Origin of the sequence: Pseudanabaena sp. UWO310 (genome assembly GCF_006861605.1) — a bacterium.
Taxonomy (GTDB): domain Bacteria; phylum Cyanobacteriota; class Cyanobacteriia; order Pseudanabaenales; family Pseudanabaenaceae; genus Pseudanabaena.
Window position 1 is genome coordinate 1 of record NZ_SELU01000040.1, and the last position, 51,771, is coordinate 51,771.

52 protein-coding genes and 1 pseudogene are annotated in these 51,771 nt (G+C 43.6%); 25 read left to right on the forward strand and 28 right to left on the reverse strand.

Annotation, left to right across the window (positions count from 1 at the left end):
- Positions 1-168 precede the first annotated feature (168 nt).
- Both tsf and PseudUWO310_RS14005 read right to left on the reverse strand, forming a co-directional pair.
- Positions 169-810 (reverse strand): translation elongation factor Ts, encoded by a 642-nt coding sequence (gene tsf / locus PseudUWO310_RS14000; RefSeq protein ID WP_009629720.1) that lies wholly within the window; start codon positions 808-810, stop codon positions 169-171.
- A 162-nt stretch (positions 811-972) separates the two neighbouring features.
- Positions 973-2,079, reverse strand: coding sequence for a glycosyltransferase family 4 protein (locus PseudUWO310_RS14005; protein ID WP_142602278.1), 1,107 nt, complete (start codon positions 2,077-2,079; stop codon positions 973-975).
- A 441-nt stretch (positions 2,080-2,520) separates the two neighbouring features.
- Between PseudUWO310_RS14005 and ykgO the strand changes: the two genes are divergently transcribed.
- The 4 genes from ykgO (at position 2,521) to PseudUWO310_RS14025 (ending at position 6,217) form a co-directional block, all read left to right on the forward strand.
- On the forward strand, positions 2,521-2,646 hold the full coding sequence (gene ykgO / locus PseudUWO310_RS14010; RefSeq protein WP_071590172.1) for a type B 50S ribosomal protein L36: 126 nt from the start codon (positions 2,521-2,523) through the stop codon (positions 2,644-2,646).
- Between the two features lie 70 nt (positions 2,647-2,716).
- Positions 2,717-3,310, forward strand: a complete 594-nt coding sequence (locus tag PseudUWO310_RS14015) for a PAP/fibrillin family protein (RefSeq protein WP_142602281.1) — start codon at positions 2,717-2,719, stop codon at positions 3,308-3,310.
- 62 nt (positions 3,311-3,372) lie between these two features.
- On the forward strand, positions 3,373-5,115 hold the full coding sequence (locus PseudUWO310_RS14020) for a mechanosensitive ion channel family protein (RefSeq protein WP_142602283.1): 1,743 nt from the start codon (positions 3,373-3,375) through the stop codon (positions 5,113-5,115).
- Positions 5,116-5,473: 358 nt separating this feature from the next.
- Positions 5,474-6,217 (forward strand): sucrose-phosphate phosphatase, encoded by a 744-nt coding sequence (locus PseudUWO310_RS14025; protein WP_142602286.1) that lies wholly within the window; start codon positions 5,474-5,476, stop codon positions 6,215-6,217.
- A gap of 214 nt (positions 6,218-6,431) precedes the next feature.
- On the opposite strand, the gene PseudUWO310_RS14030 is transcribed toward PseudUWO310_RS14025, so the two are convergent.
- Positions 6,432-6,971: an ankyrin repeat domain-containing protein gene (locus PseudUWO310_RS14030; protein WP_142602288.1), complete on the reverse strand. Its 540-nt coding sequence runs from the start codon at positions 6,969-6,971 to the stop codon at positions 6,432-6,434.
- Positions 6,972-7,205: 234 nt separating this feature from the next.
- Here PseudUWO310_RS14030 and PseudUWO310_RS14035 point away from each other — a divergent pair, with 234 nt between their 5' ends.
- Complete coding sequence (locus PseudUWO310_RS14035; protein WP_142602290.1) at positions 7,206-8,675, forward strand: BCD family MFS transporter; 1,470 nt, start codon at positions 7,206-7,208, stop codon at positions 8,673-8,675.
- A 39-nt stretch (positions 8,676-8,714) separates the two neighbouring features.
- Here PseudUWO310_RS14035 and PseudUWO310_RS14040 read toward each other — a convergent pair whose 3' ends face one another.
- The 9 genes from PseudUWO310_RS14040 to PseudUWO310_RS14080 form a co-directional block, all read right to left on the reverse strand.
- Complete coding sequence (locus tag PseudUWO310_RS14040) at positions 8,715-9,488, reverse strand: hypothetical protein (protein WP_142602292.1); 774 nt, start codon at positions 9,486-9,488, stop codon at positions 8,715-8,717.
- 131 nt (positions 9,489-9,619) lie between these two features.
- The gene (locus PseudUWO310_RS14045) at positions 9,620-10,666 is read right to left on the reverse strand and encodes a hypothetical protein (protein ID WP_055077714.1); all 1,047 of its coding nucleotides are present in this window, start codon (positions 10,664-10,666) and stop codon (positions 9,620-9,622) included.
- A gap of 26 nt (positions 10,667-10,692) precedes the next feature.
- Positions 10,693-11,109 carry a type II toxin-antitoxin system VapC family toxin gene (locus tag PseudUWO310_RS14050; RefSeq protein ID WP_142602294.1) on the reverse strand — a complete coding sequence of 139 codons (417 nt, stop codon included), beginning with the start codon at positions 11,107-11,109 and terminating at the stop codon, positions 10,693-10,695.
- Entirely contained in the window at positions 11,106-11,393 is a 288-nt protein-coding gene (locus tag PseudUWO310_RS14055; RefSeq protein WP_142602296.1) for a hypothetical protein, read from the reverse strand. The genes PseudUWO310_RS14050 and PseudUWO310_RS14055 overlap by 4 nt, the downstream gene beginning before the upstream one ends.
- A gap of 38 nt (positions 11,394-11,431) precedes the next feature.
- Complete coding sequence (locus PseudUWO310_RS14060; protein WP_142602298.1) at positions 11,432-12,028, reverse strand: hypothetical protein; 597 nt, start codon at positions 12,026-12,028, stop codon at positions 11,432-11,434.
- A 44-nt stretch (positions 12,029-12,072) separates the two neighbouring features.
- On the reverse strand, positions 12,073-13,929 hold the full coding sequence (locus PseudUWO310_RS14065) for a hypothetical protein (protein WP_142602300.1): 1,857 nt from the start codon (positions 13,927-13,929) through the stop codon (positions 12,073-12,075).
- Between the two features lie 17 nt (positions 13,930-13,946).
- Positions 13,947-14,720: an ADP-ribosylglycohydrolase family protein gene (locus tag PseudUWO310_RS14070; RefSeq protein ID WP_142602362.1), complete on the reverse strand. Its 774-nt coding sequence runs from the start codon at positions 14,718-14,720 to the stop codon at positions 13,947-13,949.
- On the reverse strand, positions 14,714-15,487 hold the full coding sequence (locus PseudUWO310_RS14075; protein ID WP_142602302.1) for an ADP-ribosylglycohydrolase family protein: 774 nt from the start codon (positions 15,485-15,487) through the stop codon (positions 14,714-14,716). The genes PseudUWO310_RS14070 and PseudUWO310_RS14075 overlap by 7 nt, the downstream gene beginning before the upstream one ends.
- A gap of 163 nt (positions 15,488-15,650) precedes the next feature.
- Entirely contained in the window at positions 15,651-16,505 is an 855-nt protein-coding gene (locus PseudUWO310_RS14080) for a protein phosphatase 2C domain-containing protein (RefSeq protein ID WP_142602304.1), read from the reverse strand.
- Between the two features lie 110 nt (positions 16,506-16,615).
- On the opposite strand from PseudUWO310_RS14080, the gene PseudUWO310_RS14085 reads away from it, so the two are divergent.
- The 5 genes from PseudUWO310_RS14085 (at position 16,616) to PseudUWO310_RS14105 (ending at position 20,022) form a co-directional block, all read left to right on the forward strand.
- A complete protein-coding gene (locus tag PseudUWO310_RS14085) occupies positions 16,616-17,308 on the forward strand; it encodes an NUDIX hydrolase (protein ID WP_055077706.1) in 693 nt (230 codons plus the stop codon).
- A 221-nt stretch (positions 17,309-17,529) separates the two neighbouring features.
- The gene (locus PseudUWO310_RS14090) at positions 17,530-18,243 is read left to right on the forward strand and encodes a ribonuclease H-like domain-containing protein (protein WP_009626315.1); all 714 of its coding nucleotides are present in this window, start codon (positions 17,530-17,532) and stop codon (positions 18,241-18,243) included.
- 43 nt (positions 18,244-18,286) lie between these two features.
- Positions 18,287-18,577, forward strand: a complete 291-nt coding sequence (locus PseudUWO310_RS14095) for a BolA family protein (RefSeq protein WP_055077705.1) — start codon at positions 18,287-18,289, stop codon at positions 18,575-18,577.
- A 67-nt stretch (positions 18,578-18,644) separates the two neighbouring features.
- Positions 18,645-19,289 (forward strand): nuclease-related domain-containing protein, encoded by a 645-nt coding sequence (locus PseudUWO310_RS14100; RefSeq protein ID WP_142602306.1) that lies wholly within the window; start codon positions 18,645-18,647, stop codon positions 19,287-19,289.
- A 136-nt stretch (positions 19,290-19,425) separates the two neighbouring features.
- Positions 19,426-20,022, forward strand: a complete 597-nt coding sequence (locus tag PseudUWO310_RS14105) for a lysophospholipid acyltransferase family protein (RefSeq protein WP_142602364.1) — start codon at positions 19,426-19,428, stop codon at positions 20,020-20,022.
- Between the two features lie 54 nt (positions 20,023-20,076).
- Here the strand turns inward: PseudUWO310_RS14105 and PseudUWO310_RS14110 are convergent, their stop codons facing one another.
- Positions 20,077-21,081 carry a photosynthesis system II assembly factor Ycf48 gene (locus PseudUWO310_RS14110; RefSeq protein ID WP_142602308.1) on the reverse strand — a complete coding sequence of 335 codons (1,005 nt, stop codon included), beginning with the start codon at positions 21,079-21,081 and terminating at the stop codon, positions 20,077-20,079.
- A gap of 70 nt (positions 21,082-21,151) precedes the next feature.
- Complete coding sequence (locus tag PseudUWO310_RS14115) at positions 21,152-21,562, reverse strand: rubredoxin (protein ID WP_142602311.1); 411 nt, start codon at positions 21,560-21,562, stop codon at positions 21,152-21,154.
- 351 nt (positions 21,563-21,913) lie between these two features.
- Here PseudUWO310_RS14115 and uvrA point away from each other — a divergent pair, with 351 nt between their 5' ends.
- Positions 21,914-24,775, forward strand: a complete 2,862-nt coding sequence (gene uvrA / locus PseudUWO310_RS14120; protein WP_142602313.1) for an excinuclease ABC subunit UvrA — start codon at positions 21,914-21,916, stop codon at positions 24,773-24,775.
- Between the two features lie 132 nt (positions 24,776-24,907).
- On the opposite strand, the gene csaB is transcribed toward uvrA, so the two are convergent.
- The 4 genes from csaB to PseudUWO310_RS14140 form a co-directional block, all read right to left on the reverse strand.
- Positions 24,908-25,951: a polysaccharide pyruvyl transferase CsaB gene (gene csaB, locus PseudUWO310_RS14125; RefSeq protein WP_142602315.1), complete on the reverse strand. Its 1,044-nt coding sequence runs from the start codon at positions 25,949-25,951 to the stop codon at positions 24,908-24,910.
- A 291-nt stretch (positions 25,952-26,242) separates the two neighbouring features.
- Positions 26,243-26,731 carry a hypothetical protein gene (locus PseudUWO310_RS14130; protein WP_142602317.1) on the reverse strand — a complete coding sequence of 163 codons (489 nt, stop codon included), beginning with the start codon at positions 26,729-26,731 and terminating at the stop codon, positions 26,243-26,245.
- Between the two features lie 500 nt (positions 26,732-27,231).
- The gene (locus PseudUWO310_RS14135) at positions 27,232-27,579 is read right to left on the reverse strand and encodes an FHA domain-containing protein (RefSeq protein WP_009626272.1); all 348 of its coding nucleotides are present in this window, start codon (positions 27,577-27,579) and stop codon (positions 27,232-27,234) included.
- A gap of 189 nt (positions 27,580-27,768) precedes the next feature.
- The gene (locus PseudUWO310_RS14140) at positions 27,769-28,146 is read right to left on the reverse strand and encodes an FHA domain-containing protein (RefSeq protein WP_190316030.1); all 378 of its coding nucleotides are present in this window, start codon (positions 28,144-28,146) and stop codon (positions 27,769-27,771) included.
- A gap of 356 nt (positions 28,147-28,502) precedes the next feature.
- Here PseudUWO310_RS14140 and prfB point away from each other — a divergent pair.
- The 6 genes from prfB to PseudUWO310_RS14170 all read left to right on the forward strand — a co-directional run bounded on the left by prfB (position 28,503) and on the right by PseudUWO310_RS14170 (position 36,030).
- A protein-coding gene (gene prfB, locus PseudUWO310_RS14145; RefSeq protein ID WP_142602322.1) for a peptide chain release factor 2 occupies positions 28,503-29,610 on the forward strand; the annotation gives its coding sequence in 2 pieces (ribosomal slippage) (positions 28,503-28,574 and positions 28,576-29,610; 1,107 coding nt in all).
- Between the two features lie 234 nt (positions 29,611-29,844).
- Complete coding sequence (locus PseudUWO310_RS14150; RefSeq protein WP_142602324.1) at positions 29,845-30,414, forward strand: DUF4168 domain-containing protein; 570 nt, start codon at positions 29,845-29,847, stop codon at positions 30,412-30,414.
- Between the two features lie 376 nt (positions 30,415-30,790).
- On the forward strand, positions 30,791-31,900 hold the full coding sequence (gene pilM / locus PseudUWO310_RS14155) for a type IV pilus biogenesis protein PilM (protein ID WP_009626276.1): 1,110 nt from the start codon (positions 30,791-30,793) through the stop codon (positions 31,898-31,900).
- A 10-nt stretch (positions 31,901-31,910) separates the two neighbouring features.
- Positions 31,911-32,615 carry a PilN domain-containing protein gene (locus PseudUWO310_RS14160; protein ID WP_142602326.1) on the forward strand — a complete coding sequence of 235 codons (705 nt, stop codon included), beginning with the start codon at positions 31,911-31,913 and terminating at the stop codon, positions 32,613-32,615.
- 1 nt (position 32,616) lies between these two features.
- Entirely contained in the window at positions 32,617-33,375 is a 759-nt protein-coding gene (locus tag PseudUWO310_RS14165; protein WP_142602328.1) for a hypothetical protein, read from the forward strand.
- 270 nt (positions 33,376-33,645) lie between these two features.
- Positions 33,646-36,030: a secretin N-terminal domain-containing protein gene (locus tag PseudUWO310_RS14170; protein ID WP_190316031.1), complete on the forward strand. Its 2,385-nt coding sequence runs from the start codon at positions 33,646-33,648 to the stop codon at positions 36,028-36,030.
- Positions 36,031-36,146: 116 nt separating this feature from the next.
- Here the strand turns inward: PseudUWO310_RS14170 and PseudUWO310_RS23955 are convergent.
- The 8 genes and pseudogenes from PseudUWO310_RS23955 to PseudUWO310_RS14205 all read right to left on the reverse strand — a co-directional run.
- Positions 36,147-36,311 (reverse strand): annotated as a pseudogene (locus tag PseudUWO310_RS23955) (IS1 family transposase); the annotation flags it as partial.
- Between the two features lie 46 nt (positions 36,312-36,357).
- Complete coding sequence (miaA, locus tag PseudUWO310_RS14175; protein ID WP_142602331.1) at positions 36,358-37,281, reverse strand: tRNA (adenosine(37)-N6)-dimethylallyltransferase MiaA; 924 nt, start codon at positions 37,279-37,281, stop codon at positions 36,358-36,360.
- A 172-nt stretch (positions 37,282-37,453) separates the two neighbouring features.
- Complete coding sequence (locus PseudUWO310_RS14180) at positions 37,454-38,863, reverse strand: ATP-binding protein (protein ID WP_223805669.1); 1,410 nt, start codon at positions 38,861-38,863, stop codon at positions 37,454-37,456.
- A gap of 11 nt (positions 38,864-38,874) precedes the next feature.
- Entirely contained in the window at positions 38,875-39,483 is a 609-nt protein-coding gene (locus PseudUWO310_RS14185; RefSeq protein WP_142602335.1) for a cysteine hydrolase, read from the reverse strand.
- Between the two features lie 769 nt (positions 39,484-40,252).
- Positions 40,253-40,834 carry a thermonuclease family protein gene (locus PseudUWO310_RS14190; protein WP_142602337.1) on the reverse strand — a complete coding sequence of 194 codons (582 nt, stop codon included), beginning with the start codon at positions 40,832-40,834 and terminating at the stop codon, positions 40,253-40,255.
- Between the two features lie 56 nt (positions 40,835-40,890).
- Entirely contained in the window at positions 40,891-41,262 is a 372-nt protein-coding gene (locus PseudUWO310_RS14195) for a 2Fe-2S iron-sulfur cluster-binding protein (protein WP_190316032.1), read from the reverse strand.
- A 28-nt stretch (positions 41,263-41,290) separates the two neighbouring features.
- Positions 41,291-41,839, reverse strand: coding sequence for a 3-isopropylmalate dehydratase (locus PseudUWO310_RS14200; RefSeq protein WP_142602341.1), 549 nt, complete (start codon positions 41,837-41,839; stop codon positions 41,291-41,293).
- 283 nt (positions 41,840-42,122) lie between these two features.
- Positions 42,123-42,626: a hypothetical protein gene (locus tag PseudUWO310_RS14205; protein WP_009627999.1), complete on the reverse strand. Its 504-nt coding sequence runs from the start codon at positions 42,624-42,626 to the stop codon at positions 42,123-42,125.
- A gap of 296 nt (positions 42,627-42,922) precedes the next feature.
- Here PseudUWO310_RS14205 and rpsD point away from each other — a divergent pair, with 296 nt between their 5' ends.
- The 6 genes from rpsD (at position 42,923) to PseudUWO310_RS14235 (ending at position 47,488) form a co-directional block, all read left to right on the forward strand.
- On the forward strand, positions 42,923-43,531 hold the full coding sequence (gene rpsD / locus PseudUWO310_RS14210; protein WP_009628000.1) for a 30S ribosomal protein S4: 609 nt from the start codon (positions 42,923-42,925) through the stop codon (positions 43,529-43,531).
- 121 nt (positions 43,532-43,652) lie between these two features.
- Positions 43,653-44,240, forward strand: coding sequence for a DUF3038 domain-containing protein (locus PseudUWO310_RS14215; protein WP_142602343.1), 588 nt, complete (start codon positions 43,653-43,655; stop codon positions 44,238-44,240).
- The gene (locus tag PseudUWO310_RS14220) at positions 44,240-44,983 is read left to right on the forward strand and encodes a DUF4335 domain-containing protein (protein ID WP_142602345.1); all 744 of its coding nucleotides are present in this window, start codon (positions 44,240-44,242) and stop codon (positions 44,981-44,983) included. Before PseudUWO310_RS14215 ends, PseudUWO310_RS14220 begins: the two co-directional genes overlap by 1 nt.
- A 14-nt stretch (positions 44,984-44,997) precedes the next feature.
- Positions 44,998-45,561 (forward strand): peroxiredoxin, encoded by a 564-nt coding sequence (locus tag PseudUWO310_RS14225; protein ID WP_142602347.1) that lies wholly within the window; start codon positions 44,998-45,000, stop codon positions 45,559-45,561.
- A gap of 283 nt (positions 45,562-45,844) precedes the next feature.
- The gene (locus PseudUWO310_RS14230) at positions 45,845-46,459 is read left to right on the forward strand and encodes a hypothetical protein (protein WP_142602349.1); all 615 of its coding nucleotides are present in this window, start codon (positions 45,845-45,847) and stop codon (positions 46,457-46,459) included.
- 111 nt (positions 46,460-46,570) lie between these two features.
- Complete coding sequence (locus PseudUWO310_RS14235) at positions 46,571-47,488, forward strand: alpha/beta hydrolase (protein ID WP_142602351.1); 918 nt, start codon at positions 46,571-46,573, stop codon at positions 47,486-47,488.
- Between the two features lie 97 nt (positions 47,489-47,585).
- Here PseudUWO310_RS14235 and PseudUWO310_RS14240 read toward each other — a convergent pair whose 3' ends face one another.
- Together PseudUWO310_RS14240 and PseudUWO310_RS14245 are read right to left on the reverse strand one after the other, a co-directional pair.
- Complete coding sequence (locus tag PseudUWO310_RS14240; protein ID WP_142602353.1) at positions 47,586-48,452, reverse strand: SirB1 family protein; 867 nt, start codon at positions 48,450-48,452, stop codon at positions 47,586-47,588.
- Positions 48,453-48,509: 57 nt separating this feature from the next.
- Entirely contained in the window at positions 48,510-49,355 is an 846-nt protein-coding gene (locus PseudUWO310_RS14245; protein ID WP_142602356.1) for a helix-turn-helix domain-containing protein, read from the reverse strand.
- A gap of 134 nt (positions 49,356-49,489) precedes the next feature.
- Between PseudUWO310_RS14245 and pseB the strand changes: the two genes are divergently transcribed.
- Together pseB and pseC are read left to right on the forward strand one after the other, a co-directional pair.
- Complete coding sequence (gene pseB / locus PseudUWO310_RS14250) at positions 49,490-50,500, forward strand: UDP-N-acetylglucosamine 4,6-dehydratase (inverting) (protein WP_142602358.1); 1,011 nt, start codon at positions 49,490-49,492, stop codon at positions 50,498-50,500.
- Positions 50,497-51,663, forward strand: coding sequence for a UDP-4-amino-4,6-dideoxy-N-acetyl-beta-L-altrosamine transaminase (gene pseC, locus PseudUWO310_RS14255; RefSeq protein ID WP_142602360.1), 1,167 nt, complete (start codon positions 50,497-50,499; stop codon positions 51,661-51,663). The genes pseB and pseC overlap by 4 nt, the downstream gene beginning before the upstream one ends.
- Positions 51,664-51,771: the final 108 nt, after the last annotated feature.

Consider the following 51,771-nt stretch of genomic DNA (forward strand, 5'->3'; position numbering starts at 1 on the left):
GTAGGGATGGGCGGCGCTTCGCCCCGCCCATCCCTACTTAGTATTACGTAACTAAAATCCAGATCTAAAACCTGCGGTGCACGCTGCGCGTGCGCCGCAGGTTTTATTATCTAGGTCTATTTGTAGAGAGGGAATAACATCAGTTAGGATACAGCGATCGAGGAAATCCTATGCTGAAGCTTCATCGTTTTCCTTTTTCTCGGAAGCTAGCTCTTCACCAACTACAAAACGAACAAAGCGGCGCACCTTGACATTTTCACTAAGTTTTGTACCAGTTAATTTAACTAGTTCGTCAACAGTGATACTTTGGTCTTTGATAAAGGGCTGATCTAACAAGCAAAGCTCTTTCAGACGCTTTTCGATGCGACCAAGTACGATCTTGTCGCGGATCGCCTCAGGCTTGCTAGCGAGATCTTCCTTACCAGCTTCAATTTGCTTTTCGCTTTCGACAAATGCAGCAGGGATATCAGCAACACTGACATATTCCACATTAGGACAGGCAGCAATTTGCTTAGCTACATTGTCAGCTAATTCTTTTAGTTCATCACGACGGGCTACAAAGTCAGTTTCGCAGTTAACTTCAACTAGCACACCAATACGGCTGCCAAAGTGAATATAGCTATGGACGATACCTTCGGTAGCAGCACGGCTTGCTTTTTTAACAGCAGAGGCTAGCCCCTTTTGTCTTAGGTATTCGGTTGCCTTGGTAAAATCACCACTGGAGTCAACGAGGGCGGCTTTACAGTCTTTGATACCCGCGCCAGTTCTCGCACGTAGCTCTTGAATTTGTTGGGTTGTAATGTCTGCCATATTAATAAGCTTGTTTGGGATGTCTAGGGCAACATTTCGAGGAGCTTGGAGTTTTGCTCGTTGCCGAAAATATCTCTAAAATGTTGTTTGCAGTACTCTAAGTTATCACAATTTCATGTACACAGGGTTTTGAAAATTGCGGTCGATCGCCAATATCGCCAATTAAGTATCGCTAGCCTGTGAAGCCTGTTCTTTTTGCGATCGCAGCTCTTTCGCTTTAATTCTTTGCCATACCTTAATACAGGCATAAAGCATTAAGCCCGTACTAATTGCCGCATAGGTTCCCCCCGCAGGCATCCCCGATACAGCCATCGCAATACTCCCCACCCACAGCGTAAGCGCATAGATAAATAAAACGGTCAGTCGCTTTGATACTCCCGCCTGAACGAGGCGATGGTGCAAATGCTGCTTGCCTGCCGACATTGGCGACTCACCCTTGCCAAGGCGTTGCAAAATTACTGCGGTCGCATCAACAATTGGTACGGCAAGAATCATATAGGGCATAATCAGCGCGACCGTTGCCACTGCCTTGACCAACCCAATGACACTTACACCCGCAAGGGTAAACCCCAAAAAATAAGCCCCCCCATCGCCCATAAAGATTTCCGCAGAACTTTTGGGCTTAAAGTTATAGCGCAAAAATCCGAGACATCCTCCAGCGAGGGCAGCGGCGATCAATGCTGCTGCTGGTTGCTGCATAAATAGACTGGTAATTAAAATGACCGCCGCAGCGATCGTGGTCACCCCTGCGGCAAGCCCATCCAATCCATCGAGCCAATTGATCGCATTTGCCATGCCCGATAGCCACACCATCGTAATGGGTAAGCTGAACCAGCCAAATTTGATAATGCCAATAAATGGTACGGAGATAAAGTCGATTCTTACCCCAACCCGCCAAGCAGCAGCAGATACGGCTAGTTGGGCAATTAATCGGGGCAAAGGCGGCAAATTAAATAGATCATCAGCAAACCCAATTAAGAAAAATGCGGCTCCGCCGATGGTTACCCCCCAGACTTCATATTCCCTAGTTTGCGGTAATATCCCAAAATAGCCCCCTGCCCAAACTAGTAAAAGAGCGGATACACTTCCTAAAAAAATTGCTACGCCACCGACTCGCACAACAGGTGTTGTATGCATCTTGCGATGGTTTGGCTTATCTACGAGTCCTGCTTTGAGTCCAAAATGACGAATTATCGGCGTACTCAGCCACACTACGATCGCAGATACTGCAAAGGCGACCAAGTAAGGAATGGCAGTTGGATGCAGCATTACAAGAATAAAATTGAGGGTTGTGGTTAGGCAAATTTATGCTTGCAAGCATAGCACTGGATTGACGAAAAGCACATCAAATATAAACATGGAATTGACATAATTCCAATAAGTACCTCAGCATAATTAATACCAATTCACGAAAGTATTGTCACACTTTCGTGAATTAAAAACCAAACCCAGTAAGGGTTTTTAAAGCACAAAATGGCTACGCCATTTTGTGCTTTGGTATAAAATCCAGATTTAAAGCCTGAGGCGCACGCTGCGCGTGCGCCTCAGGCTACCCAATAAAGATGATGGGCAGCGCTTCGCGTTGCCCATCATCTTTATTGGGTTTGATTGGATGACAGCCATACTTGACTAAATTTAGATCCATAATTATGTTAGAATTAAAAGCCGTGTGAAAATTTTTCATCATAAGTAAACGTTAGGGATTCATCCATGAAAGTTGTTAGCTCCCTCAGATCGGCAAAAACTCGCCATAAGGACTGCAAAATTGTGCGTCGTCGCGGCAGAATATATGTCATTTGTAAGACAAACCCAAAGTTCAAAGCTCGTCAAGGGTAAACCAAAAAATAAAGGCAACGCTGTGCGTTGCCTTTATTTTTTGTGCCTTTATTTTTTGTAAAATAGGAGTATGACTAGTACTACTCGTAAAGCAAATCTCCTGAATGCGATCGCCCCTGTGAATCGCGGCTTACAAATGTCCGAAAATCAGCGCAAGGCGATTTTTTCGGCAGTTGCTTACCTTGAAGAACTAAACCCTAGCCCCGCCCCCACCCAAACCCCCGAACTGCTGGATGGGGATTGGCTATTGTTATTTACGACCAGTCAAGAGCTTTTGGGCATTGATCGCTTTCCGTTTTACAAGCTGGGCAATATTTACCAATGCTTACGTGTAGCTGAAGGCAAAATTTTTAACGTTGCTGAAATTAAGGGATTGCCCCTGCTCGGTGGATTAGTGAGCGTCTGCGCGAACTTTACTGTAGTTTCCGAGAAACGGGTTAAGGTAAATTTTGAGCGATTGGTTGCTGGCTCTCAGAGTCTAGTGGGCTATCAAAACGTCAAAAGTTTTATTGATACTTTGCGATCGCCCAAAAAACTATTAGCGATCGATTTCCAAATCAAGCGAGAAGATCAAAAGGGCTGGCTAGAAACGACCTATCTAGATCGCGATCTACGGATTGGGAGAGGAAATGAAGGGAATTTGTTTGTTTTAAGAAGGATTTAATTACGAATTACGAATTACGAATTACCCATTACCCATTACCCATTACCCATCACCCATTACCCATGTCTCACCGTTCTATCCAAATAAAAATCCAACTTTGGAAAATTTTGGGAAAACGGCTCTTTTTCGCTATTTTGTCGATTTTATCGATTTTGATAGTTACCTCACTCCCCTCTATTAATAGCCGTCTTGATCGCAGTCAAAGCGCTTGGGGGCAATCTGAATTTTTAAAGCTAAATTGGTTAACCCGTGAAAAGGCGATCGATGTTGCCAATGTCGATCGCGCTGTGGTTCGGCTTGATGGCTATCCCTTATTTGCCCTAGCCTCTCCCACGGTCAATCAAAGATTTCCTGTCGAACAGCGTGTACAGGGAATTGAAAATGAATTGAGCCATGTTGCCAATAGCAAATTCGAGCCTGAGACTTTGCAGGTGACTGCCACCATCGATCGCCAGAGTGATCAACCCGTAATCGCCATTAACGATCGCTATCTCATGACTGTGACGACGATGGATGCCCAACTGCAAGGACGCGATCCTCAAGGCTGGGCAAATCAACTGACCGAGATCCTGCGGGAGGCTCTCATTCGTGCTCGGCAGGAACGTCAACCTCAGTTTTTGATCGAACGAGGGGGCATTGCTTTGGGGATTTTATTGGCGACGATTGTGGCTATTAGGGTAATTAGCCATTGGCTCAAACGTTTGAAGCTCAAGCAAGAAACCATTGAAGCTCAACTCGAACATACCGCCTCCCCATACCTTGATTCCGTCGCAGTTACCGACTTAGCTCAACAGCTAAAGCAAAGACAAAAGGCTAATCTCTGCGACCTGCAACGACGAATTCTAGAGCTTGGCTACTTAGGGGTTTTAGGGGTTTCTAGTTTTACGATTTTAGGCTTGGTTCCCTACACAAGGGGTTTCCAGTCTTTCTTGTTATCTACGCCTTTGCAAATTTTAGCGATCGTCTTAGGGACTTACCTATTAATTCGGATTAGCAATCTCCTGATCGAGCGCTTTTCAGGATTTCTAAAGGCTAAGGACTTTGCTATGCTCAAACCCTATCAGCGCTTGGATCTACGGGTATCGACAGTATCGCAGGTTCTAAGAAATGTTACCGCTATTATCTTAGTGGGCTTGGGAACTTTAGCAATTCTCTCCACGATTGGGTTTGATTTAATTCCGCTCTTAGCAGGTGCGGGGATCGTCGGTATTGCTATTTCCTTTGCGGCGCAGGGATTGATTAAAGATATAATCAATGGCTTCCTGATTATTCTCGAAGATCAATATGCGGTTGGCGATGTCATTATTGTCGGAAAACTAGGGGGCTTGGTTGAGAATATGAATCTCCGCATCACCCAAGTTCGCAATAACGAGGGTCAACTCATTACCATTCCAAATAGTGCGATCGCGATCGTGCAGAACCTTTCCAAAGACTGGGCAAGGGTCGATCTGACGATTCGAGTTGCCTACGATACCGATCCCGATCTGGCGCTGAATGTCCTTCGCCAATTATCCCAAGAAATTTACCAAGAATATATTTGGCGCACCAAAATCCTCGAACCACCCGAAGTTTTAGGGATCGATGACTTAGAGCATTCTGGGATGTTAATTCGTACTTGGATTAAGACTCAACCCCTTCAGCAATGGTCGGTCGCAAGGGAATTCCGTCGTCGCCTCAAGATCGCTATGGAAAAGGAGGGGATTGCGATCGGCGTACCGCAACAATCAGTTGTATCAAGCGATCCCGATATAAATCTCAATCCTTTAGAAACGCCAGTTCCCCCAGATGAGTCAACACCAACCTAGGTTATACCAATTCCCAAAAGTGTGGCTACACTTTTGGGAATTAAAACCCAAATCCAGTAAGGGGTTTAAAATCACAAAATGGCATAGCCATTTTGTGATTTGGTATTACTCCCTTCCCACCAAAGAAATAGACATACAAAACCAAGAATTAGAGGTTGCGGCGCTTTGCGCCGCAACCTCTAAACCAAAAGGCGCTTTGCGCCGCAACCTCTAAACCAAAAGGCGCTTTGCGCCGCAACCTCTAAACCAAAAGGCGCTTTGCGCCGCAACCTCTAAACCAAAAGGCGCTTTGCGCCACAACGTCTAAACCAAAAGGCGCTTCGCGTCGCAACCTCTAATTTTTCACTGGGAAGGGAGTATGAATGAGATCGAGCGAATTTTATTAGTGACGGATTTGGACAATACCCTTGTGGGTGACGATCATGCCACTCAAAAACTAAACCAGATCCTCTACCAGCATCGCCAGCATTACCTATTAGTTTATGCGACTGGTCGCTCCTATGGCTCAGCACAGCAGTTAAAGCTGGAACGAGAATTAATCGAACCAAACTATTGGGTGACAGGCGTTGGCTCAGAGATATATTGTGGGAAGAGTCTAGATCTTGATTGGGCAAGACATATCGGCGCAGATTGGCAAAGAGAGGCGATCGCTAAACTGATTGGCGATCGCTTTCCCGAACTGCAACAACAATCGCCAAAAGAGCAGAATCCTTGGAAAATGAGTTTTCATCTGCTCGGTGCGGCTAGCGCGATCGCTAAACTGATTGCGAACTTGCAAAGCGCAAACTTAAAAGCTCAGGTCGTTTTCAGCAGTAATATCGATGTTGATATTTTGCCTGTGAACGCCCATAAAGGATATGCCGTGCAATATCTGCAACAAAGGCTCGGTATTACTAATGCGAGAACCTTGGTATGTGGTGATTCGGGCAATGATATTAGTATGTTTCAACAGCCAGCACTTGGGGTAATTGTTAACAACGCCCAGCTTGAGTTAATTGAATGGTATGCAGCCCATGCGAACGCAGAACGTCATTACTTTGCGAAGAATGCCTATGCTGCTGGTATTTTAGAAGCCTTACAGAAATTTAATTTGCTCGATTAACTATACCAATTCACGAAAGTGTGACAACACTTTCGTATAGCTGTCGCCAACTGTATTAGGACATAAAGCGCCAAAGAGAGTTGCCGCGCTCTGCGCGGCAACTCTCTTTGGGGTTTTGATTTTGTCCTAACAAAACTGGCGGCAGCTATAAATTAAAAACAAAACCAGAGAGCATACCGCCCGCTACGCGGGCGGTATGCTCTTCTAGGCTTAGCTACTTAGCGACACTTTGCAAAATTGCGACAGCCTCTTCTTGCTTGCCATCCCATGCCCACATGAGGGCAGTCCAGCCATTGCGATCCTGTGCGTTGAGTCTTGCCCCTGCGGCGATAAGCGATCGCACTATTTCACCATGCCCCTGCCCCGAAGCCCACATGAGTGGAGTCCAGCCATACTTATTGCGTGTATTGGGATTTGCCCCTGACACTAATAAAACCCGCACGATCTCCGTATGCCCGTTCATCGCCGCCCATAGCAAAGGTGTCCAACCATATTCATCGCGGACATTGACATCGGTTGCTTGGGAAATTAGCGATCGTACTTCCTTGAGATTTCCCTTTTGACTAGCAATTAATAATTGAGCGTTGCGGTTTTGCTTTTCTTCTTGCTTAACTTGTCTGGTTTCCTGAACTTGGTTTTTAGGTTCATTAAGCAAATTATTTTTAGGAAACTCGATCGCATATATATCGTTGCTAAAACTGAGAACTAAGCCAAAAGCTAATAAAAAATTTGAGGTTCTTAAAAAAGAATTCATAGACTTACCCGCATCTCAAGATTTTCTTAGAGTCTATGAATTTGTACGGGGATCGACTAGCGCAATTCTGCGGAATTAATCCCAAGTTAAGAAATGGCTACGCCATTTCTTAACTTGGGATTAATTCAAAGCTGCGATAAATGCGACATTATCTCTATGCGGGGGCATTCCGAATCGAGTGCTAAAGTGAGTATTAGTCTTTTTTTAGTAATTTTTTAATCTCAATCTCAATCAATGAATAATCAAGTCGATATTACTAACTTAGAAGAGTTACCCCCTAAACTCCCCTTACTCCAAATGTTTCGGATCGGTCTATTTCAGATGGGTTTAGGGATTATGTCCTTGTTGGTTGCAGGGTTACTGAACCGACTGATGATTAATGAACTGACCATTCCTGCCACCCTTACCGCAGGATTTATTGCCATGCCCCTATTTGTGTCGCCTTCTCGCATCTGGTTTGGACAGACTTCCGATGCCAAGACTATTTTTGGAACACATCGTTCGGGTTATGTCTGGATTGGGGCAGTAGTATTTGCGATCGTCGGATTTTTAACGACACAGGTCATGTGGGAATTAGGACGCAGTGTCCATGAGATTGGATGGAATGGAATTACCTATGCATGGGCAGTTTTTCTGGCGGTCATGTTTGCTCTTTATGGCATGGCAATTAGCTTTAGCTCTACTCCCTTTGCGGCTTTATTAGTGGATATTTCCGATGAGGAAGAGCGCTCGAAATTAGTGGGGATCGTTTGGTCGATGCTGATGGTCGGCATTGTCACTGGCGCGATCGCTGTTTCCAAACTGCTTCCCTGCACGGGAGCACCACCGAATGAAATTTCAATTTATGCCAATGGCGATCGCCTTGCTCAGTTACAAAAAGCGGTTAATTCGGTATTTGTGATTGTTCCTTCGGCGGTGGTCGCTCTATCTTTTGCTGCTACCTATGGCATTGAGCAAAAATATTCCCGCTATAAGTTGCGCGTTGCGGAAAATCATATTCTTAATGGAACTAATGCCGAAGACAAGCTCAGTCTTGCTAGAGCCTTAAAAGTATTAACGGCGAGTAAACAAACGGGTTTATTCTTCTCATTCTTACTGATGATGACTATTGGTATTTTCATGCAGGATGCCATTATGGAACCCTTTGGCGGCGCAGTATTTGGCATGAGTATTTGTGCGACTACACAACTTAATGCCGCTTTTGGGATGGGTACTCTGATTGGCTTGAGTTCTTCAGGTTTTTTAATCGTTCCCAAGCTAGGCAAAGAAAATTCCACGAGATTAGGTTGCTATCTAGTAGCAGCAAGTTGCGCTCTATTACTAATATCTGGATTTGTCCAAAAAACATGGGCTTTGCAAGTTTCCCTAGCGCTTTTTGGTTTTGCTTCGGGAATTACCACTTCAGGAGCATTAAGTTTAATGCTAGACCTCACGGCCGCAGAGACGGCAGGAACTTTTGTCGGTGCTTGGGGATTATCTCAAGCGATCGCGAAAGGGCTTGCCACAGTCGCAGGTGGAGTAGTATTAGATATTGGGAAGAAGCTATTTAGTGATTCTAATACGATCGCTTATAGCTTTGTATTTGTCTGTGAGGCGGCGGTGATGATCTGCGCCGTAGTTTTATTGAGTCGTGTGAATGTACAGGAATTTCGCACCGATGCCAAACAGGCGATCGCAACAGTATTTGCCAACGAAATCGATTAATAGAATTAATCGAATTACCGCGCCAAAGGCGCGGTAATTCTATGCTCCAAACCCACCAAGAGTATTAAAGTTAGCCGCACTCTGACTCGCTCGCATTGCCGATTGCGAAAAGACTTGAAAGGCTTTCCTGATTTCAGCATCGCTATTCGCAGGTGTGAGAATCCATTCATCACGAATGCCCATTTCTTTAAAAACTTTCCGAAAATCCGTGGAGTTATCATCTATGCCCATTGCGGCAATAATGTGATTTTCCATGCGCAACATATCGTGGGCGATCGCGGCAACATCCTTGGCTGAATGGCGGATCGAACCACAATCGTCCCCATCGGTAATAATTAGGGTCACAGTGCGAACGGGCACACCATTATCCGAAAATTCCTGCGCCTTTGCCAAGACTGTCCCCAATAGCACTACCGTTTGGTCATAAAGTGGCGTACCTTTATTGGGATCGTAATTTTTAGTATCCATACGAATAGCTTGAGCGATCGGGCAGTAGGGATAGAGAACTGTTCCATTCAGATAGCGATTGTGAATCAGAATGTTATCTTGTTGCTGTGAGGAGGTCAGTGCATCAATGACAGAGTTATGTCCGCCCCGCACGGCTTGAGCATTACCCGCATATTGAATCGAGCCTGAGTCATCGGGCATGACTGTTAATAGCACGACTTCGCTAGACATCACATCATCCACATGGATGCCAAGCCCCGCTTGGATTTGTGCGCCGAGGTCGTAAACGGTCAATGCTTGTAATGATTCATTGGAAAGGGTTCCGTCATCTAGGGCGGATTGGAAGAGGTCGTTGATGTTGGTCATTTTTATTGGTAATTGGTGATTGGTGATTGGTAATTGGCTTTTAGCTTTTAGTCTTTAGCTTTTAGTCTTTAGCTTTGGGGTTGTTGTTGATTAGGGGAAGTCTTTTCCTTCTTATTCTGAAAACTTGGGGTTTATGCAAGATTGAGATCTGTCCAAGATTCCATTGCAGTCGTGGATTTGACTAAGTGCATTCCTGCATCGGCAAAGCGTTGAAATGCTGCATCGGCTTGATCGGTATAGTCCACAACATTAGGAACGACTACGGGTGAAGTGCAATCTTCGAGCAGATAGACCTTTTTGGCTAGTTTTGGATCATGGGCGAGAATTTCACTGAGCAAGTCTTGAATTGTCCATGCTACGCAATGGCTCTTGGCTTGTCCCGCAATGATTACGGCATCAAATTCCAGTAGCCTTTGCAAAAAGCGCGTATTCTTTTGAGCGATCGGTCTGCCATCAGCTCCATCCATTACTTCAGGACGCAATACGGAATAGTTCTCCGTGAGAGGATTGCCGCCTTTAATTTCAAAGTTAGTCTGGCTATGCCTTGCGATATTATGGAAAAACATGGCTTCCTCGACAGAAGAAACTAGCGCGTGACCGATACCGCCGAGCATGGAGTGATATGCCCAAACCGTAAGCGGGAACTTGCCTTCATCGCTGAGTTTCTGGACATAATGCAAGGCGTGGCGCTGGATTGCCATGTAGTTTCCTTTGGCGAGACTATAGGCGATCGCTGGATTTACTTTCCACTTTCCTTGCTGGACATCTTCTAGAGTAATGGAAGTGGCATTGGGAATGGGATGTTCGCCTGCGTCATTTACCCAAAAGATGGGATGGAAGATTTGCATGGCGGTATGGGTATCCATCGTGGGCGCAATTTCGCTGATGTGGTGCAGGTTGCGATAGATAAATTCACACAAGCGCACATTATCCTCAATCGCACCAGTACCAGATCGTCCACCCACAAATAGCTCATGGTCAGGAATACAAAAGGTATTCTGCACATCGATCGCCATCAAACAAATTTTCTTGCGATCCTTAGCGGCAGGTACGATGCCATGCTGTTTCGCCCATGCTTCGGCTTGATTTGCCCGATCTTGATAGGGAACGCGCCATACCGATCCGACTTTGTGGCGATCAAAAAAGGCAGGAATAGGAAGTTGGGTTTGAATAGTCATGATTAGAGTTCTCCAGTTTTAAAACTTTAGGCAAGAACGTTTACAAAAGGTTGATTGCGATAGCGGCGATATACTTGGAAGTCTTTGTCGAAAGTGGCGATCGCAGGAATATCTAGCCTTTCGGAAACAGCAACTAGAGATAAATCGGCAAAATCAGGCTTGCGATCGGCATATTTCTTATTCAATTCAATAACTCGCCGTAAATCATTATTGGTCAAGGTTTCGTGAATATACACTCCATCTAGAACTTCATCCAAAAATTCATTTTGAACGCGATAGTCATAATCGAGTAGCCACATAGTTTCTGTGATACAGCTTGTGGTGGTGATCAGTTCACTGGTACATTCAGCAAGAAATCTACACATGATATCGTGATAAACATCTTGCTCACTGTAGTAGGCAACCAAGGCACAACTATCAATAAGAATAGAAGTGTGATTCATAGTTGATCCTGAATTCTCTGATACTTTTCTTGCATTTTTTGAGCAATAATTTCCTTTCTCACATCTCGATCTGACAGATCAGATCGCCCTTGCAAAAAATGTCGAGGCTCACCACGTCGTCTTTCTGCTTCCTGCAACTTTTGCATAACTGTTTTAGGTTTACTGGGTTGTTGCAAGCGATCTCGAACTAATTGCTTGATCAATTCTTCAGGAGTGATCTGCTGCTGTGATGAAAGCTCATCAAGATCACGGCTAGTTTCTTCATCCAATTGAATTGTTCTCATTTTATTTTTCCTGAATTTGCAATGATTTTAACGTGATTTTACTGAAATGCTAGGGATAGAATACCCAGAATTTTGTCGATGTTGCTGAGTTGATACTCAGTTAAATCAATTTCCACTAGGCGATCGCTTAAGCGTAAAAACTTCCAATCATTGCCAGTAGTAGCGGCTCCATAGATGACAGAAATATCATTTTGGTGCTGTTGATTAAAGAGTTTGGCTGCCCACATTTCGGCAATACATTGTCCTAATGCTCCATTGATATTTTCCTTTTTGGCTTCAACTACAACGACTACAGGTGCTTTGAGCATTAGTTGTGAAGGCGATCGGCTTAATAAAAAATCACAAACGCCATTTAATCCCGAATCGCGACCAACGTTTAGTTCCACGCCTGAGAATAAACTCGCTTTGTCTAAGTGGTTTTTGCGAACTTCTACTAAAATCGGCGCAATAATTAATTCTGATCGCGCTTTTTCCGTATTCATTGCTAGTGCTAGAGGAACAAACTCTTTGAGAAGTTGGCTAAGAAATTCACTAGCTTCTGCTAAAGGAGTATCGTTTAGTAAATTGGCACGTTCAGTAATTATGAGATCAAAGGCTATTTGAACTGATTCTAAAGTAAATTCACTGTAAGACATAATTTTCAAGGAAAAAGTCGAAAGGAAAAAGGAAAAATCTGGTATTAGGACAATTGTAGCTGCAAAATCTTTTGGGCATGAATCACATAGATGCCTTGAGAGCCGACAATGAGAGAACAGCCGCTATCGACATAGGGTTCGGTTTCGGGGAAAGTTTTCGTAATCATAATCTGTCCATTATTCACCTCAACTCTCGCAATACCTTCGTCAGTGGGAACAAATAGCCAATTAGCGATCGCACTGCCTCCATGAATATTCGTCAACCATGCAAGATCGCCTTTTTGAAGAGCGCGAGTTGCCAATAATTCACCATTTGGACGCAATACGGAAACTCGATGGATAATGTTGCCTTGCTCTTGGGTGATGGTAAAGAACCAGCAGAGTTCATTACTAAAGATGCAATTTGCATCGATTAACTCTCCTTGAATTAGGGGGATATTTATGCGATCGCCTATTCCTGAACGCTTAGCATCAAAGGTAAAAGCGACACAAATTGAGCCTGCGCGATAGAAGCCAAACCCGAATGTTTCCCCAATCCAGAATTGCGTTTGTCCTTCGAGAATATCGCCAATATATTCATTCCCTAATTTACCATCGCGGAGTAATTGTCCATTGTCAATCCAATAGCGAGAAAAGGAATTAGCTCGAATTAGATCGGCGGCGATCGCTTGCGTTTGTCCTTGAGTGAGAGTAAACGCTTTGCCTTGTTTGGCAATGATTGTGGACTTACCAAAGATGGCGAATTGAATATTAGCATCGAGTTCTCCTGATAATAAAACTGTGTTGTCTTCGCGTTTAAATTCGTGGTTAGCGTGATAGAGATAATTAAGAGAATTGTTTTGTAAAGCGACTTGCAGAATTACGCCTTCGGTTTGGAATATATGGAGAACCTTACAAGATGTCTTCTCTATCTTGTTCCCCTCTCTCTGTGGGAGAGGGGCTAGGGGTGAGGGTCTGCATATTGGGCAAGTAGTTCTTAAATGTTCGATTCCACATTGATGGCATTTAGTCCAATGCATTGATTCGAGCAAAGATTGGGGGAAAGTACTACGCCAATCTTTTTGAAAGCAATTGTGGAAATGCTGTAATAAATCATCGGATAGAACTTGGTAAGGAATTGCGGGTTTGGGATAGCGGACATCGGGATGAAAAATGCTAATCCTTTGCAGTGGTCTGGCACTGTGGGGAATCATTGCTGTTGGCGATTTAGGCTTGTATACGCCGCCATAGGGATCGACATAGAGAATGCTCTGCATTAGCATTACCGTAAAGGCATACCAATCGGATTCAGGATTATACGGACTGTTCAGAATTGGCTGATTGGCGCTGCGATCGCACAGGATCGGATCGACAAATCGCGCTGTAAACACCTGACAGAGAAACTGTTTAAACTGAAAGGAATCCGCATCAATGAGATTTACTTGATTTTGAGAAACCAATAGATTCAAATCATTGAAATCACCAATCGTGACATTTGCCTGATGGATTTTGAGAACCGTTTCATGCAAGTCGCGAAATAGGTTAGTGACAAATTGCTGCGAGATGCCATTATTTTGGCGATAGGTGCGATCGCTATATTTCAAAAGCGGTACGGTATTTTGCAAAAAAGGCATCGCATAGCCCAATATCATTCCCTGTTTATCTGTGGCTAAAGTTTCTGGTTTAATCACCCTCGCAGGTAAATTTTGTGGAAAAGCAGGTAATTTTTGTTGATGGATTGATAATCTCGCTTGAGCTGCTAATTGTTCTTGTGGAAGCAATTGATAATCGGGATGATCGGCAGTTTTGAATAGTTTGAGAACCTTACCATTCTTTAAGTCATAGATATCTGCCTCGCCACCCTTGCCGATCGCATTTTTAGGATTAACTTTAATCCGTTTTTGATTGAGATAGATATCCATGACGATACTCCAATGCTTTAAGGCAATTGATAAACTTTTCTAAACTCAGTCACCGTATGACGAATGCGCCGATCTAACTTTTTCCATACTGGTTTAGCGATCGCTTCTGGAACACCACCATAAAAGGCTTCGGCGATACTGCCTGTGATACAAGCGATCGTGTCACTGTCACCACCAAGAGATACAGCATTGCGAATCGCATCTTCAAAATCCGTTGATTCTAAAAAGGCGATAATCGCTTCAGGAACACTTTTCTGACAGGAAACCTCAAACTTATAATTGGGGCGAATTTCGTCTATAGTACGATTCAGATCGTAATGGAAATTTTGCTCGATATAAGCTTGAATTTCTACTTTAGTTTTGCCCTGACGCGCCAAGAAAATTGCTGCTGCTGTTGCCTGTCCGCCTTTAATTCCTTCAGGATGATTATGGGTTGCTGCCGTACAGCGCTCCGCTTCCTTGAGAACATCTTCGAGATTGTTGTATGCCCATGCGATCGGGCTGACGCGCATTGCTGCACCATTACCCCAACTGTTATAGCCTTCTTTCCGATTACTCATTGCCCAGCAAGTAAATCTCTGTCCAAAACCTGCTAAGGGATAGCGCCAAAAGCATTTTTTGAAGTTGCCAGTATAGCTAGTTCCCGTAAGAAGGGATTTTGCCACGGCATAGGTAAGAACAGTATCATCACTAAAATGACTACCAAAGGAGAATAGTTTGAAGTCTTTCCGCTTCATCGGCACTACTTCATAAATCGAGCCGATAATATCACCAGCGATCGCCCCTAACATAAGTTCCTCCATTCTCTAAATTCTTTAACAACATCTCGCATAATTGGGGGTAGATAAGTAATTGCTTTTTCAGCAATCTCTTGCGGTACACCTCCATAAAAAGCTTCAGCTATTCCGCCTGTAATACAAGTTAGTGTATCGGTATCGCCTCCGAGGGAAACGGCATTGCGAATGGCATCTTCAAAATCCGTTGATTCTAAAAAAGCGATAATTGCTTCAGGTACTGTCCCTTCGCAGGATTCATTAAATACATAAACAGGACGAATTTCATCTACAGTTCTATCTAAGTCATACCCGAAGGATTTAGCGATCGCTGCCTTAATTTTCTCTTTCGACTGACCTTTACGAGCCATCAAAATTGCAACAGCCGTTGCTTGCGCTCCTTTAATACCTTCGGGATGATTGTGGGTAACTTCCGCCGATCTCTTAGACTCTGCAACAACCGATTTCAGATCATCAAAGGCAAATCCAACTGCGCTAACACGCATCGCTGAGCCATTACCCCAGCTATTGTATGCTTCCATATCATCGGCTCGAATCCATTGAGCAAACATACCACCGTAGCCCCTAGCAGGAAATTTACGAGCGTAGTCTTTGATGTATTTAGCATAATCACCATTATTCATGATGCATTCAGCAACGGCTACAGTTAATACTGTGTCATCTGTATAGTCACATCCATCACCAAAGAGAGGGAAGTCTTTTGAACGATGGTTATCAAATTCATAAATAGAACCAACGATATCGCCAACAATTGCGCCTAACATAGTTTTTTCCTTCTGGGTAATTGGCTTTTGGCTTTTGGCTTTTGGCTTTTAGCTTTTAGCTTTTAGCTTTTAGCTTTTAGCTTTTAGCTTTTTTTGGTGATTGGTGATTGGTGATTGGTGATTCAAAGTTTTCCTTTGTAAGCTAACAGCTAATCGCTAACAGCTAACAGCTAACACCTAAAACCCTTCTAATCACTACCAAACTCGTATCATCTGACAGAACGCCCGATCGCTTAATTAGTTCTCGTTTATTCCAGTCGGGTTTGGTTTCCTCCCGATTTAGGGTTGCTAGCTTACGGCGGATGGCATCGGGATTTTTGAAATAGCGGGCTTCTTGCCAAAATTGTGTGATGGTTTCGACTTTTACTAGATCGTCAATCCCATCGGTGGCAATGAGAAGAGATTCTAGTTCTGATGTGGGTAAGCGATCGCGTATTTCAAAATTAATTGCTTCAGGTTTGTATAGACCGTAGGCGAGATAGGGCGGTGCATTATCGGCATAGGGTGGAATTTCTGTGAATTTGCTATTAATAGCGATCGCGCCATCGCCCATAGAGAATGTAACTGTTTCGCTAGATGTAATTACAGAGCCGAGAATTGTAAACAACAAATATTCATTCACAAATTCCAGATCGCCATTGGACAGCGCGACCAAATCTTTTAACTTCTGTAATAAATTTATTTTCACAGAATCCCAAAATTCAGGCTTAGATATTTCTAAATCTCGATCGGGGGATTGATTGAGTAGATCGGCGATCGCATTAATCACCAGATTTGCGCCTAACTTTGCGCCAACTTCGCTATGTTTACCACTGCCGCAGCCATCGCACACCACCGCAGTTATAAATTTTTCTTGTTTAACGATTTGATAAGCATCTTGATTGTTTTTGCCAGCAAGAACATGGTTACGCCCGATGATGGAACCGCTGGCATATTCAAATTGATTGGTTAAATCCTGACCAAAGGATTCAGAAATATCTAGCCATCGCTCATCGAGAATACCTACTTGTTCTTGCATCGCGATATAGTGTATAAACTACACAAACCAATATAGTGTTATTTTTACACTATGTCAACTATGACTGGCAAAGTTTTCTACTATGCAGAAACTTTGCCCACCTAAAACCTATGTCACATACCTACGAATACCCCCGACCTGCCCTCACTGTTGATTGCATTGTATTTGGACTTGATATGCAGCAAGAACTTAAGGTTATGCTCATTCAGCGCGATATTCCTCCATTTCAAGGGAAATGGGCGATCCCTGGGGGATTTGTGCGTATGGATGAGACCCTTGAGGAGGCTGCTTTGCGTGAACTGCAAGAAGAAACGGGAATTCATGATGTTTTTCTGGAGCAGCTTTATACCTTTGGCAACTTAGATCGCGATCCCCGCGATCGCACGGTCACGGTTGCCTATTACGCCCTGATTGATCTTTGCGAGCAGCAAATTAAAGCAGCAACCGATGCAAGGGATGCAAATTGGTTTTCGATCGATCGCATCCCGCCCCTTGCCTTTGACCATAATGAGATTCTGCAAATAGCGATCGCGAGACTGCGGGGCAAAATTCGTTACGAACCGATCGGATTTGAGCTATTGCCGACGCAATTCACCCTTTCCCAACTCCAAAAGCTTTACGAAACTGTACTAGCTCGATCTTTAGATAAGCGTAATTTTCGCAAAAAAATCTTGAATATGGACTTGCTGATTGACACAGGGGAAATCGAGAAAGGTGTTTCTCACCGCGCCGCAAAACTATATCAATTTGATGAGGATAAATACTTACAACTAAAACAAAATGGGTTTAACTTTGAAATTTAACCCCGAAATCTTGTCCCAGAAAGCAGTGCCAAAGCGTCGAACCATTTCGGCTCTTTTTTTGCTCTTTTTTTGTTCTTTCTTTGCTCTTTCTTTGCTCTTTCTTAATGATGCGATCGCCAAATTAGCGATCACAAACTGAACATTACCATTACGATGTATAGGTAAATGTAGTAGTAATCTACTTGCTAGCTCTCCTCTAGCCCATCTCTGAGCCAAACTCTATGTATAAAAGGGAACTCAAGCTTCCGAGTCAATGTACAAACAACTTCTATGATGGATCGCTGTACGATCTTGTTTTTCTAGACTTAGAATGGTGTCGCGATTTTCAAAAGAATGGATCGGTACAGAAAATATTTGGTTATACGCTTACCCGTATTTTAGAAGATAGCAACGAACAATATATCAAAATTCAATTTATTGAATCGAGCACTCAAGAAAAGCGGATAATTCAAGATATTTTAAATGACTTACATAGTTTGCAGGGAAAGTATTTTGTTGGTTACGGGCTTTCAACAAGCGATATGTTTTGTTTAAGGCAAAGAATTGATGCTTTAGACTTTATCCCTAAAGTAGATAATATTAGAATCCTCGACCTGCAAAGAACCAGTCAGCGCACCGATCTCAATCAAGGATTAAACAATCTGTTTGCTTATTTAGGGATTCCTATCTATAAAAGAATTAAGGGATATTATGTTTTTCGTAATGGAATTAAAGTATTACGTAAGGAAAAGGGATATGAAACAATTCTTAATGAAATCTATGAGTATTGTTTAGAAGATGCCGAAAATTATTTTCATATTATTAGCAACTGGCAAACGCAATTTCCCTTAATCGATCGCCATAAACACCAGACAATTAATCTTAAGATCGATCCGCGATCGGAACAACGCATCCGTTCGCGACAGGGGGCAGCCTTACAAAGACCTTCCCATTAGCAAAATATCCCTAATACACTTAGTAATTTACCATTGTCAAAGTATGAATGTCGCATCCACAATAAAAGCTATTTTGCAAGAAAAGATCGGTGCAACCGTCGTTGAAATCGAAGATCGCAGCGATCTCCACAAACACCATCAAGGACGGATGAATGCACCTGTAGGTAGCGGTCATTACGATGCGATCGTTGTGGCTTCAGGCTTTACGGGTAAAACCATGATGCAGCAGCATCGAATGGTCTATGCTGCCTTAGAAGATCAAATGCAAACAACAATTCATGCGCTATCTCTTAAAACCTATACCCTTGAACAATGGAGTCAGCTCGATAATTAACACCAACACCTTGAATAATTAATTTGGGGGGATTTCGTAGGGGATAGCAATAATTAGATTTATAACTATGCCGAAAATCAATCGTCAAGCTGGACAGAATATCCGCGAACTAGCTTTAACTAGACGTATAAAATCCTCTGGGTATTTTATTTCTGCATTTTTTACATTTTTTCTAGCATTTTTAGTAATACTAAACTTTAGCTTTCCCCCAATTTTTTATTTGTTTTTCATAGCTGTTGCTTTATGGTTAATCTTTAAGGGCACTTCGCTGTGGCAGAGAGCCAATCTTGCTGATCGGGGAGCTGAAGGTGAAGAAGATATTGCTCGATTGCTCGCTCAGCTAGAAAAAGATGGATGGCAAATTGAGTATGGTATTCGTCTGGGGAATACATTAAGCGATGTTGACATTTTTTGTGTTTCCCCAAGAGGAAAATTCTATGCTATCGATGTGAAATCCCATAAAGGTAGAGTTGTAGCCGATGGAGGAAAGCTATATAGGTATATGGGGAATCACAAATATCACTTTGAGAAGGATTTTCTTGTACAAGTAATGAGGCAGGCTTTACAGGTAAGAAAGCATAAAGATTTAAATTTTGTGACTCCAATATTGGCATTTTCAAAGGCAAGCGTTGCAATTCAGTCTGGTAAATTGCAAAACGTATATGTAGTAGAAAAAGCAAAATTGATCTCACTTTTGCAATCTCTAGGTTAAAAGTAGAGAATGTACCAAATACATACTAAGTTTAAGAAATAATATTGCGGAAGATTGGTTAATGGAAAACAATATAGCCCCTACAAGCACCAACAAAGATGAAACCGATAAGGGTGGCAACCCGATCCTTTACAAGATGTTTAAGTGGATTGTAGTTAGACCGCTATTACACTTGTTTTATCAAGAGAAAATCTATGGTGCAGAAAATGTACCCCTAACTAGCAATCTTATCGTGGTTAGTAACCATGCTAGTGACTTCGATCCGTTAATTGTGGGGAGCTGTATGGGTCGCCCCGTGGCATTTATGGCAAAGGAGGAGTTGTTTACCATCCCCGTGATCAGCCAAGCAATTCAAGCTTTTGGAGCATATCCCGTCAAGCGGGGGGCAGGCGATCGCGCTGCCATTAGATCGGCGATCGATTCAATTAATAAGGGCTGGGCAACGGGGATTTTTTTGCAAGGTACAAGGACTCTAGATGGAAAGATCACCGATCCCAAACTTGGTGCGGCGATGATTGCCGCTAAAACAAAAGCGCCGTTTTTACCCGTCAGCGTTTGGGGAACAGAGACGATTTTTCCGAAGGGGGCAAAATTTCCCAAGTTATTTCAACCCGTCACCGTTAGGATCGGCGAGTTAATTCCCGCACCTGATTCTAGCGATCGCGCTACCCTTGAAGCCTATACCCAAAAATGTGCGGATGCCATTAATGCCCTCCATGCCCTAGGGCGATAAAGCAGAAAATGGCGGCGCTTCGCGCCGCCATTTTCTACTTGAGGGTTTTGGTATTTAGTCGGGGGAATAGGCTAGTAATGTGCCATTTTGCCCAATGACGAAACCGCGATCGTGGGAGAAGAAGTAAACCTGATAGAGGTTCGCACCGACATTTGCCGCCGAGCGATCGCGCTTCCATGTCTTGCCACCATCTTCGCTATGGATCAAGCGAGAGCTACCACCCGAAATCCAAACATTATTTTCATCTTGATAGGCGAGATCCAATAGACCAAAGCCACCGCCTTCACGGGGAGTTTGCTTTTTCTCCCACTTGTCAAATTCGCCAACTTCACTAAACTGAACTTGACCGCCACGATTTAACATCCATAGACGGTTATCGGGGGTATAACCCATGTTCTGTACCCGACGGGAGCTATTGCGATTATGTTGAATCCAAGTTACATCTCCAGGTTGCCATGTCGAATAAAAATTACCATTTGCCGATATCGCAACATAACGACCATCGGCGCTACGGTTGAGATTGCGAGCATTACCTACGGCTTGCGTTACTAAAGCTTTCCAGTTCTGTCCTGCATCTTGTGTGGAATAGATCGCCCCTAAATCTGTGACCATTTCCGCTGAGTTTTTACCTTGCGCGACGATCGCAAAGGGATCACCAGGTAACTTGGAGCTAAGTCCGATCCGTGACCAAGATTTACCGCCATCGGTGGTGTGGAGCAAGAGGGAGGGCTGTCCTGTAATCCAGCCCTCTTTGCCAGAGAAACTAATCGAGGAGAAGCGATAAATGCTGTCGCCGAGATCGAGTTTGCGCTCTTCCCAAGTTTTGCCACCATCGATTGATTCGAGCAGGGTTGCCTCAGTACCAACTAACCAACCGTGATCGAGATCGTTTTTGTCAAACCAAAGATCGAGGGGTGTAATCGCCACTGGGAGATCGACCTTATGCCAATTGCCATGGTTGGCTGAGGCAATTGGCATTCCCATGCCCAATAATCCGCCGCAAATTAGGAATAGGCAGAGGGATAGAGAAGTAAGCAAGCGTTTTATGCTTTTATTCATAAAAATCTATAGAAAATTTGCAAAAGAATTGGTAAGAAATTTGTAAGAAACTATGCTAAAGGAGAGTGAATTAATCGAGGGCGTAAAGACTAATGAAGAAAATGACCGCTAGCGCCAGCGACCCAAAGATCAATAAATTTTTTTGTCCTGGAGTGAGGGTATTTACCCCAAATCCATAGCCTAGGTTTTCGGTAAAGCCAGAGGGTTTGGCAGCAACGCCAATATCGGCAAATGCTTTTTTCTTGGTATTGCAAACGGGACAACGCCAATCGTTAGGAATGTCTTCAAAGGCTGTGCCATTAGGAATATTTCGTTTAGGATCACCTACGGATGGTTCGTATATGTAGCCACATACGCCACATTCATGCCGATGTAGTTCCTCTTTTATATCTGGTATGTCTGGCGTATTTACTTCGGTATTTACTTCAGTATTGGCTATTTCTATGTTTTCGGCTGCCGCATTGGTTAATTCGGGTTCCATAAATTTGATCGCCCGTAAAGCGATCGCTTGGTAATTCTGTTACAAATTATTACATCTTTTTGACATATCTTTCCCGACCTTGTGTTTCAAACAATCTTTGCCTTTATCGCCTGTATAGCTACAGTCACTTGAATGAGGAAAAATCAAACCCCAAGACTTGAATGGCGGCGCTTCGCGCCGCCATTCAAGTCTTGGGGTTTATGCCCTAATATACTTGGCGACAGCTATATGAAACGAGGGCAATTGTCATACCCAAAGGGCTAATCCACCATCGTCAAAGCCCACAAATATTACGGCGATCGCATACACTAGTAACAAATCTTTACGCTAACAAGTATAAATCGCGCTCGAATGCCAGACCATACTCATATTCAAGTTAAGGGTGCAAGACAGCACAATCTTAAGAATGTCGATCTGACGATTCCGCGCGATCGCCTAATCGTGTTTACAGGTGTGTCTGGTTCGGGCAAGTCATCGCTCGCCTTTGACACAATATTTGCCGAGGGACAACGCCGCTATGTTGAGTCCCTGAGTGCCTATGCTCGACAGTTTCTCGGACAGGTCGATAAGCCTGATGTAGACTACATTGAGGGATTGAGTCCTGCGATTTCCATAGACCAAAAATCCACTTCCCATAATCCGCGATCCACCGTTGGCACGGTTACCGAGATTTACGATTACCTGCGCTTGCTGTTTGGTCGGGCAGGTTCGCCGCATTGTCCCATTTGCGATCGCAATATAGCGCCACAGACCATCGATCGGATGGTGGACTCGATCATGGAATTAAGCGATCGTACCCGATTCCAATTACTCGCCCCCGTAATTCGCGGCAAAAAAGGAACCCATAAGAAATTACTAGCGAGTTTGGCATCGGAAGGTTTCGGACGAGTGCGTATTGATGGAGAAGTCCGCGAACTCAGCGACAATATCGAACTGGAAAAAAATAAGCTCCACGATATTGAAATTGTCGTCGATCGCCTAGTTCGCAAAGGCGATATCCAAGAACGGTTGACCGATTCTCTCGCCACATGCTTGAAACGTGCCGAAGGAATTGCCATGGTAGAGATTCTTGATCGGACAGACTCCCATCAGGATCAAGGCAGCAACCTACTCACATTTTCCGAAAACTTTGCCTGTCCCGAACATGGCGCAGTAATGGAAGAACTATCTCCAAGGATGTTCTCTTTTAATTCTCCCTATGGGGCTTGTCCTGCATGTCATGGATTAGGTAGCATCAAAACCTTTAATCCCGAACTATTGGTTCCCGATCCCTCTCTGCCCGTTTATGCGGCGATCGCCCCTTGGGCAGACAAAACCCACACCTATTACATTTCCCTACTCGCAAGTGTCGGTGAATACGCAGGTTTTGAAATTACTACACCTTGGGAAAATCTATCCCAATCACAGATTGACATTATTCTCTATGGCACGACCGAAAAGATTTTAATTAAACCCGACTCACTTTATCGCGAGCGAACTGAGGGCTATTACAAGCGTTATGAAGGAGCAATCTCCATCCTCGAACAGCAATATAAGGAAGCAGGCGAATCACAAAAACAGAAGCTAGAAAATTATCTAATCGAGCAGAACTGCTCGACCTGTGATGGAACTCGCCTCAAGCCTGAGTCCCTTGCCGTGCGGGTGGGTGGTTATAACATTATTGAGTTTGTCTCGGTTCCCATTGGCACTTGTCGCGATCGCCTCAAAAATTTAGAACTCGATGCGCGTACGCGACAAATTGGCGATCGGGTGTTACAGGAAATCGGAGCGAGATTACAATTCCTTCTCGATGTCGGCTTAGACTATCTCACCCTCGATCGCTCCACCATGTCGCTCTCTGGCGGTGAAGCTCAGCGCATCCGCTTAGCCACACAAATTGGTTCAGGTTTAACAGGCGTTCTCTACGTACTGGACGAGCCGAGCATTGGGCTGCACCAACGCGATAATTCCAGACTTCTGGCAACTTTAACAAAACTGCGCGATCTTGGAAATACATTGATCGTAGTCGAGCATGATGAGGAAACAATTCGGGCTGCGGATTATCTAGTCGATATTGGTCCTGGCGCAGGAGTGCATGGTGGGAGAGTGGTCGCCCAAGGCAGCGTCAAGGATATTGAGGAGCATCCTGAATCGCTTACAGGCGCTTACCTATCCAAAAAAAAGCAAATTTATACCCCCGCAGAACGACGTAAGGGCAATGGCAAATATCTGGAAATTTGTGATGCCCATCTCAATAATCTCCAACATATCAACGTTAAACTTCCCTTAGGAAAACTCGTTTGTATTACAGGTGTATCAGGTTCGGGGAAATCTACTCTCATTAATGACCTACTCCATAATTCTCTCGACCATCATTTCTCCCGTAAAATCCCAGTTCCCATTGGTGTGGGAGAAGTGAAAGGACTTCAAGCCCTTGATAAATTCATCGTCATTGACCAATCGCCAATCGGACGTACCCCTCGCTCCAATCCTGCCACCTATACGGGGCTTTTTGATGTCATTCGGGAAACCTTTGCCCTGACCACTGCGGCGAAAACCAGAGGCTATAAAGCGGGACAATTTTCCTTTAATGTCAAGGGAGGACGTTGTGAAGCCTGTTCGGGGCAGGGAGTCAATGTGATTTCGATGAACTTCTTGCCTGATGTCTACGTACAGTGTGATGTGTGTAAAGGAGCAAGGTACAATCGGGAAACTTTACAGGTTAAATACAAGGAAAAGACGATCGCTGATGTTCTTGATATGACCATCGAAGAAGCGATGCACTTTTTTGAGAATATTCCCTCAGCACATACCAAATTGGGAATGTTGGTGGATGTGGGTTTGGGCTATGTCCGCTTAGGACAATCTGCGCCAACATTATCAGGTGGTGAAGCCCAACGGGTGAAACTCGCGACCGAACTAGCTCGCAGGGCTACGGGTAAAACCCTCTATCTCATCGATGAGCCAACTACGGGCTTGAGTTTCTATGATGTACATAAGCTACTGGATGTGATGCAACGTCTGGTGGATAAGGGTAATAGCATCATTACCATTGAGCATAATCTTGATGTGATTCGTTGTGCGGATTGGATCGTCGATCTTGGTCCCGAAGGAGGCGATCGCGGTGGTAAAATCATCGCCGAAGGAACGCCCGAACAGGTTGCTAAAGTCAAAAGCTCCTATACAGGCAAATATCTCAAGCAAGTTTTAGCAGAATATCCTCGCAGTACCTAGGTTGGGCACAAGCTTTTGGGTTTGATTCTCAGTCTCCCAAAATGGCGTTGCCATTTTGGGAATCTCAAAACCTTCCTTTATACCAATTCCCAAAAGTGTGACAACACTTTTGGGAATTGATATTAATTATGCCTAGCTACTTAATATTTTTTTATGAAGTAGTACATCTTGTTTGAGTTGACAAACCCGCTGGGCGATCGCTTCATTTTTATGTTCTAAATCCCTAATCCAGATATCCGCTATTGTTCGCGCATCATCAGGCAAATCCGCCAATTCCCAACCTGAAATACCCAAATTTTCCATAAGATAAGAAACTTTTGGATCGTAGCTAATTGCCGAGCAATGACAGCCCTCCGAGGCTGCCATGATCAATCCATGCAATCGCATCGCGATCGTTAAATCTACACCACGGAAGATCCCCTTCAGTTTACGCGGATCTTTTTGAATGATGATTTGGCTGCGTTTTGGAAATTTATCGTTGAGGGCATCACAAATTGCTTGGGCGATCGCTTTGTCTTGGGTTGGTTGAAATGGAATTAGCAAAAGATTTGCATTGGTTTGCTGCTGTATTAATTGGAGAGCCTCCGTAATGGTCGCCAGCCGACAAGAGGTCAGCATTGGATGCGATCGCAATACTACCGCCACCTTGGGTGTAGCTAAGTCTCGATATATATTCATCGGCTCTGCCTCTAGAGCCCATACAGGATCGGGTGCAACAATGCTGTTAACTTCCCAGTCCGCTAGCAAGAGGGCCGATTGACGATCGCGTACAGATATGGATTTACAGCCCTGAAAAGCTCGTTTAGCAATCCATTTACTTAACTTGCGCTGAAGAGGACCAACTCCCTGCGCCCAAGCGATCGTTTGTAAACCCATGCCCTGCGCTAGCCCCATCAAACCGCCATAATAAATCGGATTTCTGGCACTTGTGGCATCCTGCATCAAGCTCCCCCCTCCCCATACGAACAAATCCGATCGACTGAGGACGCTCAGCAACCCAAACACCGAATAGCGATCGCTTGCTTCTACTTGGTGTAAATTTTCCGTAGCCTTAGGATTTGCCGATAATACTAGCGGTTGGACATCATCAGGCAACATTTGCAATAGGGTGGCAAGCAGAGCTTCATCACCACCATTACCCATCCCATAATATCCACATAAAACCGCACGCCGCATAGAATTCTGCCCAATATTTTTAGCTGGTTTGCCCTAGTCTCAACATCCCATTGTCGCGTATTTGTACCGTTTCGCACTTAAAAAAGTAAGGCAGAACAGAGTTCTGCCTTACTTTTTCAAACATAATATTTTAAACATAATAATTTTATCTAAAAGATGCGTGGCGACACCAACCGCCGCTACTTACAGTGCTTTGAACTCAAACCCAAACCAAGGAAATTTTTAAAAGCGTTGCAGAGCAACGCTTTTAAAAATTTCCTTGTGGTTCGTTTGATCGGCAATTGCTATAAGCTAGAGTGCGTAAGTCGCTCCGACTACCAATCCCACACCAATTACAAACCAAATGAGCGTGGTATAGTCGGCAAAAATCGAATTATTCCCCAACTGGATCAAGGCGATCGCTATGCCTGTAATACTAGCGATCGCGATCGGTAATAACCAATGCAAATAAGAGCTTTTTGAGCGCTTAAGTGATTTTTTTGGGTTTTTAGAATTAGGAGTCGGCAGATAAACTTGGGTTTGAGATAACCGCTTCTTGCCCATAGAGGGACTTTCCTTGGTGCGGTAAGGCGTGGGATTTAAACCTGTTTTTGCAGGTAACTGGCGAACTGCTCTCGCCTTGAGTTGCTTGCGATGCAGATATAACCTCTTCTCCAGATTTTTAAGACGAAACCAAAACAGGATTAACAGAGCGCTTGCAACTGCGCCCAAGGCGATCGCTACTTTTACTAAAATGAGCAGCAAATCTATGTCTTCTTGATTAGATAAAACAATTGCCATATATGCTGCAATTCCAGCGCTGTGCACTGAGGTGAACCCCTAGATTTTCGTGGAAAGCCTTTCTGAGCGATGGGTTCCCATAAAATCAAAAATTGGGGCGATCGCAATTTGTTATCAGCCAAATTGCGGGTTTACTGGCTCTTATTGTTTCATCAAGCTCGAAAATTCATGCACTAGAAATCATCTGCAAAAATGTCTGCAAAAACATGAAAATAGAAAACTAAAATTAGAGAATGGCGGCGCTTTGCGCCGCCATTCTCTGCTGAGTTATACCAATTCACTAAAGTAAGCCAACACTTCAGTGAATTAAAAACCATAACCAGTAAGATTTTAGGATTTCTAAAATGGCGTTGCCATTTTGGAAATTGGTATAATAACAATTCACTAAAGTGAGCTAACACTTCAGTGAATTAAAAACTAAATCCAGTAAGGTTTTAAGATTGCCAAAATGGCAGCGCCATTTTGGCAATCTTAAAACCTTACTGTTTTTTTGTTGAACTTTACGTTGGGCTGCTGAGATAGGTTAATTCGACATTTGGCGCAAGCGTAATCACATCGCCATTACACAAATCGTAGGAAGAGGCAACCTTCATATGATGATTAATAATCACCCCATTGACACTCGGCTTACCAGAGAGATCCCCGTCAATAATTCGATACTGATATCGTCCCCCTTCCCCAGGAACCCTAAGCAACACAGCATGTTGACGGGACACAAATCGTGAATAAAGTTGGATATTATTATTCACATCCCGCCCAATCGTGTACTTTAAACCATCAAGTGCGAGTTTTCTACTACCTCTCGCATCTGTGATTAATAGCGTGTGACTAACGTGTGTTGCGCTCATTAGCTCACCCAAAAAAGAAGTAGATATCGCTGTACTAGCGAAAAGTATATGTTATTGGTAGGCATTTGATTTAATCTCACGCTACTTTAACCTACAAATAGGATAGGATTATAGTTTTTTTAGATCGAAATTTAGCCATATGCCCCTAGCTGCGGTCGGCTGACATGAAATTTAAATGAGGTCTGGTATCTACCATCTAGGTGCTAAATACAAAATATGTACTTCGGGGGCAAAAGTGACAATATCACCATCTTGCAAAGTGTGAGAAGAAATTTTATGTAGTGCGTTAAGGATAATTCCATTCTTGCTGCGTTTGCCCGATGCACTACCATCAATAATTCGATAACTATCTGGACGATTACGGTGACGCACTTTCCTCAAGACGGCATGATACCTAGACACAAAGTCAGAGTCAAGACACACATGATTATCAGGTTCACGACCAATTGTGTATTGATCTTCAACTAGGATCATTTTACGAGTTCCGCAATTGTCAGTTACCACTAGAGTGTGGTTACAGGAAATATTGACGCTGATTTCTGATTCTTCATGAATTGTACTTGACATAATTTTTACCATTGCTACTTATCTAAGTCAGCTTGAGCATCAATTCGCATCATCTACCTTAAATAGCACTAAATATTACTGCACTAATGGTTTGTGCGTTTAAGTAGTTCGGCATAATTAAAAACCAAAACTAGAGAGCATACCGCCCGCTGCGCGGGCGGTATGCTCTCTAGTTTTTAAGTTTACTTATGCCTAGCTACTTACCTTAATCTGGATCGATGGGTCGTGGGAAGCCTCTTAAGAATGAGCAGTCTGCCCATTCTTAAGGGAATGAGCTGTAAGAATGAGCAGCAGCCGCTTACCTTGCTTGCTATACAATACTCATTTGAAACAAGCTACCTTGGAGAACTATTTTAGTGGACATTACCGAAATTGCCCGCCAAACCCAGATTTTATCCCAGCGCCTGAGCATTGCTCAGGACTATCTTTGACGTACCTGCGATCGCAGCAAAAATTAGCGACCTCGAACAAACTGCCGCACAACCAGAATTTTGGGGAAATAGCGATCAAGCACAAAAAACGATGAGGGAGTTAGATGCCCTCAAGTCCTATCTTGAAAAATTCGCGAGCTGGCGACAAACCATTGAAAATCTAGAGGCGATCGCTGAATTACTTGCCCTTGAAGACGATCCAGCCCTAGCTAATGAAGCAAAACAAGGTCTGACTCAACTACTGCAAGAAATGGATCGCTGGGATTTAGAGCAGTTACTAGCGGGGACATACGATAAATACGACGCAGTTTTAACGATTAACGCTGGTGCAGGGGGGACTGATTCTCAAGACTGGACAGAAATGCTCCTACGCATGTATACCCGCTTTTGTGAGTCACAAGGTTACAAAGTGGAGATTTCCGAGATCTCCGAGGGAGAAGAAGCAGGCATCAAGTCAGTAACTTTGCTGGTGCACGGACGCTATGCCTATGGCTATCTTGCTCCTGAAAAAGGTACGCATCGCCTTGTCAGGATTTCACCATTTAATGCCAATGACAAGCGCCAAACTAGTTTTGCTGGTGTAGAAGTAATGCCGTTACTGGAGGAGGATGTCGATCTCGATATCGATCCCAAGGAATTAGAAATTACCACGACGCGAGCAGGTGGCAAAGGTGGTCAAAATGTGAACAAGGTAGAAACGGCGGTACGAATTACCCATTTGCCGACGGGAATCTCAGTACGCTGTACGCAAGAGCGATCGCAATTGCAAAACAAGGAAAATGCCATGCGATTGCTTAAGGCGAAGTTGTTAATTATTGCCCAAGAGCAACGTGCTCAGAAAATAGCTGATATTCGTGGCGATATGGTGGAAGCGGCTTGGGGCAACCAAATTCGCAACTATGTGTTTCATCCTTACCAATTAGTCAAGGATTTACGCACAGGAGAAGAAACGACAAATATTCAAAATGTAATGGATGGCGATCTTGAACCATTCATTCAGTCATATTTGCGGCAACAAAATCAGCCCGTTTGAGTCAATATTTTTAAGGGTTAAATGTTTAATCGGATGGTTGCTTACTTTTAGTTTTAAGTAAGTGGGCTTAATTAACTCCAAAAAACTAAAACCTGCGGCGCACGCTGCGCGTACGCCGCAGGTTTTAGATCTGGATTTTAATTATGCTGAGGTACTTAGAGAAACACCAAAAGTAAGCAACCATCCTAAACAAAATTTGTACGTTACGTCCTTAGTATTTTTTGGCGATTGATTATGAATAGTAAACCTCAGAGACGATTGGTTGATTTATCAGTTGATTTAAGGGAATCTGGCTCCAGTCGGCTAAAATCAAGCCAGAGATTAAGCCAGAAATTAGGTCAAATTAGCCTCTTAGGGTTATGTATTGTGGTCGGCGCGATCGCCGAGCCAATTTTTGGTGATCGTTTTTTTGCCTCGGCGCAGACCTGCGTCAAGCCGTCTTCTCTTCAGAATTTTCTTACGAAAGTCACCATCGGTGACGACCATCTCACGCGCTATGCGGCCGCAGCGAATGCGATCGAAAACAAACGATTAGAAATTTTCCGAACGGCAAAGAGTAATCCTGATTGGGGGAATGTTGTCAATCTTGCGGAGTCTCAACAAACTAAAGTCTGCGATCTGGCTAATCCTCCAGAATTTTTGCGATCGCTCTGCGCCGAGTTACGCAGCTATAGCGAAGAGGCAATTTGTCGTTATGGCTTTACCAATAAAGAATTTAACCAAATCACCCTCGAACAGATGCAAAATCCTAATCTCAGGAGCGTGATTCAAGACCAACAGGTGCAGCTACGGGGCAATAAATAACGGCGATCATTAGGACATACAACTCTTTGCGCTCAAATCTAAATCAAGAAAGCTTTTGAAAGTGTTGCTTCGCAACACTTTCAAAAGCTTTCTTGTGGTTCTTTTGCTCGAAAATTACTGTAAAAAACAAAAGTAGAGTGGTGGCGCTTCGCGCCACCACTCTACTTTTGTTTTTATATTTTTTGGATAATTTGCTAAAACGGACAAAATCGTCTATAAGAAACAGGGTTAATTAAGGGCAAAACGATCCATCCTCGACGATAGTCATGATTATTTTTTCTTGTCCTATTGACAATGGTCACTTACAGTCTATAATCCCTCCATTGTTTAGTATGCCCAGTGCTACAAAAGCTACAAAACTCATAAAGACACGCTTATGTTCGGCTTAAAATTTGGCGGAAAGTCTAAAAAAGGTATCGGAATTGAAATTACTTCCGAGAAAGTAAACCTAGTTCAATTGCGCCGCAAGGGGCAGTCTTCTTACAAGCTAGTGACGTATGGTAGCGTCGAGCTTCCTGAAGGAACTGTTGAAGAGGGACGCATTCTCGATCCTGTAGCGCTGGGAGAAGTTATTCGCAGTTTGCTAGCAGACAAAAAAATAAAGGTTAAGAAAGTAGCGACAGCTCTACCTGGTCGCGAGACTGTGAGTCGCTTGATCCGTTTGCCTGCGGAAATTCCCGACCTCGAATTGCGCGAAATGGTTCTCAATCAAGAAGCTAGTCTATATTTGCCTTTTCCCCGTGAAGATGCGGATGTAGATTATCAAAAGCTCGGCACTTCTCTAGATGATGATGGTATTGAGCGTATTGAAATCTTGATGGTGGCAACACCTAAAGAGGTAACAGATAGCTATATCCAAGCGTTAGAGATCGCCCAACTCCAAGTTGACATCGTGGAAGTTAGCAGTTTTGCACTCATTCGTGCCATGCATAATGAGTTAGCAAGATTTAGTACCTTGGCGGAAGCTGTAGCGATCGTTGACATTGAGTATGAAGCAACCGAAATCACCGTAACCGTTGATGGAGTTCCTCAGTTCTCGCGCACCTTCCCCATTGGTACGGCGCAAATTCAGAATGCCCAGTTACGTGCCATTAACCTTCCTCCTCGAAGGACGACGGATATGGAAATGTTGAGTTCGACAGTTGTGCCTGTGCAGTCTATGGATACGGCAAGTTTAGCTGGTGGTGGCAACACTCCTGGTGATGCTGCGATTATGCGGGTGATTGGCGATCTCTCCGACGAGCTAAGACGATCCATCGATTTTTATACTAGTCAGTCTCCTGGTTCAGATGTCGTGCAGTTACTAATCGCTGGTCCTGGCGCTTGTATTGGGCAGTTAAATGAGTTTTTTAGCCAAAGACTTGGTATTGCGGCTAGCGCTGTCGATCCACTTACTGCGGTAGGTGTAACTGTTGACAGTGATATACCCGTTCAGGAACGTATGGCGTTATCTGTCGCTCTAGGTCTAGGTTTGAGGGAGGTTTAAAATAATTGTTATGTATACACTTGATATTAATTTTCTAAGCGATCGCATTGCTGAAGAAGCACAAGCGGTGGAACGTACACCGATAGCTGATTCACAGTTTTTAATCTATGGTGGTGCAGTCGCGGCTGTTTCTCTTGCCATTGTGGGCGGTGCTTTTTTCGTTCTCAATAGTACCAATGAAGGAGTTCAACAGGAGCTTTCATCTTTAACCGCAAAAGAAACTGCCCTAAACAGCAAAATTGCCGCTCTGAAAACCCAAGAAGATCAATTAAAGGCAATTCAAGGCAGAACAGGCGAGCTTGTCAATCTATTTGTGGGTAATTTACCCGTCAGTGCTATTACCGATGACATCAGAAAACGCACGCCAATTACGGTACAAGTAGATTCCATTACTCAAACTTCAGCCGCCGCAACTCCCCAAGCTCCTGCATCAACAACAATTACTCTCAGTGGGAAGACGACTAGTTATAACGAGCTAAACGACTTTCTATTGTTACTCAAAGCCTCCCCCTTGCTAGACGATAAACAGACAAAGCTTCTATCGTCAACCTTGCAGCAAGGAAACTCTGAGAAATTTAACTTGGTCAATTTTCAGATTCAAACAGCAGTTACTAGCAAAAGCCCATCGGAAATATTGCCAACACTCCAAAAGGCCGGAGCTGATGGATTAATTACCAGGGTCAATCTATTAAAGCAACAGGGAGTAATCAAATAAAATGGCAAATGTTGGATCCGCTTCAGGAATTGAAGGTGGTGGCGGTGGTCTTACTTTATTTGGGATCACTTTTACATCAAAGATTTTAGGGATATTGATGGGAGTTGGTGGGGTTGCCCTTGCTGCCTATGTAGCTACTAGCTACGTCATGCCTATCTGGGATCAGGTGCAATCTGCCCAGAAAAATATCGACACCAAAAAAGATGCAATTAAGACCTTAGAAGGTCAGGTAGCTAGTAAGGGCAATATCGCTCAAAAAATTGAAGCAGCCAATCAACAAAACAAATTTGTACTGTCGCTTTTGCCTAATGTAGACAATATTGACACCTTAATTCGCGATATCCAAGGACAGATTCCTGAGACAATTGTGATCGCGCTACCCCCAAATCTTTCCTATGAATTAGCGGGAACAATGCGGACCTTTCAACCTTCGGCATCTGTTCCGGGCGCACAGTACGATTCTTATTCCTTTACGATTGGATTTGATGGCAAATTTGAAGATGTATTGAGTACCATTCAAAAAATTGAGCGCCTCAAACCATTACTAGTTATAAAGGACTTGAAATTGACCAAAAAACCCCTTCCAGTTGCAAACTTCAAATTCTCACGCCCGATCGCAGCGGGCAAAGAAAAAGAAATTCTAGATATCTTGCCTCCACTCATTGGTGCAGACTTCACCTTACAAGCTTTCGTGCCTAAAACGGAAGCCGAGCTAAAGGCTGCAGCTGCTGCGGCCGCTGCGACACCTCCTAAAAAATAACAATTTGCTGAGAATCAACACCGATAAAGATCGCGACTTTGTTCCCAAAAACAGGGAATATCATCCAATAATCGCAATTATTTAATATTTGCTGTTCAAGTCTATTATTTTTTTGATTCAAAATTGACTTAGTATGGTATAATCTCGACCCATAATCGCGTCAATTCTGTCTTAGTTGTGTCATTCCTTTAGGGCATGTTCAATTTTTTACAGGTCTACTACTAAAGATTAAGCGTATTGAGTTCCGTAAGGAGCATGAGGAGTGTAATTATGAATGCGAAGTTGAATGTGAAGCTGAATATGAAACTGAATGATAGGTTGAATGTGAAACTGAATAGAAAGTCTTGGGCTTGCTGGTTTCTAATTGCGGCAAGTTGCCCCCAGTTATTGTTGATCGCGCCGAGCCAATCTCAAACTACGCCCCAAAGCTCTATTTCAGCAAATTCAACCGATGTTGCGGCGGTGGCTAGCCGTATCACCGATATCAATACCAATGTCTCAGGCGATCGCCTAGACCTCACGGTAAATTTTGCCAGCAGCGATCGCCCAAAGGTTACCTATACAAAGCAGGGAAAATCTTGGGTAGCTTTACTCAATGGGGCTCAACTGCAATTGGGTAATGGAAATGCTAGCTATGCCAAGACAAATCCCGCTCCAGGAATTGCGGCGATCGAGGCAACCCAGTATGCCGCTAACAAAGTACAAATACGGGTCACTGCTAACGATCCAGAAACTCTTAAGGAGCTAATCAAACGCCAAGATAATGGTGATAGTTTGGTATTTAGCTTAGAAATGCAACCTTCAGCAAATCAGGTTAGCTCAATCTCTGCAGCTAATTCTCCAGAATCTGGAGTCGTAAATTCGCAAACTTCCAATGATTCTACCAAGGTGCTCACTGCTCAGAATTCATCTGTGAATTCCGCCTCTTTAGGAAAACCTTTATTTGAACCGAAGATCACCGTTACCGATGCTGATGGGAAGACTCGCGTAGCCCAAAGCAATGCACCAAATTCAGCTCCTCCCCCTGTCACAAATCCAGTCACACCGCAATTGCAAGGTCGCGTTCCCGGTGTAGTTCCCCCCTTCCGTCAACTCAAGACCCCTCCTGTTGGAGATATTGCGACATCTTCCGCCAAACTTCGTCCTGATATCGTCGATCTTGGTACTGCCGAGCGCGTACCGAGAATTACTTTGCGGGAGGCTCCTGCAATTGAAGTTTTGAATTTGATCGGTCGTGTTGCGGGGCTAAGTGTTGTTTCTGCTGAAGCTGCTGCATCTGCTTCATCTACTGCTGGCGCAACTGCCACCACTGGTACCGGTGGTGGACTCAAGCAACCTGTTAGCCTTTCCATTGAGAATGAAACGGCTCAAGATGTTTTCAATAATGTATTGAGGATTACAGGGCTAGATGCCAATCGCATCGGGAACACTATTTTTGTTGCTACCAAACTTCCTGTAACCCTCAAAAATCTAGTCACTAAAAACTATCGTCTCAATCAAATCACCGTTGGTGAAGCTTCTGCTTACTTAATTGGTTTAGGAGCTTCTCGGATCGTCAACCGCCAACGCCCAATCCCTGGAGCGCAAACAGCAACGGTAGGAACTGCTTCGGCGGCTACAGTAGTAAATATCCCTACTGAATCAATTCCAACGCTAGAGACAATTACAGTCCCTGCAGATTCTAGTACATCATCCCTTTTAAAGGGTTTGCAAGTTATAGCTGAAGAACGTGGTAACTCGCTAACTTTGATTGGAAGTCCCAAACAAATTGAATTTGCCGAAGCCCAACTTGCTCGGTTGGATTTACGTAAACGTCAAGTTGCTGTTAACGTGAAGGTTGTCGAAGTAAACCTCGATAAGAATCAAACCATTGGTTCGTCTCTTTCCTTTAATGCAAGTAATACGGATGGAAGTGGAACGGGCGCGGCAATTTCTTCTGCGGTTGGCGTGTTGGGATTAAATTTTAACGACACCACGGGCACCCCATCAATTCTTACATCCCCACAGCGACTATTTGGCTCTCTCAGTGCTCGCATAGTCAGTGGAAATGCTAAGGTTATCACTGACCCAACCCTAACTGTCCAAGAAGGAGAAACGGCAACGGTTGCGCTCACCGAAGATGTGGTAACAGCCAATACTGTTACTATTACTACGATTACCTCTGGTACTACAACTCAAAACTTCCCAACTCAAACCGTAACTACTACGCCAGTTGGACTGACTCTCAATCTTAATGTTGCGCGGGTTGACGACAATGGGTTTATTAACTTTGCCGTGTCACCTAGTGTCAGTGCTCTAGTTTCAACACAGCAATTAGGAACGGTACTGGGTATTCAAACTTCCCAAGGATTAATCTCTAAACGGACACTTAATTCTGGGCAGATTCGGGTTAGGGATGGTCAAACACTCGTGCTATCGGGAATCATTCGAGATTCGGATCGTCAAACCTTGACTAAAGTGCCGTTTTTAGGCGATCTGCCGATTATTGGTGCATTGTTCCGTCAAGAAAGTAATCAAAACGTTCGTAATGAAGTAATTATTATAGTAACGCCTCGTATCATTGACGATAGTCAAAATGCTAATTGGGGTTACACCTATCAACCAGGACCAGAAGTCCAAAAGGTTATTGATAGCAATCTTCGTAAGAGTCAATAGGCTTCATCCATTTTCATAATTTACACTTCTTTCCAGCCTTGACAGTTTGTGTCGAGGCTTTTTTATTGGAAACTTATGCTTTGGCTAAGTGGATTGCTGTGATGTACTCACATAAATCTCTCTATAGCCCAAAATTCCATGCCATTGAGATACATCTTCAGACAAGCCTGTTTGGTGGCTTCTGGATAAGACTTGGTTTGTTCACTAGATTCTATAAATTGGCGACCATATTCGACACAGATATGGTTTTGTTTTCCTTGCTTAGTTCTATTCTTGCGTATGTGTTCCGACCCACACTTTGGACATTATCATCTCTTTTACTGCAACTCATACTTCATTATGCAACGCCCGATTATGAATTGCGATCGCATCTTCCCAAGTACTGCCCGATCGCAACCAATTAATCGGCAAGTCGCCATTACCCGAACCACGAAACCATGTGCGCTGACGTTTTGCAAACTGACAGGTATGCGTCACTGTAAGGGATTTGGCAGTTTCTAGATCGATTTTATGGGATAAATAATCCGACATTTCCGCATAGCCCAGAGTTTTTAAAAGCGGTAAATCTTCTCCATAGCACCTTTGCACATGACAAATCTCATCGAGCCATCCCCGATCTAGCATTTGCTCCGTGCGATCGCCTACTAATTTCCGATAAGCATCCAGATCTTCGCAATCCAATCCAATCTGCACGATCGGATAATCAGGCGGTTGCTCACCCTGTTGCGCTGATAAAGGTTTGCCTGTTACGTAAAAAACCTCTAGCGATCGCACAGTTCTAACTTGATCGTTAGCATGAATTTTGTTAGCCCCCACAGGATCAACCTGTTGCAAAACTTGATAGCAATAGTGCTGTCCTAATTGTTCAAATTGCGATCGCAGATCAGGTTGCGGCGGCACATGGGGGATTTTTAGCCCTGCGGTAATTGCCTTGATATATAACCCTGAACCACCAACTAAGATGGGCGTAACACCTTCGGTATGAAATTTAGCAATTAAAGTTTGTGCTTGATCTTGATAATCAGCAAGGGTCAGAGTTTGATCAGGATTAATAATATCAATCAAATAATGGGGAACACCTTGACGTTCCTCCATTGTCGGCTTTGCAGTACCAATATCTAGCTCACGATAAACTTGGCGGGAGTCAGCGCTTAGGATGGGAGCGTTTAGATATTTCGCAAGAGCGATCGCCAAACTAGTTTTACCCGTAGCCGTAGCCCCCAAAATGACGATTAACCCCGCACGATCCATGATTTTAGTTCTTTGAATTAAAAAACAAACCCCGTAATACCGATTCACGAAAGTGTGACAACACTTTTGTGAATTATAGCTGCCGCCAACTGTATCAGGACATAAAACCGAATAGAGAGTGGCGGCGCTTTGCGCCGCCACTCTCTATTCGTCTACTATTACTGACTATAGCTTAGGACCATTGAGAAATACTAGATTGGGAAATAGGAATCTGAATCAAAAACTCCGTTCCTTGCCCTACGGTCGATAGGCATCGGAGAATCCCACCATGCCTTTCGGTAATAATTTGGTAACTGATGGACAACCCCATCCCCGTCCCTTTGCCAACGGGCTTTGTCGTAAAAAATGGTTCAAAAATGCGATCTATGACCTCTTGAGCCATACCCACACCGTTATCCTTAATGCGAATTATCACCACAGCTAGACCAAGCAAAGGATCGGCTTCTTTTAATTCGGTAACAATGGTAATGGTCGGTCGCCAGTCTGCTCGCTGGGGCTTGCTATGAGTAGTTTCCTTCCCAAGATTCTTGGTAACAATGCAGGATAACTCTTCGAGGGCATCGATCGCATTGGTCAACAAATTCATAAATACCTGATTCAGTTGCCCAGCATAACACTCCACCATCGGGAGCTTGTCATACTGTTTAATCACTTGAATACCAGCATTATGATTTTGGTTATTTTGATCCTTAAGACGATGTTGCAAAATCATTAACGTGCTGTCAATTCCCTCATGAATATTGACAGCTTTAAATTCAGCTTCATCTAATCGCGAAAAATTACGCAAGGACAACACAATTTGACGAATGCGATCGGAGCCAACCTTCATGGATGTCAATAACTTCGTGAGATCCTGCGTTAAAAAATCTAAATCCAGTCCCTCTAACTCTGCCCTAACCTCATCAGCGATCCCCGTACTATGCTGTTGATACAAAGCGATCGCCTTGAGCAAATCCGAAACGTATTGCGTAGCGTAAGTTAGATTGCCGTGAATAAAATTAACGGGATTGTTAATTTCATGGGCAACCCCAGCCACCAGTTGCCCCAAACTAGACATTTTTTCGTTCTGTACCAATTGAGTCTGCGTCCGATGTAAATCTTGCAAAGCCTTTTTTAATTCGGCTGTGCGCTGTTCCACACGTATTTCTAGAACCTCATTGACTTCTTGCAAAGCGGCTTCGGCAAGCTTACGATCGGTAATATTCGTTAAGGAGCCCCCCCCCTCGCTCTGATTGCTAGAATAAGCCGATAGTTCTAGCCAGACAATCACTCCCGATTGATGTTGAAACCGTAATTCTTGACCAATCACCACCTGTTGCTTTTGTAATTGATCGAGCAACTGTTGCCCCCGCGCCAAATCTTCTGGAGCCAGAAAATTAGAAAGCGGTTGAGAGAGAGATTCAGCAATGTTATACCCCAAAGTCTCAGTCCAAGCTCGATTGAGAAAGGTAAAACAGCCCGATGGATCGCACTTAAAAACGATCTCTCTTAAGCTTTCAACTAACTCTCGATAACGTCGCTCTGATTCCGAGAGTTTTTCAATCAAGCGATAATGAATTTGTGTATTCAGTTCGTTTGTCATCTCATCAGGGTTCATGGGCTAAGGGCAAGCTGGCTCAAAAGCTCAGTGTGAGTGACGACATTAGCATACAGAGGAAAAATATTTTCGCAATAGAATGACTGCTCAAATACAGTTCTTGCGGAGGTGCAATCAGAAAGGATTGTAACCTGATATCCTTGTTCATGCGCGGAACGTCCCGTGGAATCAATACAAACTGAGGTAACAGTTCCCGCCAAAACGATATTTTCGATCGCATGTTGTTGCAGAATTTCGTTTAGATTGGTATTAACAAAGGCGTTAAAACCGCGTTTTCCTGGAACACGCAAAATCCGATGTTTAAACCGATTCAACTCTTCAATAGTTTTCGAGCCTTCCGTTCCTCCTTGAAATGCTCCCACCTCTTTAATTGTTTTGAGAATGCCAATTGGGTCAACCATTTCTTCATAACTAGAAGTAAAGAAGATCGGTGTTTCTACAATCAATACTGAAGTGGTTTCCAAACAATCTAATAGATGAATTGTATTAGATAATACATTTGTAACTTTAGAAGACTCTTCAACAATGCCATGCAGAATTCCGTTAGGAGCAAAATAGTCATTTTGAAAACCGATCAGCAGTAAGGCTGTATTGTGGGCATTCATATATACTTCTAGCCAAAAAATATTGTATACAGACTTTAAGAAACATAAATTATTTTACCCAGTTTATGAAGTATATCAATCAGTATTTTATCTGATTTGTCTAAATCCCTATGTATAGTTCTAAAATAGAAATGTATCCTGTAGTCCAAGTGTGGTATACAATACAGGCTATGATTTTTATATTTAATTCGTCTGGCTACGCCAAGAAATATCTCAAATCTAATGAGAATAAAAGTCCACCTTAGAAACAAGATAATAACAAATAGTGTGTCGATAAATTATAAATAAAAGTTAAATCAGATATAGCTATTGCCAAATTTATCAAGACATAAAAATCAAAAGGTGAGGGGCGGCGATTTGCGCCGCCCCTCACCTTTTGATTTATAGCTACAGTCACTTGACTTAGGACAAATCAAACCCCAAGAATTGACTGGCGGCGCAAAGCGCCGCCAGTCAATTCTTGGGGTTTATGTCCTAGTACAGGCGGCAGCTATAAGATTGCCATGCATGGCAATCTTAAATATTTTTTGGCAAGAACTCACTCTCCTATACCAAATCACAAAATGGCGTTGCCATTTTGTGATTTTAAACCCCTTACTGAGTTTGGGTTTCAATTCCCAAAAGTGTAGCCACACTTTTGGGAATTGGTATTATAGCTGCCGCCAGTTTTGTTAGGACAAAATCAAAACCCCAAAGAGAGTTGCCGCGCTCCGCGCGGCAACTCTCTTTGGGGTTTTATGTCCTGATACAGTTGGCGGCAGCTATAAATTTAATTACTTAATTGGCGACGAAAATCTCTAGGGCTAAGGCGTAATGGATTTTGAGTATCCCATATCCCCAATTCTTGTAATCTTGCTTTTGATTGAGCGCGACTAATTCTCGCATCGTACTTGCTATTAGGAGGATAGGGATCAGCGATCGCCAAACCCTCACCGACCAAATATTGATTAACTAATAATTTATCTTTCCAAATATAGGCAAGTAAGCGATCGGAGTTGTCCTTTTGCTTGACATCAAATTCCAGAATCACCTTCTGTTCTTTGACCAAATCTGACAAGCGCTGACGAGCGCGATCGCCCCAAGGAGCCTGTTCTTTGAGAGGGGCGCTTAATCCTAACAGGCGCACTCTCTGCACGGTCATATTGGGATTGTTCAGAACTGAAGCTTCAACGGTTTGACCGCTAATTACCCGATTGATCAGCCATAGCTCGCCATTGATGCGATCGCTAGGCTGCATAAAGGCAAGCAAAATATTTGCAACTATTAAAAATGCAACTAATATTCCCGTCAATACCAACCAACGTGGCGTAGATAAAGCAATTGCCTCTTTTTTCCCTGTTTTAGAACTCATAGATTGAAGGACATCCAATTCAAAATGTAAAGGACGCAAAGCGTCCTTTACAAAATCTAGTCATGATCGATGGGAATGCCAAACTGAAACCAATGGCGCTTGCGTTTGGCAAAAAAGTTGCCAAACTGGAGGCGATAGACCTCATCTTCATCTTGAGTTTCTAGATCTAGATCTGACTGTGCATAGCCAGAACAAATTAGGGCATAACCCTCATCTTGCAATGTTTTGGACAGACCAATTACTTCATGCTGATCGATCGTCCCCGACTTTACGCGCATGGCGCAGGCTGTACAAGCACCATTCAGACAGGAGAAAGGCAGCTCGATCCCCTGTGATTCTAAGGATTCGAGAATATAGCGATCGCCTTCGATATCGGCTTCGTAGAACTTATCGTTTTGGCGATCGTGGATGCGAATGTGGTAAGACATAAGTATTTATAGGCGTTATACGCGACTTTCATGCGCGAGTAGGAATCATACCCGTTTGCCGAGCATAATCAAATAAGCCCCCAGCATCGATGACAGGACGGACATCGCCCAAAGATTTCAGAGAAAAAGTCGCGCCAGTGGTTTCGTTAATAATGACATCGCGATCAAAATCAATCGTCGCTTCTTCCCCAGTCTTAAAGTTATCAATTAAACGTTCGACCGACTCCCAAGGATATAGCTCGCCCGTGGCGGTACAGTTGCGAAAGAAAATTCTCGCGTAGGACTGAGCAACCACAGCCTCAAGTCCCGCCGCCCCAAGGGCGATCGGTGCATGTTCCCTCGAAGACCCGCAACCAAAATTTTCACCTGCGACGATAATTGCATAGATGGTTTTGCTCTCACCTTCAGCAATAAAGCGATCGTAGCGATCGGGTAATCCAATCATGGCATAGCTACCAAGCTTCTCGTATTCATCGGGCTTAGAAGGAACGAGGGTGAGATATTCCGCAGGAATAATTTGATCAGTATCGATATTGTCATCTAATACAAATACTTTGCCCTGAATTGTCTTACTCATAGTTTTTATCTATAAAATCTATAAAACAGTCATTAGTCCAGAAAACAGTGCTAGAAACAGTGCTAAAAAACAGTAATTGATCTAGAAATCGGTCTGAAATAATCTTTCCTAAGTGGCTGGGTATAATTAAAACCCAAAATCAAAAGCTATGGGGAAAGCGCAGCCTGCGCTACAGCTTTTGGAGTCTTATATTTAATTTTACCTAGCTACTTATTGTTTAGTCAAAATCGCATTCAGAATAAAATCAGTCAAAACAATTAGTCAAAATAATCAATCGAAATAATCAATCGAAATAAAACAGAGTTACCACTTTGCGTTGTTCTTCAGCATCTTGGCAAGTCTGCAATAAAGTCTCGCTACCATGAAACGCGAAGCAGATTAGTTGCTGACACTTAGAAATAATTTCTTGGTTACACAGACTACTCGCTTCAGCCAAAGATAAAGTGTCATTTTCACTATGCTCGATTAAATGAATCACATTTTCTAGCTGTTCGCGAGACTCATAGGGCTGCTTATCAAGGCTTTGTGGCAGAATTACGGTCAACAAATTAGGGTCAGCCCTTAAAGCACCACGAATTGCCGCAAAATTTGTACCTGTTGCCCCAGAGGTAATAATACTGTTACCAGATAGTGCCAAGGCATAGCTGAGCAGTTCGATCAGCAGTTGGTGAGTCAATGGCACATGGCGGGAGCCTAAAAACGCAATTCGCTTTGAGCCTTGTTGCTGTATCGTCGCAAGCTCTTGCAAAAAATCGTCTAGCTTGGGTAGATTAATTGACTGAGTCAAACAAATCCCTCTCGTTTACTACTTACTGAACGAATAACTACACAATATCACTTAACCCCAGAGAATCAAACTAGTTATAGCAGTAGCCAGTTATGTTAGGACAAAAACAAAACCCAGAAGAGTGGTGCGGCGCTTTGCGTCGCACCACTCTTCTGGGTTTTATGTCTTAACTTATTTGGCTATAGCTATAACAGATAGGAGTCACGATAAATCCTAATAATTGGTGTCATAAATTTGGCAAAGTTGCCATATACTAGATAGGCTGTCAAGTTTTCAACAGTAACAAGGAAGGAGCTATGTCCCGTTATAGAGGTCCGCGCCTCAGAATCGTCAGAAGACTCGGAGAGCTTCCCGGTCTAAGTCGCAAACAACCTAAGCACGCTTATCCACCTGGACAGCATGGTCAAGATCGCAAAAAGCGTTCTGAGTATGCTGTGCGTCTTGAGGAAAAGCAAAAACTACGTTTTAATTATGGTCTTACTGAAACTCAAATGCTGCGCTATGTGCGCCGAGCCAGAAGAGTTAAGGGTTCTACAGGACTAGTATTGCTACAACTGCTAGAAATGCGTCTAGATAATACTGTTTTCCGCATGGGATTTGCGCCGACGATTCCTGCTGCGCGTCAATTAGTAAATCACGGACACATCACCATCAATGGCAAAAGCGTAACTATTCCTAGTTATGGTGTTCGCCCTGGTGAAGTAATTAGCGTGAAAGATAATGAAAAGTCTCGCAAAATTGTCGAGCGTAACCTCGAATTCCCAGGCTTGTCCAACATTCCTAGCCATTTAGAATTCGATAAGGCAAAGATGACTGGTAAAGTCAATGGCGTTGTCGAGCGCGAATGGGTAGCATTGCAAGTGAACGAACTGCTGGTTATTGAGTACTACTCACGCCAAGCTTAAGGTTGAAGCACTCAGCTACGGGCTTTGTTGTTCTTAGATAAATTGCTTGTAGCTGAACGCCTTCCAACTGGGTAAACTGCCAATTGGGTAAACTCTATTAGGTTCAACTTCACTGCGAATTATGCAGTTAAATATTTCTGCTCCTGTAAACCTCGATTTACACGTTCCTAAGGATTTTGTTCGGGGTTGTCCCCGCAGTGTCCGTATGGATATTGATCACCTGCTTCTAGCGATCGAGGCGCTGGACTTAGAGGCAGTTGAGGTCATACTGGTCTTAATCGAGCAGCTAGGTTTAGAAAAAACGATTCCTAGTCGTGTAGCTTTTTGGCGACTGCGAAATACGAATCCGCTTCGTCGCAATTATCAACGCGCCAGCCTTAGTTGGGATGAGTTGAAGGCTTTAGTCAAGATTGTCTGCACGATCGCCAAACAGTTAGATACTGGTTTGCGCTTGCTACTGAGCACCGATCGGCAGATTAGCGAGGGTAAGATTGAAGCGTTAGGCTTACAGCAAAACCAAGGTTTTTTAGAAAATTATATTGATCGCTTTACGTCTTTGTATATTGGACGAATGCGATCGCCATCTCCTTTAAATAAACAAGAAATTCGCGAGTTAGCCCTGCAATTGCTAACGCGCCTATTGCTATGTAGTGGTGTCGCGGGCGAATATCGCCTATGGAATAGTCTGTTTGATGGAGCGATCGCCTAATGATTCAACGCAGCTATAGTTTGCCCAGTTGCACTTTGCTAGTCGATGGGATCGTCACCAGTGGTGATGTAATTTCCATTCTGACTGGCTTTAGTTGTCGCTTTAACCATCACGCTGAGCCCATTGTCGGTGGATTAGAACTGCTCAATGCGCTGGTTAAAGTTGTAGGAGCCTATGCCCAAGCGCTAAAGAGTAATATCTTAGTAGCAATTCCTGAGAAACTGGTGCAGATCGAGCCCCAAGGCAAGCATCTCCATGTTCTATCGGTATCGCTCAACGAAGCCGATGCCCATAATCCCAAGCAACTCCAGATCGAGCTAAATACGATTCAGCTATTTGATCTGATGGAGAGTCTCGATCGTTTGTGTTGCGATCCGATCACTTTGCCCGATCTGAAATTAGTAACCCAAATTTCTGACTATCGATCGCAATCTCAGTTAAATAATCAAGCATTGCCCGCGATCGCTGGAGTAGTGAGTTTAGCGATCGCCGCTACGGTTTTATACTTCATCCCCATCCCCAAACCCCAACCGAAGCCTGCCCAAACTCTTCCCGTGCAAACTAAACCTTTGCCTAAAGTTTCTAAACCACCAGTGGCAAGTCCTGAAAGTTCTGCTAGTCCCGAAGCTTCACCGAGTCCTACAGCCTCATCTAGCCCTGAAAGTTCTCCCAGCCCCACAGCTTCACCAAACCCAACTAGCTCTTCTAGTCCTGAGACATCGCCCACCACTAGCCCCAGATAAAAAAGAGACGAGCTATGGCTGAATTCTTAAGGGTTGGCAATCCTGCGCCAGATTTTGAAGCAGATGCTGTAGTCGATCAGGAATTTACGAAGATTAGGCTTTCCAGCTATCAAAAAAATAAATATGTAGTTTTATTTTTTTATCCCCTTGACTTTACTTTTGTTTGTCCCACGGAGGTGATCGCCTTCAGCGATCGCTATGAGGAATTTGCCCGATTAAATACGGAGGTCATCGGCATTTCCGTTGATAGTCAGTACGCTCACCTAGCTTGGATTCAAACTCCTTTGGCGGATGGTGGACTTGGTGGTGATGTTAAATGTCCGCTGGTCTCCGATCTCACTAAGGCGATCGCGACATCTTTTAATGTTCTCGATCCCGATGTAGGCGTTGCTTTGCGTGGTTTATTTATCATCGACAAATCAGGTATCGTCCAACATGCAACTATTAATAATCTTGCCTTTGGACGCAGTATTGACGAAACTCTTCGTACCCTCAAAGCAATTCAACATACCCAGATCCACGAAAATGAGGTTTGTCCCGTAGATTGGCAACAGGGGATGGCAACGATCAAAGTTTAAAACAATGCTTAACCCGCACTGACATTATCCAAATCCCCAAAATGGCGCTACCATTTTGGGGATCTGGATAATTGACTGGCGGCGCAAAGTGTCGCCAGTCAATTATTGGGGTTTATGTCCTAGTACATTTGGCGGTAGATATATAGATATTACTTTGCTGTATCCATACATTTTAACTTTGGTTAACTATGGTACAAAATGAACATTCTAAATCGGTTAACTTAATAGCTTAATCAAAATTTAAAGTTAATGACCCATTTTCATCGGGGAATTAGGTAAAGCTATGGCTGAACTAAAAAAAGCTGTTTTAATGATGCATACTGATCGAGTCCAAGGGGAATTATGGAAAACAGCTTTGTTAACTCAGCAGTTGGACGTAATTTGGGAAAATATCCCCTTAGACTTAGTTGTATATCTAGAAAAATTCGATCGCCAAAAGCTACCTGACCTTCTCATTATGGATATGGCGATCAAAAGTCCTAACTCAGAAACATTGCAGTCATCATCGGTTTGTCAATGGTTAAGTAAGCAACAAGTACCAACAAAAGTTGTTTTGTTTAATCCTAGACAAGAAAAAATAAAAGATATCGAACATAGTTGGGCTTTGCGACGGGGAGCATCGGATGTCTTGCCTCGCTTATCTCCCGAAAATCTAATGGCGGAAGTCGCTAGGGTTACCGCTTTAATCGGTTGTTCGTTGATAACCCAACCCTTAGAAAAAATTGCTAGAAGCTTGGGTGCTAGCAATTCTGGGGCGATCGAAAGAGAATCGAGCGATGTCGATGAATCTGAAAGCAGACCAAAATCGAGATCGGAAACCAAAAACAACTCAAAAAACAACCAAAAGTCTGATGCTGGTGATGTTGTGATGTATCGCGGCGTAAGGGTTAGACGCTAAGCATTCTTAAGAATCCTTGGACTCAATCCTTGGGCTCAATGCATTGTTTGTCATACCTCGACAAATTGAGAAATGCTATAAGTTATGTAGCGATCGCCCTAATTTTCCCCAATGTCAAACCAGTCCTATCTGCCTGAAGCTGACCAAGCTCAAAAGTTTATGTTGTTTGCCCAGCATGGCTGGGCTGATACCGCCCAAGACATTGGTTATTTAGCCCGATCGCTTGTAGATGCAAATACTCCCACCTATGTACCCAATCTCGGTTGGCTCGACACTTGGCTGACGATCGCTCCATTGATTGATAAGGTCGAAACGATTGCCACAGAGGCAATTTCCACCTATCCCCAACTACCATTACGAATTGTGGGGCATTCGATGGGCGGGCTAATTTGGCTCGAAGTTTTAAATCGCCATCCTGAATGGTGGGGTAAAGTCCATAGCCTTGTCCTAGTTGCTTCTCCAGTCGGTGGCTCGGATCTGGGTAGACTATTCGATCCCTTGGCAATGTCCCCCCTGATTGCTCGCGATTTAGGTAAAAATCGTCGTTCGATCGCTGAAGCGATCGCCGCTAAGATTCCGACGCTGTCGATCGTGGGCGATCTGGGCAATAATACTGACGGTACTGTGCCCGTAAATTGCTCTCAGTTTGCCTATGCTAATTTTGTGCGCTTGCAGGGGCTACGTCATGCCACGCTCAAAAATCATCCTCAAGTTGCCGCCGCAATACGCCAGTTTTGGTCTAATCCTGAGATTGCGCCCCTATCAACGGATATTGCCTCCTATTTAATCGCCCAATTGCGATCGCTCGATCTTACGGAAATTGACAACCAAAACTTTGCCAAAGCTAAGGTTTATCAAGCCTATGGCAAGGATGTTAAGCTCTGGACATGGCAAAACCCCTTCCAAGTTTTGCATGTGTTTGTAAGCGTGGGTGAGCAATGTCTTTACAGTGCCTATACGGGATGGCAAGGCAAAACTAAACTGGCGATCGCCCTCAAAAAATTGGCAGTTATTGACAGTTATAAGTAATACCAAAACACAAAATGGCTACGCCATTTTGTGTTTTGGTATCACTAAGCCCCAAAGAGTGTTGCCGCGCTCCGCGCGGCAACACTCTTTGGGGCTTTTAATCCTGCATTTCGGCAATCAATTGCAAAATAATGCGCCCATCCTCTGCATAGGGAACCCGTTGCAAATAACTCTCCAGATCGATGCGAGCCTCGGTATAGCGATCAAGCTGATAACAAATTAATCCGCGATCGCGCCATTGGGTCGGAACATCGGGATTGAGCATTAGCGATCGCTCGATCGCAGCCAAGGCTTTAGTGGGTTCGCGGCGACGTAGGTAGATCAGTTTTAAATTATTAAGTAAACGATCTAAAATGCGGCGAATATTTACAGGTTCAAGATATTCCGACTGAAGTGGGATCTCATAGCCATAGAGTTGGGTCAACTTCGCCGCACAGTCCTCAGGAAAGAGAATTTCGCCTTTATTGTAGGGATCGATAAATAGATCGAGATCGGGATGTTGTGGGCGAATAATAAAATGTCCAGGAAAACTGATACCATCCATCGGAAACCCCAACCGATGGGCAACCAGCATATACACCAGTGATAGGGTGAGAGGAATGCCCAAACGCCTCTCCAACACATCAGTGATAAAACTGTTGCGAGGATCGTAATAATCTCGCTCATTACCGCTAAATTCCAGTTCGTCAAATAGGTAGCGATTAATTTCCTGCAATACCTTAAGCGGATAACGGATTTCAGCGAGTCTTGGTTGTAAGTCTCCAACCATGCGGTCAAAAATTTCTCGATAATGTCCGAGATCCATACGCGGATATTCTTCCCACGCGATCGCCAAAGCGCCCTCCAGTAGATGCTCCACGGACATATCATGGTCTGGCGTATGGGCAATTTGCCAAAATTTTTGCCTTGCTGGGGAAAGCGTTAACACAATGTTTATATCAATATCAAGATTTTCAAGCTTCAAGGTACTTTCTATATTTCTGTGAATTACAGATAAATTACAGAAATGCACCTTGAAGATCTAGTTGAGCGTATACACCTGTCCGCTAAATAAGATACGGGTGATCCCCTTTTGAACGAGTTTAGGACGAGTAATATGGATCAAATCACTAGGAAATTTGATCACCCGCTGATTATGATGGGAAAACCGCCTTGCAACGCGATGGTTGTCAAAAATTGGGATGGTTTTTGCAAGTGACTCTTCGGGGGGGATCGCGCCGAGATCCTTAAAATCTTTTAATGGACGAGTAATGATCTCCGCAATGCGATCGACGACGATATAGCAAATTAGCGGGAGCTCGGCGCGGTCGAGGGGCAAAATTTCAAGGCGATCGCCCGTGCTATGCCCACCCCTTAGCTCCGCAAACATTGGTAAAACAGCATCATCATCTTCAGAATCTTCAGAGAAGTCTTCTAGTTCATCCTCCCCAAGATCGAGATTATCCTCATCGACTAGATCGTCCTCGGATTCGTCATCGTCATCGAGTTCATCCTCATCGAGGTCGCCTTCAGGCATATTTAGCGTTTCATCGAGCTTTTCATCCATTGCGATCGCCGTTTCATCACCTTGGTCAAAATTAACGTTATCGTCCTCCGTCTCCACGGGCAAATCGTCAGGGATCAAAGCAAGCTGATTGACCTGAAAGCCTCCCACCTCATAATTGACCCGTGATCCTCTTTTTCCTTCAGCCTTTTTTTTGCTCACCAATAGTCGATACTCCTCAGCAGGAATTAGCTCTTGTAGCAGTCGTAAAACTGTACTCGTACTAATGCCAAACTGCTTCGCTAACTGAGTTGTGGTAGCATCAGACTCACGATAGAGGCGAAGTATTTCTTGTTTATCATCCAGCGCAAGTTTAACAGCCATTGATTTGGGATACCCCGAAACCGTATCTACGAACCAATCAATATCTTAACGCTTGAACGCATGGGTTAGAGTTTTAATAAGTAACTATTTGCAAAACTATTGGTGAAGTATGGCTTTCACAAATAATCATCTCTATGCGAATTAATGAAAAAAGCTCAATCTTAGTTACAGGCGGAACTGGCTCTTTTGGTAAAAAGTTTGTAGAACTGATACTAAACCAATTCCCTAACATTCAACGATTAGTCATCTATTCGCGGGATGAATTAAAACAGTTTGAAATGTCACAGCAGTTTTCTGATACAAAATATTCAGGATTGCGCTATTTTATTGGTGATATTCGTGATGTACGACGGCTAACTCGCGCCTGTGAAGGTATTGATATCGTGGTTCATGCCGCAGCACTGAAACAAGTTCCTGCTGCTGAGTACAATCCGATCGAGTTTATTCGTACTAATGTTTTGGGTTCTGAAAATGTCATTGAAGCAGCTTTAGACAGTGGCGTAAAGAGGGTTGTGGCTCTGTCTACTGATAAGGCAGCGGCTCCGATTAACTTGTATGGGGCTACGAAGTTATGTGCTGACAAGTTATTCGTTGCGGCAAATAATATCAAAGGTTCGCGGGATCTCCGTTTTAGTGTGGTGCGCTACGGCAATGTCATGGGTTCACGCGGTTCTGTTATTCCCTTTTTCTTGCAGAAGCGTCATGAGGGTGTATTACCCATTACCGATCCACAGATGACTCGTTTTAATATCACCTTAGAAGAAGGGGTAAAAATGGTGATGTGGGCGATCGAAAATGCTTGGGGAGGTGAAATTTTTGTGCCTCGGATTCCGTCTTATCATATTACTGATGTTGCCACTGCGATCGCTCCTGAATGTGAACAGCGTATTGTGGGCATTCGCGCAGGCGAAAAAGTGCATGAGGAAATGATCACGACTTCAGATTCTTTTACTACCGTTGATTGTGGTGAATACTATGCGATCTTGCCAGTTCATGGCGATCTGATAGAGCGATATTGTGAGAACGGCGCAAAAATGGTTGAGGCTGGGTTTAGTTATAATTCTGATCAAAACAAACGATTTTTGACTGTTGATGAATTACGGGTGTTGATTCAAGCCCATGTTGATCCCAGTTTTGCTTTATGAGTTCTTATATTCCCTATGGGCGGCAAGATATTAACGCTGCCGATATTCAAAGTGTGATTGAAGTTTTACAGTCGAATTGGCTAACTCAAGGCTCCGCCATCAATCGTTTTGAGCAGGCAGTTGCTGATTATTGCGGAGTTAAGTATGCGATCGCTGTTTCGAGTGCCACAGCCGCTTTACATATTGCTTGTTTAGCTATTGGTCTAGGCGAACATGACTATCTCTGGACTTCCCCAAATACCTTTGTAGCTTCAGCAAACTGCGGCTTATATTGCGGTGCTAAGGTTGACTTTGTAGATATCGATCCCCATACCTATAATTTGAGTATCGAAGCCTTGGAGCAAAAACTAGCCAATGCCTCTAAGAATGGCTGTCTTCCTAAGATTTTAGTGCCCGTACATTTTGCGGGGCAATCCTGCGAGATGAAAAAAATTGCAGCGTTATCTCAACAGTATGGATTCCATGTATTAGAAGATGCCTCCCATGCGATCGGTGGTAAATATCTGGGCAAAGCGATCGGCTGTTGCGAATATTCAGATTTAGCGGTATTTAGCTTTCATCCTGTGAAGATTATCACCACAGGTGAAGGGGGCATGGTGTTAACTAATCGAGAGGATTTATATGAAAAGTTAATCAGACTGCGATCGCATGGTATCACCCGCAATCCCGATTTAATGCAGGGGGAATCTCATGGCGCTTGGTATTATCAGCAATTAGAGCTAGGTTTTAATTACCGTATGACCGATATTCAAGCCGCCTTAGGCTCAAGCCAAATGCAACGTTTGGAAGAATTTGTAAGTAGACGGCGATTTTTAGCTCAACGATACAACTATTTACTACAAAATTTACCGATTACTTTGCCCCACCAGCATCCTGAGACTGAGTCTAGTTGGCACTTATATGTAATTCGCATACATCTTGACAAAATCAGTAAAACTCATTGCCAAGTCTTTGAAGAGCTTCGCCAAGTTGGTATTGGCGTAAATTTGCACTACATTCCAGTTCATGCTCAACCCTATTATCAAAAGTTGGGGTTTAAGTGGGGAGATTTTCCCAGAGCAGAAGGGTACTATAAAAGTGTGATCAGTATTCCTCTATATTATGGATTGAGTGATCAAGACCAAGACCTAGTTATTACTAATCTGCAAAAAATATTACATTGAAGACCACAATGAATAATATGCTTTATGAAAAAGACTTTTATACTTAGGCGCATCAATAAGGGACTTGCGATTTAATGAAGTACCAAATATAAAACCAGAATCGGTGGC

Excerpts from the sequence above, each read along its gene's own strand:
- tsf (WP_009629720.1), bottom strand. The coding sequence starts at position 810 with ATGGCAGACATTACAACCCAACAAATTCAAGAGCTACGTGCGAGAACT.
- PseudUWO310_RS14005 (WP_142602278.1), bottom strand. The coding sequence starts at position 2,079 with ATGCTGCATCCAACTGCCATTCCTTACTTGGTCGCCTTTGCAGTATCT.
- ykgO (WP_071590172.1), top strand. The coding sequence starts at position 2,521 with ATGAAAGTTGTTAGCTCCCTCAGATCGGCAAAAACTCGCCATAAGGAC.
- PseudUWO310_RS14015 (WP_142602281.1), top strand. The coding sequence starts at position 2,717 with ATGACTAGTACTACTCGTAAAGCAAATCTCCTGAATGCGATCGCCCCT.
- PseudUWO310_RS14020 (WP_142602283.1), top strand. The coding sequence starts at position 3,373 with ATGTCTCACCGTTCTATCCAAATAAAAATCCAACTTTGGAAAATTTTG.
- PseudUWO310_RS14025 (WP_142602286.1), top strand. The coding sequence starts at position 5,474 with ATGAATGAGATCGAGCGAATTTTATTAGTGACGGATTTGGACAATACC.
- PseudUWO310_RS14030 (WP_142602288.1), bottom strand. The coding sequence starts at position 6,971 with ATGAATTCTTTTTTAAGAACCTCAAATTTTTTATTAGCTTTTGGCTTA.
- PseudUWO310_RS14035 (WP_142602290.1), top strand. The coding sequence starts at position 7,206 with ATGAATAATCAAGTCGATATTACTAACTTAGAAGAGTTACCCCCTAAA.
- PseudUWO310_RS14040 (WP_142602292.1), bottom strand. The coding sequence starts at position 9,488 with ATGACCAACATCAACGACCTCTTCCAATCCGCCCTAGATGACGGAACC.
- PseudUWO310_RS14045 (WP_055077714.1), bottom strand. The coding sequence starts at position 10,666 with ATGACTATTCAAACCCAACTTCCTATTCCTGCCTTTTTTGATCGCCAC.
- PseudUWO310_RS14050 (WP_142602294.1), bottom strand. The coding sequence starts at position 11,109 with ATGAATCACACTTCTATTCTTATTGATAGTTGTGCCTTGGTTGCCTAC.
- PseudUWO310_RS14055 (WP_142602296.1), bottom strand. The coding sequence starts at position 11,393 with ATGAGAACAATTCAATTGGATGAAGAAACTAGCCGTGATCTTGATGAG.
- PseudUWO310_RS14060 (WP_142602298.1), bottom strand. The coding sequence starts at position 12,028 with ATGTCTTACAGTGAATTTACTTTAGAATCAGTTCAAATAGCCTTTGAT.
- PseudUWO310_RS14065 (WP_142602300.1), bottom strand. The coding sequence starts at position 13,929 with ATGGATATCTATCTCAATCAAAAACGGATTAAAGTTAATCCTAAAAAT.
- PseudUWO310_RS14070 (WP_142602362.1), bottom strand. The coding sequence starts at position 14,720 with ATGTTAGGGGCGATCGCTGGTGATATTATCGGCTCGATTTATGAAGTA.
- PseudUWO310_RS14075 (WP_142602302.1), bottom strand. The coding sequence starts at position 15,487 with ATGTTAGGCGCAATTGTTGGCGATATCGTTGGTTCTATTTATGAATTT.
- PseudUWO310_RS14080 (WP_142602304.1), bottom strand. The coding sequence starts at position 16,505 with ATGCAAGAACAAGTAGGTATTCTCGATGAGCGATGGCTAGATATTTCT.
- PseudUWO310_RS14085 (WP_055077706.1), top strand. The coding sequence starts at position 16,616 with ATGTCACATACCTACGAATACCCCCGACCTGCCCTCACTGTTGATTGC.
- PseudUWO310_RS14090 (WP_009626315.1), top strand. The coding sequence starts at position 17,530 with ATGTATAAAAGGGAACTCAAGCTTCCGAGTCAATGTACAAACAACTTC.
- PseudUWO310_RS14095 (WP_055077705.1), top strand. The coding sequence starts at position 18,287 with ATGAATGTCGCATCCACAATAAAAGCTATTTTGCAAGAAAAGATCGGT.
- PseudUWO310_RS14100 (WP_142602306.1), top strand. The coding sequence starts at position 18,645 with ATGCCGAAAATCAATCGTCAAGCTGGACAGAATATCCGCGAACTAGCT.
- PseudUWO310_RS14105 (WP_142602364.1), top strand. The coding sequence starts at position 19,426 with ATGTTTAAGTGGATTGTAGTTAGACCGCTATTACACTTGTTTTATCAA.
- PseudUWO310_RS14110 (WP_142602308.1), bottom strand. The coding sequence starts at position 21,081 with ATGAATAAAAGCATAAAACGCTTGCTTACTTCTCTATCCCTCTGCCTA.
- PseudUWO310_RS14115 (WP_142602311.1), bottom strand. The coding sequence starts at position 21,562 with ATGGAACCCGAATTAACCAATGCGGCAGCCGAAAACATAGAAATAGCC.
- uvrA (WP_142602313.1), top strand. The coding sequence starts at position 21,914 with ATGCCAGACCATACTCATATTCAAGTTAAGGGTGCAAGACAGCACAAT.
- csaB (WP_142602315.1), bottom strand. The coding sequence starts at position 25,951 with ATGCGGCGTGCGGTTTTATGTGGATATTATGGGATGGGTAATGGTGGT.
- PseudUWO310_RS14130 (WP_142602317.1), bottom strand. The coding sequence starts at position 26,731 with ATGGCAATTGTTTTATCTAATCAAGAAGACATAGATTTGCTGCTCATT.
- PseudUWO310_RS14135 (WP_009626272.1), bottom strand. The coding sequence starts at position 27,579 with ATGAGCGCAACACACGTTAGTCACACGCTATTAATCACAGATGCGAGA.
- PseudUWO310_RS14140 (WP_190316030.1), bottom strand. The coding sequence starts at position 28,146 with ATGTCAAGTACAATTCATGAAGAATCAGAAATCAGCGTCAATATTTCC.
- PseudUWO310_RS14150 (WP_142602324.1), top strand. The coding sequence starts at position 29,845 with ATGAATAGTAAACCTCAGAGACGATTGGTTGATTTATCAGTTGATTTA.
- pilM (WP_009626276.1), top strand. The coding sequence starts at position 30,791 with ATGTTCGGCTTAAAATTTGGCGGAAAGTCTAAAAAAGGTATCGGAATT.
- PseudUWO310_RS14160 (WP_142602326.1), top strand. The coding sequence starts at position 31,911 with ATGTATACACTTGATATTAATTTTCTAAGCGATCGCATTGCTGAAGAA.
- PseudUWO310_RS14165 (WP_142602328.1), top strand. The coding sequence starts at position 32,617 with ATGGCAAATGTTGGATCCGCTTCAGGAATTGAAGGTGGTGGCGGTGGT.
- PseudUWO310_RS14170 (WP_190316031.1), top strand. The coding sequence starts at position 33,646 with ATGAATGCGAAGTTGAATGTGAAGCTGAATATGAAACTGAATGATAGG.
- miaA (WP_142602331.1), bottom strand. The coding sequence starts at position 37,281 with ATGGATCGTGCGGGGTTAATCGTCATTTTGGGGGCTACGGCTACGGGT.
- PseudUWO310_RS14180 (WP_223805669.1), bottom strand. The coding sequence starts at position 38,863 with ATGACAAACGAACTGAATACACAAATTCATTATCGCTTGATTGAAAAA.
- PseudUWO310_RS14185 (WP_142602335.1), bottom strand. The coding sequence starts at position 39,483 with ATGAATGCCCACAATACAGCCTTACTGCTGATCGGTTTTCAAAATGAC.
- PseudUWO310_RS14190 (WP_142602337.1), bottom strand. The coding sequence starts at position 40,834 with ATGAGTTCTAAAACAGGGAAAAAAGAGGCAATTGCTTTATCTACGCCA.
- PseudUWO310_RS14195 (WP_190316032.1), bottom strand. The coding sequence starts at position 41,262 with ATGTCTTACCACATTCGCATCCACGATCGCCAAAACGATAAGTTCTAC.
- PseudUWO310_RS14200 (WP_142602341.1), bottom strand. The coding sequence starts at position 41,839 with ATGAGTAAGACAATTCAGGGCAAAGTATTTGTATTAGATGACAATATC.
- rpsD (WP_009628000.1), top strand. The coding sequence starts at position 42,923 with ATGTCCCGTTATAGAGGTCCGCGCCTCAGAATCGTCAGAAGACTCGGA.
- PseudUWO310_RS14215 (WP_142602343.1), top strand. The coding sequence starts at position 43,653 with ATGCAGTTAAATATTTCTGCTCCTGTAAACCTCGATTTACACGTTCCT.
- PseudUWO310_RS14220 (WP_142602345.1), top strand. The coding sequence starts at position 44,240 with ATGATTCAACGCAGCTATAGTTTGCCCAGTTGCACTTTGCTAGTCGAT.
- PseudUWO310_RS14225 (WP_142602347.1), top strand. The coding sequence starts at position 44,998 with ATGGCTGAATTCTTAAGGGTTGGCAATCCTGCGCCAGATTTTGAAGCA.
- PseudUWO310_RS14230 (WP_142602349.1), top strand. The coding sequence starts at position 45,845 with ATGGCTGAACTAAAAAAAGCTGTTTTAATGATGCATACTGATCGAGTC.
- PseudUWO310_RS14235 (WP_142602351.1), top strand. The coding sequence starts at position 46,571 with ATGTCAAACCAGTCCTATCTGCCTGAAGCTGACCAAGCTCAAAAGTTT.
- PseudUWO310_RS14245 (WP_142602356.1), bottom strand. The coding sequence starts at position 49,355 with ATGGCTGTTAAACTTGCGCTGGATGATAAACAAGAAATACTTCGCCTC.
- pseB (WP_142602358.1), top strand. The coding sequence starts at position 49,490 with ATGCGAATTAATGAAAAAAGCTCAATCTTAGTTACAGGCGGAACTGGC.
- pseC (WP_142602360.1), top strand. The coding sequence starts at position 50,497 with ATGAGTTCTTATATTCCCTATGGGCGGCAAGATATTAACGCTGCCGAT.